The organism is Streptomyces hawaiiensis (assembly GCF_004803895.1).
In the GTDB taxonomy this organism is placed as follows: Bacteria; Actinomycetota; Actinomycetes; order Streptomycetales; family Streptomycetaceae; genus Streptomyces; species Streptomyces hawaiiensis.
This window is the reverse complement of record NZ_CP021978.1, coordinates 171,642-227,837: the sequence shown is the minus strand read 5'-3', so window position 1 is coordinate 227,837 and position 56,196 is coordinate 171,642. Positions and strand designations below refer to the sequence as shown.

49 protein-coding genes and 15 pseudogenes (1 of these 64 cut by a window edge) are annotated in these 56,196 nt (G+C 69.7%); 38 read left to right on the top strand and 26 right to left on the bottom strand.

Annotation, left to right across the window (positions count from 1 at the left end; all coding sequences use genetic code 11):
• On the bottom strand, window positions 1–36 hold the 5' end (the start) of the coding sequence (locus CEB94_RS01110) for a PIG-L family deacetylase (RefSeq protein WP_175430356.1). Its footprint begins 798 nt before the window's first position; only the first 36 of its 834 coding nucleotides appear in the window; the start codon lies at window positions 34–36; the stop codon falls past the left edge of the window.
• 584 nt (window positions 37–620) lie between these two features.
• On the opposite strand from CEB94_RS01110, the pseudogene CEB94_RS42095 reads away from it, so the two are divergent.
• The 6 genes and pseudogenes from CEB94_RS42095 to CEB94_RS01080 all read left to right on the top strand — a co-directional run.
• A pseudogene (locus tag CEB94_RS42095) lies at window positions 621–731 on the top strand (cupin domain-containing protein); the annotation flags it as partial.
• Between the two features lie 722 nt (window positions 732–1,453).
• On the top strand, window positions 1,454–1,657 hold the full coding sequence (locus tag CEB94_RS01100; protein WP_342789306.1) for a polyprenyl synthetase: 204 nt from the start codon (window positions 1,454–1,456) through the stop codon (window positions 1,655–1,657).
• Window positions 1,650–2,702: a polyprenyl synthetase family protein gene (locus CEB94_RS01095; RefSeq protein ID WP_175430354.1), complete on the top strand. Its 1,053-nt coding sequence runs from the start codon at window positions 1,650–1,652 to the stop codon at window positions 2,700–2,702. The genes CEB94_RS01100 and CEB94_RS01095 overlap by 8 nt, the downstream gene beginning before the upstream one ends.
• Window positions 2,703–2,762: 60 nt before the next feature.
• Window positions 2,763–3,926 (top strand): oxygenase MpaB family protein, encoded by a 1,164-nt coding sequence (locus tag CEB94_RS01090; protein WP_175430353.1) that lies wholly within the window; start codon window positions 2,763–2,765, stop codon window positions 3,924–3,926.
• Window positions 3,927–4,657: 731 nt separating this feature from the next.
• Complete coding sequence (locus CEB94_RS01085) at window positions 4,658–5,098, top strand: VOC family protein (RefSeq protein ID WP_175430352.1); 441 nt, start codon at window positions 4,658–4,660, stop codon at window positions 5,096–5,098.
• 17 nt (window positions 5,099–5,115) lie between these two features.
• On the top strand, window positions 5,116–5,301 hold the full coding sequence (locus tag CEB94_RS01080; protein ID WP_175430351.1) for a hypothetical protein: 186 nt from the start codon (window positions 5,116–5,118) through the stop codon (window positions 5,299–5,301).
• A gap of 65 nt (window positions 5,302–5,366) precedes the next feature.
• Here the strand turns inward: CEB94_RS01080 and CEB94_RS01075 are convergent, their stop codons facing one another.
• Window positions 5,367–5,837 (bottom strand): hypothetical protein, encoded by a 471-nt coding sequence (locus CEB94_RS01075; protein ID WP_175430350.1) that lies wholly within the window; start codon window positions 5,835–5,837, stop codon window positions 5,367–5,369.
• Between the two features lie 839 nt (window positions 5,838–6,676).
• Between CEB94_RS01075 and CEB94_RS01070 the strand changes: the two genes are divergently transcribed.
• The 4 genes and pseudogenes from CEB94_RS01070 to CEB94_RS01055 form a co-directional block, all read left to right on the top strand.
• Complete coding sequence (locus tag CEB94_RS01070) at window positions 6,677–7,807, top strand: hypothetical protein (protein ID WP_175430349.1); 1,131 nt, start codon at window positions 6,677–6,679, stop codon at window positions 7,805–7,807.
• Between the two features lie 38 nt (window positions 7,808–7,845).
• Window positions 7,846–9,369 (top strand): vWA domain-containing protein, encoded by a 1,524-nt coding sequence (locus CEB94_RS01065; RefSeq protein ID WP_246111660.1) that lies wholly within the window; start codon window positions 7,846–7,848, stop codon window positions 9,367–9,369.
• Window positions 9,356–10,105 (top strand): hypothetical protein, encoded by a 750-nt coding sequence (locus tag CEB94_RS01060; RefSeq protein WP_175430347.1) that lies wholly within the window; start codon window positions 9,356–9,358, stop codon window positions 10,103–10,105. The genes CEB94_RS01065 and CEB94_RS01060 overlap by 14 nt, the downstream gene beginning before the upstream one ends.
• Window positions 10,083–10,359: pseudogene (locus CEB94_RS01055) on the top strand (hypothetical protein); the annotation flags it as partial. The gene CEB94_RS01060 and the pseudogene CEB94_RS01055, both read left to right, overlap by 23 nt.
• Here CEB94_RS01055 and CEB94_RS40570 read toward each other — a convergent pair.
• Window positions 10,325–10,554 (bottom strand): annotated as a pseudogene (locus tag CEB94_RS40570) (MerR family transcriptional regulator); the annotation flags it as partial. The pseudogenes CEB94_RS01055 and CEB94_RS40570 overlap by 35 nt on opposite strands.
• An 88-nt stretch (window positions 10,555–10,642) precedes the next feature.
• Between CEB94_RS40570 and CEB94_RS41825 the strand changes: the two are divergent.
• Window positions 10,643–10,729 (top strand): annotated as a pseudogene (locus CEB94_RS41825) (IS5/IS1182 family transposase); the annotation flags it as partial.
• 113 nt (window positions 10,730–10,842) lie between these two features.
• Here CEB94_RS41825 and CEB94_RS01050 read toward each other — a convergent pair.
• Together CEB94_RS01050 and CEB94_RS01045 are read right to left on the bottom strand one after the other, a co-directional pair.
• The gene (locus tag CEB94_RS01050) at window positions 10,843–11,601 is read right to left on the bottom strand and encodes an alpha/beta fold hydrolase (protein WP_175430346.1); all 759 of its coding nucleotides are present in this window, start codon (window positions 11,599–11,601) and stop codon (window positions 10,843–10,845) included.
• A 724-nt stretch (window positions 11,602–12,325) separates the two neighbouring features.
• Window positions 12,326–12,763 (bottom strand): arsenate reductase ArsC, encoded by a 438-nt coding sequence (locus CEB94_RS01045; RefSeq protein ID WP_175430345.1) that lies wholly within the window; start codon window positions 12,761–12,763, stop codon window positions 12,326–12,328.
• 101 nt (window positions 12,764–12,864) lie between these two features.
• On the opposite strand from CEB94_RS01045, the gene CEB94_RS01040 reads away from it, so the two are divergent.
• From CEB94_RS01040 to CEB94_RS40560, 6 genes and pseudogenes are all read left to right on the top strand, one after another.
• Complete coding sequence (locus CEB94_RS01040; RefSeq protein ID WP_175430344.1) at window positions 12,865–13,173, top strand: ArsR/SmtB family transcription factor; 309 nt, start codon at window positions 12,865–12,867, stop codon at window positions 13,171–13,173.
• A complete protein-coding gene (arsB, locus tag CEB94_RS01035; RefSeq protein WP_175430343.1) occupies window positions 13,170–14,276 on the top strand; it encodes an ACR3 family arsenite efflux transporter in 1,107 nt (368 codons plus the stop codon). The genes CEB94_RS01040 and arsB overlap by 4 nt, the downstream gene beginning before the upstream one ends.
• 7 nt (window positions 14,277–14,283) lie before the next feature.
• Window positions 14,284–15,030 (top strand): annotated as a pseudogene (locus CEB94_RS40565) (pyridine nucleotide-disulfide oxidoreductase); the annotation flags it as partial.
• 73 nt (window positions 15,031–15,103) lie between these two features.
• Window positions 15,104–15,439, top strand: a complete 336-nt coding sequence (locus CEB94_RS01030) for an ArsR/SmtB family transcription factor (RefSeq protein WP_175430342.1) — start codon at window positions 15,104–15,106, stop codon at window positions 15,437–15,439.
• Between the two features lie 2 nt (window positions 15,440–15,441).
• On the top strand, window positions 15,442–16,161 hold the full coding sequence (locus CEB94_RS01025; RefSeq protein WP_175430341.1) for a cation efflux transmembrane domain-containing protein: 720 nt from the start codon (window positions 15,442–15,444) through the stop codon (window positions 16,159–16,161).
• Between the two features lie 88 nt (window positions 16,162–16,249).
• Window positions 16,250–16,389 (top strand): annotated as a pseudogene (locus tag CEB94_RS40560) (sulfite exporter TauE/SafE family protein); the annotation flags it as partial.
• 6 nt (window positions 16,390–16,395) lie between these two features.
• Here CEB94_RS40560 and CEB94_RS01020 read toward each other — a convergent pair.
• Together CEB94_RS01020 and CEB94_RS40555 are read right to left on the bottom strand one after the other, a co-directional pair.
• Entirely contained in the window at window positions 16,396–16,764 is a 369-nt protein-coding gene (locus CEB94_RS01020; protein ID WP_175430340.1) for an ArsR/SmtB family transcription factor, read from the bottom strand.
• A 339-nt stretch (window positions 16,765–17,103) separates the two neighbouring features.
• Window positions 17,104–17,577, bottom strand: coding sequence for an NAD(P)-binding domain-containing protein (locus CEB94_RS40555; protein ID WP_246111659.1), 474 nt, complete (start codon window positions 17,575–17,577; stop codon window positions 17,104–17,106).
• A 192-nt stretch (window positions 17,578–17,769) separates the two neighbouring features.
• On the opposite strand from CEB94_RS40555, the gene CEB94_RS01010 reads away from it, so the two are divergent.
• Window positions 17,770–19,176 carry an FAD-dependent oxidoreductase gene (locus CEB94_RS01010; RefSeq protein WP_175430339.1) on the top strand — a complete coding sequence of 469 codons (1,407 nt, stop codon included), beginning with the start codon at window positions 17,770–17,772 and terminating at the stop codon, window positions 19,174–19,176.
• A 93-nt stretch (window positions 19,177–19,269) separates the two neighbouring features.
• Here CEB94_RS01010 and CEB94_RS01005 read toward each other — a convergent pair.
• Window positions 19,270–19,647 (bottom strand): annotated as a pseudogene (locus CEB94_RS01005) (peptidase inhibitor family I36 protein).
• On the opposite strand from CEB94_RS01005, the gene CEB94_RS01000 reads away from it, so the two are divergent.
• From CEB94_RS01000 to CEB94_RS00990, 3 genes are all read left to right on the top strand, one after another.
• A complete protein-coding gene (locus CEB94_RS01000; RefSeq protein WP_175430188.1) occupies window positions 19,625–20,239 on the top strand; it encodes a hypothetical protein in 615 nt (204 codons plus the stop codon). The pseudogene CEB94_RS01005 and the gene CEB94_RS01000 sit on opposite strands and share 23 nt — an antisense overlap.
• A gap of 417 nt (window positions 20,240–20,656) precedes the next feature.
• Window positions 20,657–20,818 carry a hypothetical protein gene (locus tag CEB94_RS00995; RefSeq protein WP_175430338.1) on the top strand — a complete coding sequence of 54 codons (162 nt, stop codon included), beginning with the start codon at window positions 20,657–20,659 and terminating at the stop codon, window positions 20,816–20,818.
• 219 nt (window positions 20,819–21,037) lie between these two features.
• Window positions 21,038–21,850 carry an SCO4651 family lipoprotein gene (locus CEB94_RS00990; RefSeq protein ID WP_175430337.1) on the top strand — a complete coding sequence of 271 codons (813 nt, stop codon included), beginning with the start codon at window positions 21,038–21,040 and terminating at the stop codon, window positions 21,848–21,850.
• On the opposite strand, the pseudogene CEB94_RS00985 reads toward CEB94_RS00990, so the two are convergent.
• Together CEB94_RS00985 and CEB94_RS00980 are read right to left on the bottom strand one after the other, a co-directional pair.
• A pseudogene (locus CEB94_RS00985) lies at window positions 21,837–22,076 on the bottom strand (transposase); the annotation flags it as partial. The gene CEB94_RS00990 and the pseudogene CEB94_RS00985 sit on opposite strands and share 14 nt — an antisense overlap.
• 188 nt (window positions 22,077–22,264) lie before the next feature.
• A pseudogene (locus tag CEB94_RS00980) lies at window positions 22,265–22,615 on the bottom strand (WCX domain-containing protein); the annotation flags it as partial.
• A 36-nt stretch (window positions 22,616–22,651) separates the two neighbouring features.
• Here CEB94_RS00980 and CEB94_RS00975 point away from each other — a divergent pair.
• Window positions 22,652–22,819, top strand: a pseudogene (locus tag CEB94_RS00975) (IS481 family transposase); the annotation flags it as partial.
• A gap of 252 nt (window positions 22,820–23,071) precedes the next feature.
• On the opposite strand, the gene CEB94_RS00970 reads toward CEB94_RS00975, so the two are convergent.
• Window positions 23,072–23,767 carry an NAD(P)-dependent oxidoreductase gene (locus CEB94_RS00970; RefSeq protein ID WP_175430336.1) on the bottom strand — a complete coding sequence of 232 codons (696 nt, stop codon included), beginning with the start codon at window positions 23,765–23,767 and terminating at the stop codon, window positions 23,072–23,074.
• Window positions 23,768–23,843: 76 nt separating this feature from the next.
• Here CEB94_RS00970 and CEB94_RS00965 point away from each other — a divergent pair, with 76 nt between their 5' ends.
• Window positions 23,844–24,500, top strand: a complete 657-nt coding sequence (locus CEB94_RS00965) for a TetR/AcrR family transcriptional regulator (RefSeq protein WP_175430335.1) — start codon at window positions 23,844–23,846, stop codon at window positions 24,498–24,500.
• A 23-nt stretch (window positions 24,501–24,523) separates the two neighbouring features.
• Here the strand turns inward: CEB94_RS00965 and CEB94_RS00960 are convergent, their stop codons facing one another.
• The 7 genes and pseudogenes from CEB94_RS00960 to CEB94_RS00935 form a co-directional block, all read right to left on the bottom strand.
• Window positions 24,524–24,646, bottom strand: a complete 123-nt coding sequence (locus CEB94_RS00960) for a helix-turn-helix transcriptional regulator (RefSeq protein ID WP_175430334.1) — start codon at window positions 24,644–24,646, stop codon at window positions 24,524–24,526.
• 154 nt (window positions 24,647–24,800) lie between these two features.
• Window positions 24,801–25,004, bottom strand: a complete 204-nt coding sequence (locus tag CEB94_RS40550) for a hypothetical protein (RefSeq protein ID WP_246111658.1) — start codon at window positions 25,002–25,004, stop codon at window positions 24,801–24,803.
• On the bottom strand, window positions 24,965–26,029 hold the full coding sequence (locus CEB94_RS42465) for an NsdA family TPR-like regulatory protein (RefSeq protein WP_484422080.1): 1,065 nt from the start codon (window positions 26,027–26,029) through the stop codon (window positions 24,965–24,967). The genes CEB94_RS40550 and CEB94_RS42465 overlap by 40 nt, the downstream gene beginning before the upstream one ends.
• Window positions 26,030–26,337: 308 nt before the next feature.
• A complete protein-coding gene (locus CEB94_RS00950) occupies window positions 26,338–31,404 on the bottom strand; it encodes a trypsin-like peptidase domain-containing protein (protein ID WP_175430333.1) in 5,067 nt (1,688 codons plus the stop codon).
• On the bottom strand, window positions 31,397–32,404 hold the full coding sequence (locus CEB94_RS00945; protein WP_175430332.1) for a trypsin-like serine peptidase: 1,008 nt from the start codon (window positions 32,402–32,404) through the stop codon (window positions 31,397–31,399). The genes CEB94_RS00950 and CEB94_RS00945 overlap by 8 nt, the downstream gene beginning before the upstream one ends.
• Before the next feature lie 416 nt (window positions 32,405–32,820).
• Window positions 32,821–33,102 (bottom strand): annotated as a pseudogene (locus CEB94_RS00940) (mycothiol transferase); the annotation flags it as partial.
• 76 nt (window positions 33,103–33,178) lie between these two features.
• Window positions 33,179–33,388: pseudogene (locus tag CEB94_RS00935) on the bottom strand (leucine zipper domain-containing protein); the annotation flags it as partial.
• Between the two features lie 1,249 nt (window positions 33,389–34,637).
• Here CEB94_RS00935 and CEB94_RS40540 point away from each other — a divergent pair.
• A pseudogene (locus CEB94_RS40540) lies at window positions 34,638–34,820 on the top strand (hypothetical protein); the annotation flags it as partial.
• A gap of 9 nt (window positions 34,821–34,829) precedes the next feature.
• Here CEB94_RS40540 and CEB94_RS40535 read toward each other — a convergent pair.
• Window positions 34,830–35,018, bottom strand: a complete 189-nt coding sequence (locus CEB94_RS40535) for a hypothetical protein (RefSeq protein ID WP_246112229.1) — start codon at window positions 35,016–35,018, stop codon at window positions 34,830–34,832.
• 300 nt (window positions 35,019–35,318) lie between these two features.
• Here CEB94_RS40535 and CEB94_RS00925 point away from each other — a divergent pair, with 300 nt between their 5' ends.
• From CEB94_RS00925 to CEB94_RS00915, 3 genes are all read left to right on the top strand, one after another.
• The gene (locus tag CEB94_RS00925) at window positions 35,319–36,197 is read left to right on the top strand and encodes an SCO6745 family protein (protein ID WP_175430330.1); all 879 of its coding nucleotides are present in this window, start codon (window positions 35,319–35,321) and stop codon (window positions 36,195–36,197) included.
• A 181-nt stretch (window positions 36,198–36,378) separates the two neighbouring features.
• Entirely contained in the window at window positions 36,379–37,383 is a 1,005-nt protein-coding gene (locus CEB94_RS00920) for a TIGR03885 family FMN-dependent LLM class oxidoreductase (RefSeq protein ID WP_175430329.1), read from the top strand.
• Window positions 37,374–39,074, top strand: a complete 1,701-nt coding sequence (locus CEB94_RS00915) for an alpha-amylase family protein (protein ID WP_175430328.1) — start codon at window positions 37,374–37,376, stop codon at window positions 39,072–39,074. The genes CEB94_RS00920 and CEB94_RS00915 overlap by 10 nt, the downstream gene beginning before the upstream one ends.
• Window positions 39,075–39,521: 447 nt before the next feature.
• Here CEB94_RS00915 and CEB94_RS40530 read toward each other — a convergent pair whose 3' ends face one another.
• From CEB94_RS40530 to CEB94_RS00905, 3 genes are all read right to left on the bottom strand, one after another.
• Complete coding sequence (locus tag CEB94_RS40530; RefSeq protein WP_246111656.1) at window positions 39,522–39,650, bottom strand: DUF6223 family protein; 129 nt, start codon at window positions 39,648–39,650, stop codon at window positions 39,522–39,524.
• A 177-nt stretch (window positions 39,651–39,827) separates the two neighbouring features.
• Window positions 39,828–40,946 (bottom strand): fatty acid desaturase family protein, encoded by a 1,119-nt coding sequence (locus tag CEB94_RS00910; RefSeq protein ID WP_175430327.1) that lies wholly within the window; start codon window positions 40,944–40,946, stop codon window positions 39,828–39,830.
• A 7-nt stretch (window positions 40,947–40,953) separates the two neighbouring features.
• Window positions 40,954–42,009 carry a ferredoxin reductase gene (locus tag CEB94_RS00905; protein WP_175430326.1) on the bottom strand — a complete coding sequence of 352 codons (1,056 nt, stop codon included), beginning with the start codon at window positions 42,007–42,009 and terminating at the stop codon, window positions 40,954–40,956.
• An 87-nt stretch (window positions 42,010–42,096) separates the two neighbouring features.
• Between CEB94_RS00905 and CEB94_RS00900 the strand changes: the two genes are divergently transcribed.
• Window positions 42,097–43,236 (top strand): PucR family transcriptional regulator, encoded by a 1,140-nt coding sequence (locus CEB94_RS00900; RefSeq protein ID WP_175430325.1) that lies wholly within the window; start codon window positions 42,097–42,099, stop codon window positions 43,234–43,236.
• Between the two features lie 560 nt (window positions 43,237–43,796).
• On the top strand, window positions 43,797–44,135 hold the full coding sequence (locus CEB94_RS00895; protein WP_175430324.1) for a thioredoxin family protein: 339 nt from the start codon (window positions 43,797–43,799) through the stop codon (window positions 44,133–44,135).
• Between the two features lie 95 nt (window positions 44,136–44,230).
• Here CEB94_RS00895 and CEB94_RS00890 read toward each other — a convergent pair whose 3' ends face one another.
• Window positions 44,231–44,467 carry a DNA ligase-like domain-containing protein gene (locus tag CEB94_RS00890; RefSeq protein WP_175430323.1) on the bottom strand — a complete coding sequence of 79 codons (237 nt, stop codon included), beginning with the start codon at window positions 44,465–44,467 and terminating at the stop codon, window positions 44,231–44,233.
• 457 nt (window positions 44,468–44,924) lie between these two features.
• On the opposite strand from CEB94_RS00890, the gene CEB94_RS00885 reads away from it, so the two are divergent.
• The 8 genes and pseudogenes from CEB94_RS00885 (at window position 44,925) to CEB94_RS00855 (ending at window position 52,189) form a co-directional block, all read left to right on the top strand.
• Window positions 44,925–45,626 (top strand): restriction endonuclease, encoded by a 702-nt coding sequence (locus CEB94_RS00885; protein WP_175430322.1) that lies wholly within the window; start codon window positions 44,925–44,927, stop codon window positions 45,624–45,626.
• Window positions 45,627–45,799: 173 nt separating this feature from the next.
• Window positions 45,800–46,003, top strand: a complete 204-nt coding sequence (locus CEB94_RS00880; protein ID WP_175430321.1) for a hypothetical protein — start codon at window positions 45,800–45,802, stop codon at window positions 46,001–46,003.
• 432 nt (window positions 46,004–46,435) lie between these two features.
• A pseudogene (locus CEB94_RS42090) lies at window positions 46,436–46,659 on the top strand (RHS repeat-associated core domain-containing protein); the annotation flags it as partial.
• Between the two features lie 46 nt (window positions 46,660–46,705).
• Window positions 46,706–46,972 (top strand): hypothetical protein, encoded by a 267-nt coding sequence (locus CEB94_RS00875; protein WP_175430320.1) that lies wholly within the window; start codon window positions 46,706–46,708, stop codon window positions 46,970–46,972.
• 246 nt (window positions 46,973–47,218) lie between these two features.
• Window positions 47,219–47,818: a hypothetical protein gene (locus tag CEB94_RS00870; RefSeq protein WP_175430319.1), complete on the top strand. Its 600-nt coding sequence runs from the start codon at window positions 47,219–47,221 to the stop codon at window positions 47,816–47,818.
• Between the two features lie 1,629 nt (window positions 47,819–49,447).
• Entirely contained in the window at window positions 49,448–50,689 is a 1,242-nt protein-coding gene (locus tag CEB94_RS00865; RefSeq protein WP_175430318.1) for an NAD(P)/FAD-dependent oxidoreductase, read from the top strand.
• 137 nt (window positions 50,690–50,826) lie between these two features.
• Complete coding sequence (locus CEB94_RS00860; RefSeq protein WP_175430317.1) at window positions 50,827–51,723, top strand: RNA polymerase sigma-70 factor; 897 nt, start codon at window positions 50,827–50,829, stop codon at window positions 51,721–51,723.
• A 58-nt stretch (window positions 51,724–51,781) separates the two neighbouring features.
• A complete protein-coding gene (locus CEB94_RS00855; protein WP_175430316.1) occupies window positions 51,782–52,189 on the top strand; it encodes a hypothetical protein in 408 nt (135 codons plus the stop codon).
• A 411-nt stretch (window positions 52,190–52,600) separates the two neighbouring features.
• On the opposite strand, the gene CEB94_RS42085 is transcribed toward CEB94_RS00855, so the two are convergent.
• Window positions 52,601–52,687, bottom strand: coding sequence for a hypothetical protein (locus CEB94_RS42085; protein ID WP_381106968.1), 87 nt, complete (start codon window positions 52,685–52,687; stop codon window positions 52,601–52,603).
• 818 nt (window positions 52,688–53,505) lie between these two features.
• Window positions 53,506–54,110: pseudogene (locus tag CEB94_RS00850) on the bottom strand (dihydrofolate reductase family protein).
• Window positions 54,111–54,235: 125 nt separating this feature from the next.
• Between CEB94_RS00850 and CEB94_RS00845 the strand changes: the two are divergent.
• The gene (locus tag CEB94_RS00845) at window positions 54,236–54,976 is read left to right on the top strand and encodes a class I SAM-dependent methyltransferase (protein ID WP_175430315.1); all 741 of its coding nucleotides are present in this window, start codon (window positions 54,236–54,238) and stop codon (window positions 54,974–54,976) included.
• Window positions 54,977–55,048: 72 nt separating this feature from the next.
• Here the strand turns inward: CEB94_RS00845 and CEB94_RS00840 are convergent, their stop codons facing one another.
• The gene (locus CEB94_RS00840) at window positions 55,049–55,762 is read right to left on the bottom strand and encodes a leucine-rich repeat domain-containing protein (protein WP_175430314.1); all 714 of its coding nucleotides are present in this window, start codon (window positions 55,760–55,762) and stop codon (window positions 55,049–55,051) included.
• Window positions 55,763–56,196 lie beyond the last annotated feature (434 nt).

The following is a 56,196-nucleotide window of genomic DNA, read 5'->3' as shown; positions in this document are numbered from 1 at the left end:
GTGTACTGCCATGAGCGTCAACGGCCGGTCAGTCATGAAGGTGTCCTCCTGCAGAAATACGTCTTGGTACGAGTGCGCGGCGGGCGTACCGCGATCCTGGGACCCGGATCCTGGTAGGGCGGACGACCTTGTGGTCCCCGTGTTCCCCGCTCGTGCGGCGCCGGTCCTCGGTCGATGCAACCGCGCCGGCCGGGCCGGTTGTTCCCGGCGCGGCGGCTTGGCCTTCCAGACTTCGGCGTGTCAACGCGAACGAGGTACAGGTGCGACCTGTCATTCCGCTTCCACGTGCGGCACAGCAGGGGCGGGCCTGAGGCCCTGTCCGGGGAAGTCACAGGGCCATGAAGGGTGAGCCCACCTGAGCCGGGTCACCTGCGGGCCCGGATGAGGATGGCAGGGGGAGTGCGGCCTGGTAAGCGATGGCGAGCTGGTCCGCCCGCAGGGCCGGACCGCGGTGGCCGGAGTGAAGCGTCCCCGGGTTGCCCGCCGCCGGGCCCGTGGCAAGACGGACCACTCGGCGTAGACGCGCAGGACCCGGCGACGCTGCGTCGGTGCAGACGGCACCGCCCGGGGCTCTGCGGAGGAACCGGTGACGGCCCCTGATCACGGCCCAGGTCCGGTTCCACAACGGCGAACAGTGGACCAGGGGCGGCGACGGAGACTTCCTCTACGTGCCCGCCGGCGGCCTGCACGCCTTCCAGAACGACGCTGACGAGCCGCTGTCCATGCTCCTCGGCGCCGACGGTCTTCGGTCCCATGTCGACCTTGTACAAGCCGTACTCGCCGCCGGTGGTCTCCTCGGTGGCTACGCAGCTGATGTTGGAAGCGCCGATGAAGCCGGTGTCGGGCTCCTCTGGTGCGGGGCGGTAGCGGGGGAGAGGCCGGCGGTGAAGGGGACGTCGTCGAAGCCCACGACGGGGGCGTGGCGTGTGTATACGCCCCGGGCAGCCAGCGGAAGCCTCGGCACCACCGGCCACTTCCGCCTCGTGCAGTCGGTCGACTTGTTCGACTGACACCACCGGGGGAGGCCTGCCGCTCGGTGCGACGAGCCAAGCTGTCGGCACGTGGCGCCTTCTCTTCCCGGTGGTGTTCGCACCGGACACGCGGGCACGCCCCGGACCGCGTGTCCGGCACGGCGCCCTCCCGCGGTTGGTGACGTGAGCCGACGGAGCACGGCCGCTGACGTGCGCTCAGGTCCACCGCGCCGGCACGGAGCTGAGCGCGGGTCGCGGGCAACGGAAACCAGACGTACATCCGTTCGAGCTGATCACTCGTTGCGGTAAAGCGGTCCTGGCGCTGTGATCACGCCGCCATGCTGGTTCGACAGCCGCTGTGAGCCGGCGGGCCGGGGTGACGACGATGCAGGGGGTTCGGCGACATGACACACATTCCACGGAGCGGGCCACGTCTGGATGAGCAGGCGGTTCTGATCGTGGCGGGTCTGGCGGACCTCGCGGTGAGCACGATCAGTTCGGCTGCCGGAACGCTGCAGCAGCTCCTGCGCCGCTCCGACGGGCCGGAGATCGCGCGGGATGCGCAGCAGGACCTGGTCGCCCGCGGCCGTATCGTCCTCGATCGCGCTGCCGCCTCGCCGGCACCTCTGGAAGCGCTGGCCCAGCAAGCCCTCGCCCGTCAGGCAGCCTCCGTCGGCGATGTCTGAGCGCTGGGCACGGTCTGCGTTCAAGGAACGCATCGACACCCTCCTTGCCGACTTCCTGGCGGAGGAAGCCGAGCACCTGCTCGCGATCGACGACGCGCTGCGGCCGGTTGCCGAGCAGCTGCAGGCGGCGGCGGGGCACGGCAAGCGACTGCGGGCGGCCTTCTGCTACTGGGGGTGGCGCGCGGCCGGCCAGCCAGACAGCGACCCACTGATGCGAGCGGCCGCCTCCATGGAACTGGTTCATGCCGCGGCGATCGTCCACGACGACCTCATCGACGACAGCCCCCTGCGGCACAGCCTGCCCACCGTTCACGTCGCCCTGCAAACCTCGCTCGCAGCCCGCCCGCGGAAGCGCGCCGCCGCCCGTTCCCTCGCCATGCTGGTCGGTGACCATCTGATGGCGCTGGCGGGGCAGCTGTTCGCCACCAGCGGTCTGCCCGCCGCCTACCTCGCCCGGGCTCGGCCGATGTGGGCGCAGCTCGCCCGCGAGCTGATCGCGGGCGAATGCCTGGAGATCCTGAGCACCGGCAGCAACCCGGACACGGACGTGGCGCTGAAAGTGGTGCGCTACAAGACCGCCAAATACACCGTCGAACACCCCCTGCTCATCGGCGGCCTGCTCGCCGGCGCCGCCCCCGGGCTGCGTGACGGGTTGTCCTCCTACGGACTGCCGCTGGGGGAGGCGTTCCAGCTGCGCGATGACCTGCTCGGCCTGTTCGGCGAACCGGACCGCACCGGCAAGGCCGGACTGGACGACATTCGCGGACAGCGGCCCACCGTCCTGCTGGCCAATACTTGGCAGGCCGCCCTGCCCGCACAGCGTGAACGCCTCGCCGGCGTACTGGGACGCAGGGACCTCACCACCCAGCACCTCCAGGACGTGCGCGAGCTGATGATCGAGCTCAAGGCACCGCAAGAGGTGGAAAACATGATCACCACCCGGGTGCAGGAAGCCGTCAGCCACCTGGACGGGCTCGATCTGCCCCTCCACGCACGGCGGGCGTTGACCGATCTCGCCCGCTCGGCCACCGACCGCCGCCACTGACCCGCCCTCCCGAGAGGCTGCCAGCCATCGTGCCGGGGCCTGCTGACAAGGACTGCAGTCATGACCTACACCGAGGCATCCATGAACACGCTGCGCCAGGCTGGTGACGAACTCGCCGACGCCGTCGTGGCCAACCTGTTCGAGCGTGGCGAGGTGGGCAAGTTCAACACGCTGATGCGCTACGTCTCCACCGCCGGCGCCCCCCTCCCCGACGGGCTGCCCGACATCGCCCGCGCCTACCTCGAGGCCACGAGTGCGCCCCCGGCGTGGGTGGACTGGGCGGAGATGGAGAAAGCACGGCTGTTCTTCATCGACAACAACGTCCACATCTCCACCGCCCTGTCGTTCGCCTCCATGCCCGCCTGCTACATCGTCCCGCACGTGGCGAAACTGCTGTCGGCCACACACGGGCTGAACTACCCGTCCAAGCGGATGGCGGAGACCGGCCAGTTCACCGTCTACCTCATGCAGCCCGACGCCTTCGAAGCCGGCAGCCGCTTCCTCCCGGCAGCGCAGAAGGTGCGCTTGCTGCACGCCTCGATCCGCCACCATCTCAAGCGGGAAGGCCACTGGGACACCGGGACACTGGGGACGCCGATCTGCCAGGAGGACATGATCGGCGGGCAGATGTTCTTCTCCCTGCTCGTCCTGGACAGCCTTCACCGGCTCGGCATCCACATGTCCACCGAGGGCGCCGAGGCCTACTTCTACGCCTGGCGCGTGGTCGGCGCGATGCTCGGCGTCGACCAGGAAGCCGTGCCGAGGACGCTGGAGGAAGCGCGGCAGTTCCTGGACCTGTACATGATCCGGCACATGGGCCCTTCGGACGAGGGAGCCCACCTGACCCGGCAACTCATCGACCTCTACGAGGAGGTCGTGCCCGGCACGTTCTTCGATCCCATCGTCTCCGCCCTGATCCGCTACCTGATCGGCGACACGTGTGCCGACTGGCTGCAGGTGCCCCGCACGGCCTGGGACAGCGTGGTCAAGGTCGTGCCGAGCCTGCTGGGCGTGCTGGAGACGATCGAGGACCGTTCACCGGTGGGCGCGTGGGCCCTGGACCGCCTCGGCCACCTCACCACCATCCTCGAGCTGTCCTCCCTGACCCGCGGCCGTGTCATGCACTACGCCATCCCCGAGCAACTGAAGAAGGACTTCGGCGTCACGGGCATTGTGCCCCGCCCCCACCGATGGACCCCGCCCGCCCCCACCGTCACCCCTTGACGCGTTCGCCGTTGGCGGTGGTCGACCGGGACACGGGGGCCGGCGGGTTGCCCTCGGCCCGGTCCGCGAAGCTCAGTCGGCACGCACACGGCTGCCACCACACAAGTCGAACCAGACCCCTCCTTCACCTGGACAGTCAGCAGTCGGTGAAATCCGGGCGACCCCCTCGTCACCCTTCTTCCCCCGCCAGGCCTTCCCAGCAGCGGGTGGGTTCGGCCGCGATCCGGGCATCAGACCGGCGGCCGGCAGCGGCACCGGCGGCGACGGGGCGCCGCTGCAGAAGCGACTGACCCGGATCAAGACCGACCCCCCGACAGACAAGAAGGTCGGCGACTGCTCCGACGCGGGGCGCGATCGGGGCTCGGGTACGGGCGTGCTCAGCATCGTTCTGGAAGCGTCCACGTCACGCACCATGCCTTCCACGGCGGGCAGCGGTCGTTCGAGTGCTGTGGCGTCCTGGTTGACACGCGAGCAGTGGGCGGCCGTGCGAGCGTGGAGGGAGACGGCATCCGCAGAGTGCGCATGCGGGCACGGACAGTACGGAGCGTGGTCGTCTTGCGCCGCACCACTCGGTGGTGGCCCCTGGATCGCGGGTCTGCTGTAGCGGTGCTGAAGCGCGAGCCAGATTTTTCGGAGTTCGGTGGTCTGAGGATGTCGAGAACGTGCCACCGGCTCCGTCCCAGGGACATCAGCGGCCACGACCGGCCGCACGAGGGAGAAGGAGAACCAGCGTGGCGATTCAGCGGATGGACAACGTCGGCATCGTCGTGGAGGACATGGATGCCGCCATCGCGTTCTTCGTGGAACTCGGTATGGAGCTGGAGGGCAGGGCGGAGGTCGCGGGCCTCGTCGCCGACCAGTGCACCGGACTCGACGGCGTCCGCTGTGACATCGCGATGGTCCGGACCCCGGACGGTCACAGCCGGCTCGAGCTGGCGAAGTACCGCAGTCCCGGGGTGATCAGTGCCGGGCCGAGCAACCGGCCGCACAACGTGGTGGGCACGCACCGCGTCATGTTCGCCGTCGACGACGTCGAGGACACCGTTGCCCGCCTGCGCCCTCACGGCGGCGAACTCGTCGGCGAGATCGCCCGGTTCGAGGACAGCTATCTGCTCTGCTACGTCCGCGGCCCGGAGGGCATCATCGTCGGACTGGCCGAGCAACTGCGCTGAGAAGGAGGAACCGAACCATGCAGCCGAACGAGATCATCGAGGTTCTGATCCGCCCGAGCAGCCAGGAGCTGCCCCGCCGGGCCGGACGGCCGATGCTGAAGTACATACAGGCTCCGCCGCCGCCCGGCCCCCTTAAGGCTGGCCCTGAAGAGCAAGTAGCGATCACCGCTATTGCCTTTGCCCGTGGACGGCCGCGCCTGTGACGTGGAACGCACCGCTCCGCACCAATGCGCGCCGCTGAAACCGGGGGCCGCCGACCGGATGGCTGCTACCAGATTCCGCTCTGGATGTATGGATTCACGGCCCTGAAGCTGCTGTCATAGCTGGCCCTGAACACGTAGTTCGGGTCGGACTGGGTGAGCCACCCGGACGTGTGCGCATAGCCGGTGCCGTCCGACATATAGGTGCCGTCGACGAAGGACCAGGTTCTGCCACCGTCCCTGCTGATGTCCAGCCAGATCCAGCCGCGCGGGTCCCAGCCGGAGCCGACGAGCCGCCCCCAGCCGTACTGGTAGCCGTTGTAGTAGCCGGAGCGGAGCTCGATGCCGATGCTTCCACGCTGGTTGGGGGCGTGGGTCACGCGATTGGTGGTGGCCATCACCTGGTCGGTGTTGATCGTTCCGGGTGCCGCTTGCGCGGGTGTGGCGAGCGCTGCGACACCCAGCGCGCCCAGAGATCCCGCCACGGCGGCGGACCCGGCCGACCTCAGCAGCATCCTGCGGTCCATGGAGCGACTCATGGGTTCCCCTCGTTTCGTAAGTGAAGGCGTTGTCCTGTGGACGGCGTCCTGGACAGACCCTAACGAGGGAGCGGGCCCTGAGCTCCTGACAGATGTCAGGGCAACGCTGCCTGTCCAGGATTTGGTCGCGACTCACTCAGCACGCGAGCCCGGGTTCTCTTTCACCAGTGACTTCACCAGACAAGTCGAGCCGACGAGGTCGGCCTCATCATCGCTCTCCGATTACCGTCCAACGGACTACCCGCCCGCAGCGCCGGCAGCGATGGAGCAGAACATTGTTCCAGTAGGCCACCGAGTCCGATCCACAGGGACCATTCGTCACGGCCGGCTCTGCGGGGCGCCTCCGTCGGTGGGCGGTGGTGTCGCCATGAAGTCGGGGCCGAGTCCGTGCAGTCGTACGCGTGGCAATGTCGAGAGCCCACTCGCCGGCTACGCCGAAGAACCACTCCAGGCTCGGCAGCACCAGAGAAACCGGCTGCCGATGCTGCACGGCCCCTCGGCCCCTCGGCCCCTCGGTCACTGTCAACGACCGGTGCACGGCGCGGCGCCCCTGCTGCCTCAGCGCGACACCGGTGCGAGGGCGGCGTAGCCGACACAGAGCACGCCGGGGGCTATTTCCTGCATTGAACCGACGTTCCAGGAGGGGCCGTTGGGGGTACACCGGCATCACCGACGATCCTGGCCGGGGCCCACGGGGGAGCGCGCAGGTGTTACAGGGGGAGACGCAGGTGCCCGCGAACAGACCCGCTACCGAAGAGCCGCGGTTAACCGTCACCAGACCCCCGCGCCGACGCCTGCGCAGAGTGCTGGCGTCGGCGCTGCCCGTCCCGGTCGTCGGGATGGCCCTGCTCGTAGCCTCCGGGAACCTGCTTTTGCCGCTGCGGCAGGTGGTCACCATAGAGGCCAAGATGGCCTCGAAGAGGGACTTCTTCCAAGACCCCGTGGTCGAGCGGCTGCTGATGAAACACGGCTTCCGCGTGCACATCACCAACATGGGCTCGCGTGAGATCGCCAAGCAGGACTACGAGGGGTACGACGTCGTCTTCCCCTCCGGCCAGCCGGCCGCCGACCTGATCAGCCGGGAGCGCGCCCGGCTGAACCGTCCGGTGCTGCTGTATCGCCCGTTCGTCAGCCCCATCGTGCTGGCCACCTACCGGGACTACGCCGAGGTGCTCACGGCGGAAGGCGTCGCGAAGCGCCTGCCGGGCCCGGGCGGCAGGCCGATGTACTACACCCTCGACATGCGCAGGTTCCTCGACCTCGCGCGCGGCAAGAGGGAGAGCGACCAGCGCGATCCCGAGAACGGCTACCGCTGGGACGAGATCGACCCCGAGAACCACGTCCGCAACGGCAACAAGATCCTCGCCCAGACCCCGGACATCTGCGAGGCCAACTCGGCCGGCACCTACCTCGGGCTCGTGGCCTTCGTCGAGCACGGAAACGACGCACCGGACAACGCGGCCGAGGCCGAGCAACTCGCCCGGAAGATCAAGCCCCTCCTCGTCGAACAAGGACTGCCGTCCTCCGAACGGGCCGAAACGTATCTGTCCCCCGACGGGCCGAGCATCGCCCCGATCTCGGTGATCTACGAGCACCAGTTCCTCGCCCACCAGATCGAGCACGAGGCCGAACAGGGCGCGACGGACGACGAGCGCGTCCTGCTCTACCCGTCCACGCGCTTCGTCACCGAACCCCAGCTCGTCGCCCTGACCGGCGAAGGCGCCCGGCTGGGCGAACTGGTCAGCAAGGACCCCGAACTCCAGCACCGCGCCATGGAGTTGGGCTTCCGGGCCCGCAACGCCACCAGCGGCGCGAGCGGCGACGAGCTCACCCGGTTCCTCACCGAGCGGCAGATCCCGGTGCCCACCACCTCCTCCGACGACACCCGGGCGGTCCTGCCCAGCCTGTCCCTGCTGGAGAAGATGATCGAGACCGTCGGCGACTGCCCCGACCGGACGGGCGACCGGTGAGGCGCGGCGCGGGCCTGCCGGCGCTCTGCCTGGCGCTCGTGGCCACCGTTCTCACCGCCTGCTCGGGCGACGACGGCGACGACACGGTCCGGCTGCGCGTGATCGCCGGTCCGGACCTCGCCGTACTGGCCCCGCTGCTGGGAGAGCTGAAGGACGAGACCGGCGTCGACCTGCGCCTGGACCACCGGCCCGACGCAGAGACGAAGACCCCGGACCGCGACAGGTACGACCTCGCGTGGCTGTCCTCCGACAGCTATCTGCGCCTCACCCACAAGAACGCGATTCGAGGGCTCCAGCGAACGTCCACCATGACCTCCCCCGTCGTCATCGGCCTGAAACCGGACGTGGCGCGCAAGCTGCGCGCACAAGTGCCAGGCTCCCGGCTCACCTGGGCGGACATCGCGGACGCCGCCGCCGCGGGCACCGTCCGCTTCGGCATGGCCGACCCACGGCACGCCGGCAGCGGGCTCGCCGCCCTCGTCGGCGTCGCCACCGCCGCGGCCGGCACCGGAGCCGCGCTGCGCCCCGAGGACGTCTCCTGCGACCGGCTCCGCGGCTTCCGCTCCGGCCAGACCCTCACTGCCGACACCGGCCCCGCCCTCGTCGACTCCTACGTCGACCACCAGGACGAGGCCAACGCCCTCATCACGTACGAGTCCGATCTGCTCGCCCTCAACGCCACCGACCGCCTCGACGACCGCCTGGACGTCGTCCGCCCCGAAGACGGCATGGTCCTGGCGGACTTTCCGCTGCTCCTGCTGAACCCGGCCCACCGCACGGCGTTCGACAAGGTCACGCGATGGCTGCGGCGTGACTCGGTACAGCAGAAGATCATGCAGCACACTCTGCGCCGCCCCGTGAACACGACGGTCACCCGGGACGCGCGGCTGCGCGAACCGGTCGGCAACGCGCTCTTCTACCCCGACCAACCCGCCGTCACGGAAACCCTGCTGGCAGACTACGGTGACCCCGACCGCCGCACCACCAGCCAGGTGGTCTTCCTGCTCGACTTCTCCGGCTCGATGCGCGGCGCCCGGATGGCCGCCCTGCGCGAGGCCTTCGCCGGACTCAGCGGCGCGGACCCCTCCGCCTCCGGCAAGTTCACCCGCTTCTACCGGGGCGAGCGGCTGACCGTCGTCCGGTTCGGCGGCCGGGTGCTGGAGGAGAAGACCGTCACCGTCACGGGCCCGAAGGACCTGACGGCGCTCGCCGGCACCGTCGCCCGGGGCGGCTACGGGGACGCCACCGCCGTATGGTCCGCCCTCGACCACGGCTACCGCACCGCCGCCCGCGAGCTGGTCGCCGACCCCGACCGCTCCGTTTCACTCGTCCTGATGACGGACGGCGAGAACAACACGGGCCTGTCCCACACGGAGTTCGTGCGCCGCCACAAGGCGCTGCCCGCCGCCGTGCGCGCCGCCGTCCACACCTACCCCGTCCACTTCGGCGAGGCCGACGCAGGCGAACTGCGGCGCGCGGCGGCGAGGACGGGCGGGCGGATGGTGGATGCCGTCGGCTCGTCCCTTTCCGAGGCGTTCAAGGAGATCCGTGGCTGTCACTGACGCACTGTGGTGGAGCCTTTGGTGGCCGTGGATGACGGTCTGGCTGGTGACGGCCGCCGGTGCGGTGGTGCTCGCGGTGGTCCTGGTGCGCCACGCCCGGGAGCGGCGCAGGCACCTGCGGCGCTGGCAGTCGGCGTACAGCATCTGCCTCTACCTCGACGAGCAGGCGGTGATGGACCTGTACGAACTCGGCAACTACCGGTCCGCGCTCGAGGAGGCCGTTGAGCTGCGGACGAAGGTCGACACGAGTGTCGGCTTCTGGAGCCGGGTGCTGACCTGGCTGTTCCGGTTCCGGCTGAAACGGGACGTCAGCCAGGAGACGTTCCGCAAGTTCGTGCGCAAGGACAAACCGATCAACGTGATCGGCGTGGTCATGGAGGCCTTCGACCGGGCCGACGCCATCGTCCACGCCGACCTGACCACCCTGACTGTCGTCCCGAACCGGAACCTCGCCGACAACCTGACTGACGGCCGTGCGGTGACGCTGAGTCGCATCGGCGAATTCGTGTCGGTCAAGGGTGTGTTCACGGGCGTGCCGGACGTCGTGGAGGGATTCGTCCTGCGGGCCGAGTACGGCGCCGAGCTGCCTCCGGTGTACATGCGCGTCGTGGCCGCCGGGAACGCTCGCCGCTCGATCCCGGCCGGCACTTTCACGGCCCGTTGCCTTGGCAAGATGACCGGCTGGCGCGAGGACACCCGCGAGGTGACGCTGGAGGCGATCGCGATCTTCTGGTGACCGCCGCCGCTCACCTTCGCCATCACCGCAGGACAGGCACCGCCTGCGGCGGGACCGCCGAGGCGGACGCCCGCCCGGCTTCGGCACCGAGGCATACAAGCAGCGGAACACCGTCGAACAAACGCTGCATCAACCGCCTCAAGCAGTGGCGCGGCCTGGCCACACGATGCGTCAAACTCACCATCGCCTACCAGACCGGCCTCCGTTTCGCCGCCATCTCAGCTCTGCCACACGCATCGCCGGAATCCGTTTGATGACCACGTCGTCGGACGACATCTGTCCCTCACTCTCTATCATCCTGAGCCTCGCCTCGACCTGCGCCACCCCACCGCAGCGGCCGCCGTGGCCGACTCCAGCTCGGCCCGGCGCAACCGCAGCATCCCGCGCGACTCACCCGCGTCCAGCTCGCCATCGAGGATGGCGCGTACCTGATCCAGCGTGAGGCCGAGCTTCTGGCGTCTCGCCCGCGACCGTGTGCCGAGTGATCCGGCAACTCGGCCCGCTGCTCGTGCTGGAGCCGGCCCGTGCATCCGTCGGCGCGACTGCCGGCAACGGAGCGACGGCCTCCTCCATCACGCCGTCCAGGCCGTCGCCCGCATGCACCACCTCGTCCACGCCGCATGACCACACCCGCCCGCACGCCGCTCCGACCTGCGTGATCACGGCCGAAGGACGCCTACCCGTTCCGCAGTTGCCAGTCCGTGGCGGACGTTCGCCCTCTGAGGTTGCAGAGCAAGCTAGCTGAAGAACTGATGGACGCGGGAGGTGAACCATTCGGGTTGTGCCAGGTGCGGATAGTGCGTGCGGGTCGGTGTCTGCTCGGCCACGGCACCGGGGATGCGGTCGGTGAGCCAGTCGGCGTAGTCACCACCGGGATCGGTTCCGTGCAAGGACAGGTACGGCACATCGGGCGGGAGGCTCGTGGTGCGTCGAGACCACGCTGCCAGCGTGTCGGCGTCCCAATCAAGCAACGGGGCCCAAAACCCGTTGAACACCTCCTGGTCGAGGGTGCGGCGGCGCTCGATGTCGGCCACCAGCGCAGGGTCCAGTTCGCCGTACAGTGGGGCGAACACCGTACGGACGAAGTCCGCGAAGCCCTCTCCCCGCACGGCGGCGGCTATCTCCGCAGGCAGTGGACCGACCCGCAGCGACTGGTCGACATTGACCACGCCGCGGGTCGGGTAACGGGCTGCGTAGGCAGTCGCGATCACCCCGCCGAGGGAGTGACCGACGATGAACGGGCATTGGTCCCCGGCCAGGTCCTTGCCCAGCGACTCGATCAGCTGGTGGATGTCCTCCACCGACTCGTCGATCCCGTACGGCCGGGTCCGAGGCGAGTCGCCGTGGCCACGCAGGTCGACGCTCAGCACGCGGAAGTGCTGCTGCAGGTGAACGGGGTTCCAGAAGCTCCGGTTTTCGGTGATGCCGTGAACGGCCACGAGCAGCGGTCCCGTGCCGTCGAGGTCGTGGGCCAGCTGATTATTGTGGGGTGCCATAGTCACTCTCGGTCACGATGCGGGGTCGGCGGATCGGTGCCGGTCCCGAAACAGCCTATCCTCGGCCTCGAACGACGTCTCGAACTGGGTTGGCTCGCCCGGGAGTTGGACTGACGCAGGGGCGCGATGCACATAGCCGGCCACGGGCGGCTGGCTCCCCAGGCGTCCTCGTCTTCCCACCACAGTTCCCCGGGTGCACTGTCACCACAGCACTGGGGCTACCTGGCCGAGCAGGTCCCCAAGCGCAGGGAGGGCGGGGCTGCAAAGCGGGAGGTCATGGACAACGTCTTCCGCGTGCCGGCCGAGGAGGGCATCATCGCCGAGGCCGACGGCAAGGTGACCCTGCAAGCGCGGGCTCCCCACCCTCCGCGTGGCTGTCGACAAGAGCCGGTCAGGAGAGCGCTTCGACGAGCTCCTCATCGGCACCAAGGATGCTCAGGCGGCATCGGACGCGGTCGGTGCCCGCGGGGGTAGGCGAGGACAGCCGGCAGCATCTCGGTGCCGCGCCTGGAGCGCGGCACTACACGGCCTGCGCCGACGGAGAGCAGCGCCCGGAACCCGTCCCACTTCGGCTCGCCCGCCCAGCCCGGCGGCAGATCGGGATTGGGCACGGGCGTGCTCAGCCAACGGCTCCGGCAGCGTCCACGTCACACCGGATCCCTTCCACACGGCATCCGATGCTGCCGGGCGCCATCGTCCGGCCGAAGGCTGCAAGTGGCTCAGGTTACGACCTGCCCTCGGTCGGCCGGCTGGCGGTGGTCCCCGGGGTGATCTCGTCGATCAGGCCCTCGACCAGGGTCTTGATCGCGTCGCGGATGGGCCGGACGGCTTCCACGCCCTGGCCTGCCGGGTCCTCCAGCTTCCAGTCCAGGTAGCGCTTGCCGGGGAAGACCGGGCAGGTGTCGCCGCAGCCCATCGTGATGCACACGTCGGACTCTTTCACGGCATCGACGGTGAGGATCTTCGGGGTCTCGGCGGAGATGTCGATGCCGACCTCGGCCATGGCGGTGACGGCGGCCGGGTTGACCTCGGTGCCCGGGTTGGAGCCGGCGGAGCGGACCTCGACGCGGTCCCCGGCCAGGTGGGTCAGCCAGGCGGCGGCCATCTGGGAGCGGCCGGCGTTGTGGACGCAGACGAACAGCACGGAGGGCTTGTCGGGCACGGGGGGTCTCTTCTCAACGGCGGGCAGACGGGCGGGTGTCAGCGAGCCATGGCATCAGCGCCTGATGGTGTCAGCCATCACTGATGTGACAGTATCAGCGCATGATGACGTCAGTCGACACTGACCTGATCCGGGTTCTGGCCGACCCGCTCAGGCTCCAGATCGTGACCCTGCTGGCCCGCGAGACGCTGTGCACCACGCACTTGGTGGAGGAGACCGGCGCCCGCCAGACCAACCTCTCCAACCACCTGAGAGTCCTGCGCGAGGCCGGCGTGGTGGAGACGGAGCCGTGCGGCCGGTACACCTACTACCGGCTCAAGCCCGACGTCATCGCCACCCTGGCCGGACAGTTCGCCGACCTGGCCGAGTCCGCCCGCGCCGCCGCCGCCAACAAGAGGGCCTGCCCGTGACCCGCACCGAAGCACCCGCGACCACCGAGGAATCGTCCGTCGTCGCGAAGCTGTCGGCGCTCGACCGCTTCCTGGCCGTGTGGATCCTTCTTGCCATGGCCCTCGGTCTCGGGCTCGGCCGCCTGATCCCCGGCCTGAACGACGCCCTCGCCAAGGTGGAGATCGGCGGCATCTCACTGCCGATCGCTGTCGGCCTGCTGATCATGATGTACCCGGTCCTGGCGAAGGTCCGTTACGACAGGCTCGACGCCGTCACCGGCGACAAGAAGCTCATGGTCTCGTCGCTGGTCATCAACTGGATCCTCGGCCCCGCCGTCATGTTCGCCCTGGCGTGGATCTTCCTGCCGGACCTGCCCGAGTACCGCACCGGATTGATCATCGTCGGGCTCGCCCGCTGCATCGCCATGGTCATCGTCTGGAACGACCTGGCCTGCGGCGACCGCGAGGCAGCGGCCGTCCTGGTCGCCCTCAACTCGGTCTTCCAGGTCGTCGCCTTCGGACTGCTGGGCTGGTTCTACCTGGGCCTGCTGCCCGGCTGGCTCGGCCTCGGCGACGGCGAGCACCTCGACATCTCCATGTGGAAGATCGCCCTGAATGTCGTCATCTTCCTCGGCCTCCCGCTGCTCGCCGGGTTCCTCACCCGCCGCATCGGCGAGAAGAAGCTGGGCCGCGACCGCTACGAGTCCAGCTTCCTGCCGAAGATCGGCCCCTGGGCACTGTACGGTCTGCTCTTCACGATCGTCATCCTGTTCGCCCTGCAGGGGAAGACAATCACCTCGCAGCCGCTGGACGTGGTCCGGATCGCGCTGCCGCTGCTGGTCTACTTCGCCGTGATGTGGTTCGGCACTTTCGCGCTGGGCAAGGCCATCGGCCTCGCTTACGACCGCACCGCGACCCTCGCCTTCACGGCGGCCGGCAACAACTTCGAGCTCGCCATCGCGGTCGCCATCGCCACCTTCGGCGTCACCTCCGGCCAGGCCTTGTCTGGAGTTGTCGGCCCGCTGATCGAGGTGCCGGTCCTGGTCGCGCTCGTCTACGTGTCGCTGGCCTGGCGCAAGAAGTTCGCCGCCGCTACCGGCGAGGCGCTGGAGGCGACGCGGTGACCAGCCTGTGCACCGCGACGGCGGCAGGCTCCGGGTGGAGACCGACTACGGCGCGTGGCGGGCACGGGCGGTCATCAGCGCCCGGCACCTGGTCGCGTCCCTTCCCGCCCGCTGTTTCCCGGGGCGATACGTTCGCTGTTTCCCGGGGCGATACGTTCGCAGGCCGCCAGCTGCACATCGTCGGCTACCGCCGCCCGGCCGACTTCGCCGGCCTGCGTGTCGTCGTGGTGGGCGGGGGCGACTCCGGTGCGCAGATCGCCGCCGACCTCGCCCTCGCCGGAGTGCCGTTGACGTGGGTGACCCAGCGCCCGCAGCGCTACCTGGCGGACGACATCGACGGCCGGGTGCTGTTCGACGGGCCACCGCCCGTCGTCGCGCGCTCGATGAGGGGCGCACCGACACCGGCGGCGTCGCCTCCCTCGGCGACATCGTCGCCGTCCCTCACGTACGCGCAGTCCGGGATGCCGGTCTGCTGCAGTAGCGGCCGATGTGCACTCGGCTCACCGAGACCGGCTTCGAATGGACTGACGGCTCACGTGCCGAGGCCGACGCGGTGATCTGGTGCACCGGCTTCCGACCGGCGCTGTCCCACCTGATCCCGCTCGGCCTGCGGCAGGCACGTGGCCACATCCCGACCGAGAACTCGCGTGCCGTGGAAGAGCCGCGACTGCGTCTGCTCGGCTACGGCGACTGGACCGGACCCGCCTCGGCCGCTCTCATGGGCGTAGACCGTCCCGCACGTGAAGGAGCCCGCGGATGCGGGCAAGCTGCCGGGGATCAATCAGTACACGGTTTCCTGAATTCAGGAAACCGTGTACTTTGTGGCTGTGCTGACTGTTGCCTCCGATATCGAGGTGCTGGCCCGCTTCGGCCGCGCGCTCGCCGACCCGATCCGCTGCCGCATCCTGCTCGCCCTGCGCGAAGCCCCTGCCTATCCCGCCGACCTTGCGGACGCCCTCGGGATCTCCCGCACGAGGCTGTCGAACCATCTGGCGTGCCTGCGGGACTGCGGACTGGTCGTCACCGTGCCGGACGGGCGCCGCACCCGCTACGAACTGGCCGACGAACGTCTCGGCCATGCGCTGGACGACCTTCGCACCGCCGTGGTCGCCGTCGAGGCCGAGCGCACCTGCCCCGACGCCGAGACGAAGGGCTGCTGCTGACCATGAGCGCGGAGACATCGATATCGCTCGGCTCTGCCCCGGCCCGTCGGGAGGCGCTTGCCAGGCGGATACGGCTGCTGGTTGCGGCGACGATCACCTACAACGTCATCGAGGCGATCGTAGCCATCACCGCGGGCACGCTCGCCTCATCCACGGCGTTGATCGGCTTCGGCCTGGACTCCGTCATCGAGGTCTCTTCCGCCGCCGCGGTGGCCTGGCAGTTCTCCGCCCGCGAGCACGCCGTTCGTGAGGCCAGGGAGAAGACGACGCTGCGGATCATCGCGGTGTCGTTCTTCGCGCTCGCCGCGTACGTCACCGTCGATGCCGTGCGCGCCCTGGCCGGCACCGGCGAGGCCGAACGCTCCCTCCCTGGCATCGTGCTCGCCGCCCTCTCCCTGGCCGTGATGCCGTTCCTGTCCGCCGCGCAGCGCCAGGCCGGACGCGAACTCGGCTCCGCCAGTGCGGTGGCGGACTCCAAGCAGACCTTGCTCTGCACGTACCTGTCCGCCGTGGTCCTTCTCGGTCTGGTCCTCAACGCCACCCTCGGCTGGGCCTGGGCCGACCCGACCGCCGCCCTGGCCATCGCCGCCATCGCGGTGAAGGAAGGCCGCGAGGCCTGGCAGGGCAAGGGCTGCTGCGCAGCCCCCGCCGCGGTGGCGCCGCCCGCCGGCGCCGAGGCCGTCGCGTGTGGCTGCCGCCTCGGATGCGACTGCCGCTCGTGAACGTCTCGTTGCAGAGCGGCCGCACCGGCTGACGGTCCGCTGACACTGGTCCGGTGATCGACGGGCGGGGGCGGCGGTGGGCACGTGGATGGCGCTGGGAGGGCCGACCTCCGGGCTGCTGATCGCCGTGGTCACCGCGCCCGTCGGAGTGTCGGGGCCGGTGTTCCTGCTCCCGGTCCAGCCGAGCGTCTTCGCGGTGCCGAGCCCGCAGTCACGCCGACCAACATCGGAGGGTCAGGAAGTGGCAGTCGTCAGCAGCTTGCCCATGGCGGCGAGCACGGACGGCTCGACGCGGTAGTAGACCCAGGTGCCGCGCCGCTCGGACGTGAGCAGGCCGGCCTCCCTGAGCTTCTTCAGGTGGTGGGAGACGGTCGGCTGGGAGACGCCGACGTCGGAGATGTCGCAGACGCACGCCTCGCCGCCCTCGTGCGAGGCGACCGCAGAGAACAGGCGCAGCCGTACCGGGTCACCGAGTGCCTTGAACATCCGCGCGGCCGTCTCGGCCTCGTCGGCTGTCATGGGCCGTTCGGTCAGTGGCGGGCAGCACGGCACCACCGCCTGGCCGGCGGGTTCGAGCAGCGGCAGCACCTTCGCATTCGACATACGTCTATGTTGACACATGTCGAACCAAGCTGAACAGGCCACAGGGCCTGGCTCAGCTCCGTGACAGATGGGCGGCCAGGCGCCGCGCAACGCGTCTCACGTCCCGGCCGACCCACGCAGTGAGTTCGAGGACAGGCTGCGCTGCCACTCCGACCCCCGCGAACGCCAGGCCCCGATGGCCGGGTGAGACTCCGTCGTGGTGGAGCGGGTGCCCCGTCTTGCCGAGCGCGCTCAGGCCGGTCAGGTAGGGCAGGTCCGGCCGGTGGCCGGTGGCCGGTGGCGAGGAGGATCGTGTCCACCTTCTCCATGCTTCCGTCGGCCCAGGTGACTTTGTCGCCCTCAATGGTGCTGCTCAGCTCCCGCAGGTCCGGGGCATCCTCCCGCCACGATCACCCGCTGCCCGGCGAACGGCTCCGGGCTCCGGTAGTCGGCGGCGTGCGGCACCCGGCCGGTGAACTTCTTCAGGCCCGGCAGATCCGGCCTGTGCGGCCTGTGCGGTCGGCCGAAGGTGTCCGGTGCCGCGACCATGGCCCGCGCCGCGAGCCGACCGCCGCCTTTCAAGCCCACTTCGAACGCGCCGTCGTCGCGCCCCACGGCGGTGACCCGGCGGTCGGTACGGATGTGGGCATCCAGGCGGGCCGCGTAGGTAGTCAGGTAGGCGACGACCTCGTCCCGGTGCGGGTGGCGGTCCGGATTACCGCCGGGAAACGTCATGCGGGCCAGGGGGCTGTACCGGGCGGGCGAGAACAGGGTGAGGCTGTCGTAGCAGCGCGGCCACGATCCGTCCGCACGGTCCGACGCCTCCACTGTCACGGGCTGAAGGCCCTCCCGCGCAGGGCGTGGGCGGTGGCCGACCCGGACTGCCCGCCGCCGATCACCGCGACGTCGACGTGCTCCAAAACGAAGCTTCTGATTTCGATGAATGTCTATGTTGACGCTCATCAATACAGGTGGCATGCTGGCGGCGCAAGCCATCGACGGATGTCGAAACACCGAGGAGTCGCCGTGAACGCGCCCGCCATCACCGAGCTGCCCGTCGTCGTGATCGGAGCCGGGCCGGTCGGTCTGGCCGCCGCCGCCCACCTGACCGAACGCGGCATCGAGCCCTTGGTCCTGGAGGCCGGAGAGGCTGCCGGAGCCGCGGTGCGCGACTGGTCGCATGTCAGGTTGTTTTCCACCTGGGGGGAGCTGACCGACCCGGTGGCCGAGAAGCTGCTGGCCCCGACCGGCTGGACCAAGCCGGACCAGGCCACCTACCCCTCCGGCGGGGACTGGGCCGAGCAGTACCTCCAGCCGCTGGCCGACGTCCTCGGCGCGCGGGTGCGCTTCGGCGCCACCGTCACCGGCGTCTCCCGGGCCGGCCGCGACCGGATCGTCGACGCCGACCGCGCCACCCAGCCCTTCGTCGTCCACGTCACCTACACCGACGGCCTGGAGGAGCGCCTGTTCGCCCGCGCCGTGATCGACGCCTCCGGCACCTGGACCACCCCGAGCCCCGCCGGCGCCAGCGGCCTGCCCGCCCTCGGTGAGCGCGCGGCGGCCGACCGCATCGCCTACCGCGTCCCCGACCTCAAGGACCCGAAGGCCCGGGCGCGGTATGCGGGCAAGCGCGTCGCGGTCATCGGCTCCGGAGCCTCCGCCTTCACCGCGCTCGCCTACCTGGCCGACCTGGCCCAGGCCGACGACGGGAAGGGCACGCACGGGGTGTGGATCCTGCGCCGGGGCATCTCCGGCTCCACCTTCGGCGGCGGCGAAGCCGACCAGCTGCCCGCCCGCGGCGCGCTCGGCCTGGCGGCGAAGGCCGCCGTCGACGACGGGTACGCCGACGCAGTGACCGGCTTCCGCACCGACGCGATCGAGCGCGACGGCGACGGCCGCCTCGTGCTCATGGGTGAGGACGGCCGCCGCTCGGACCCGGTCGACGAGGTCATCGTGCTGACCGGCTTCCGCCCCGACCTGTCGTTCCTCTCCGAGATCCGCCTCGGCCTGGACGAGCGTCTGCAAGCACCGGTGGAGCTGGCACCGCTGATCGACCCGAACCAGCACTCCTGCGGCACCGTCTACCCCCACGGCCACCGCGAACTGTCCCACCCCGAACAGGGCGCGTACCTGGTCGGGATGAAGTCATACGGCCGCGCCCCGACCTTCCTGGCCATGACCGGCTACGAGCAGGTCCGCTCCGTCGCCGCCGCCATCGCCGAGGACCTCGCGTCCGCCGATCGCGTCGAACTCACCCTCCCGGAGACAGGGGTGTGCGGAGGGGCCGGGCTGTTCGACGCCCACGCCCCCGAGACCAACCAGACCGGCGGCTGCTGCGCCCCGGCGCCCCAGTCGGTCCAGCTCGGTGCATCGGCGGCCGCGCATCAGGCGGGGGCCGAAGAAGTTCCGGCGGGCGGTTGCTGCGGCTCGTGACGGGCCCTCAACGCCTCCGCGCGCGGGGCCGTGATGAAACGCCGAGGGCCCTGCCGAGCAGGGCTGGCAGGGCCCTCGGCGCTGAGTGGTATTTCAGCAGCTCATGGCCCACTTGTGGGAGTCGCCGCGGTCGTTGGCCACGCCGTTCCAACTGACCTCCTGGCCGGAGCGAGGCAGATGGTCATGTCGCCGCCCTGATGTGCATCTTCGTAGACCTGCACGAAAGCCGGGATCCCTGGACCCTCGATGCCGTGGTTCGCCCAGGAGGAGTCGGTGTCGGCGATGTAGCCCTCCCACCAGCCGTCGGCGCCGTGCCAGTTCCCCTGCTGGCCCTGGAAGTCGACGTGCTCCCAGGCGCAGAATGGGCCGCTGGGGCAATCGGCCGCGCCTGGCAGGGGCAGCCACGGCGAGGGCGCCGGTGAGAGCGAGGATCGCCGCGGCGACGGAAGTGAACAGCCTGCTTGTGATCACGAGGGAGAGGCGCCTTTCCGTGGGGGATGGGGCGGCCGGCCACAAGGTCGGCCGCGCGGTGCACTGCGCGGTCGCGCGGGCGGTCATAGGTGGCGATGTCGTCGCGGTGCGCGGCGCGGACCCGGGCGAGCCGGGCCGGCTCCAGCCGTGCCTGCTGCTGCAGTCCGCTTGCCCGGATACACGCGGTGTCGTGGTCGGCGCAGGCGGCCCGGCGGGTCAGAGCAGCCCGGTAGTTCGGATCGTCGCCGAGTTGGGCCTGAACCTCGGGCCGCAGGTTGTTGACGGTGACCTCGGCGCGAAACCAACGGCCCTGGTCGCCGTAGAGGTAGCGGTGGGCTTCGGCCAGGCAGCCGTCGGTGTGGGCGCGGACGGTGTAGCCGGTGGCGAGCGTGACCGACAGTTCAGCCCGGCCGGTCCCGAACAACACCTCTTGCAGGGGAGGCGGTCCGGCGGCGCCGCGAAGCTGCATGCACCGGTCCACGAGCACCTGCTGCGCGGCTTTGAGCAGGCCCGTTCAATCCTGGCGCAACGGGGCCGCAGTGCGGGCCTGCTGCAGGTTCTCAGACGTTCGGTGATAGGTAGAGGGTCTTAGCGTTGGCCTCGCCGTAAGCCGCTGACCCTTCTCCTTCTACTCCGAAGCCGATCCAGTGTGACGAGTACCCCTTCGCCAAGGCGCAGCAGAGCGGCGCTCAGCAGGGCGTCACGTCGGGCTGACGGCGCCGGAAAGGGCTGTCGGGCCGACGCAGGAAACAAGATGCAATTGGTGATCCCATGCAGCCGGCCGGGCCAGCAACGGCTGAAGCCCGCAACAAGGAACCTGACGGAGTAGCACAGTGACCAGTGACATCTTCCCGAACCGTCAGCTCTACCAGTTCGGCTACTGCACCGTCTTCGCGAGGGCATTGCCCCCGCTGAACTGCCCGCCCGTGTAGGAGGCGAAGGCCTCCACGCCTCCACCCCGTCGCCTTGACTCGCTCCCGAGGGTTCCTACCTGGCGGCAGACGACATCTTGAAGCAGCTCACCGGGCATCTGGCAGCAATCAGCACCGGTGACCGTGCCGACGCCTACACAAACGCGGTGCGAGCGATCCAGCAGTGGCTGCAATGCACCGTGCCGCAGGAAGCCGATGAGAGCCGCCTCCTCACTATCAAGATCGAGAATGGGTATTGAGCGGTAGGCGGCTATCAGGCCGCCAGCGCTGCCTGACTCCATGAGCCTGCGCCGTGGCGAACGGCGCGACGCGAAGTACGGGGCGAGGCAGATCGAAGTTCTGGAGGGTCACCCGTGCCAGTGCGCGAACGTCCCGCGCTGTGCGCGACTCCGTAAGATCTCGGTGCGAGGCGGTGCCGCCGTGGCCAAGTGCTCGCCCAAGAATTTTCGGAGATTTCCATGCGCCGTCCTCTCGTGCTTGCCGCCGCTGCCGCCACGCTGCTGTGCGCCGGCTGTTCCACGACTGATGCCGGTAACCGCGACAAGTCCGCGGCCGGGTCATCGTCATCGTCACCGTCTTCCGGCTCCGGCTCCGCCGTACGAGCGGCCGTCGCGGCTCTCCGTGAGGACAGGGCCGGGTTCCGCCAGAAGTTCGAACTGGAGGGTGAGGGTCAGGTGTACGTCCTCACCATCACCGGTGGCTTCGACTTCGCCGCGGACAAGGGCCACTTGGCGGTCGACCTCCCGGGCGGCGCCATCGACCACAGCGACCAGATATTCGCGGACAGCAAGATCTACATCAGCGGTGTCCAGGGAATCGGCGAGGATACCTGGGGGGTCATGTCCCGGGGCCAGGCGAAGGCCCACTACCTGCTGCGGGCCCCGCTCAACGACCCCGAGCACGTCCTGCAGCAGATCGCCGCCATGCGCAAGATCTCCCGGGAGGGCGAGGAGAACATCCAGGGGGTGCGCGCCGTGCGCTACCGCGGCATCCTCGACCACCGGACCATCACCCTGCGCATGGCCCCGGACGTGCGCACGAAGATGAACCAGGCCCGCGACACCCTGGGCAGCGACCTCCCGGTCTTCGCCGACGCGTGGGTCGACGGCCAGGGACGGCTGGTACAGATCCGCATGAGTGTGAACATGTCCGGTGCGCGGGTGACGCTGACCATGGCCCTGTCGGACATCGGTGAGCCGGTCCGCGTGACGGTTCCGCGTGCCGCGGACACGGTCCCCGTCACCGAGGTCGGCGGCATCCTGAACGGCTGAGCCGGACCACGAAGTGCTTGCGGTAGCCGCCGTCGACCCAGATCTTGGTAACGGTGGGGCCGTCGGCTGCGACCTGGCCGAGGAGGCGGGTGCCGGCCACGGAGTCCTGAACGCTGGCCGCGATGACCAGCACGGCCAGCAGCAGTCCGAGTGTGTCGGTGACGATGCTGCGCTTCCTGCCCACGATCTTCGTGCCCGCGTCTGTGCCCTGACGTGCGGCAGGCAGGCAGGGCCGCCCGCCACCACGTTCCGGGCCATGCGGGCTCCCGCCCGGGTGGTCACCCGGACCAGGCCGGTGGCCGCGTCGAAGGTGAAGCGGACCGGGTGACGCGCGGGGTTCCGTCGGGGCGGAGGGTGGGGAAGGTGGCCGTGTGAGGGCTAGTTGTGCCGTCTCATGACATTGGTTCCTCGCTGTCAGGCTTGGCGGGCGTAGGACGTGAGGCGATCGGCGAGCGCGATGACGAGGTCGCGCAGTTCAGCGGGGCGCTCGATGACAAACGGCCGGTCGAGTGAGGCGAGTATCCGAGGCAACCAGTCGAGCCGCTGCGCCCGCAACTCGACGCGCAGCCAGTACTCGGCCGCCGGGTCCTGGCCGGCCGCGGGCTCGTGCTCCTCCAGGCTCGCGACGCTGGCGGGGAGGTGCGCGCGGATCTGCTCAACTGTCCCGTGGATCCGCAAGGTCACCTCATGCTGGTACTCGGCCGTGGCGAATCCTGACAACACGCGCTGTGCTGGACCGGGACCCACGGGCGCTTCGAATGAGCCGCCGCCCTTCAACGGCTGCACGGCATCACCGTCGCGCCGGCGACCGTCCAGCGCATCCTGGTGAGGCGAGGACTCAACCGGCTCCGGGACCTCGACCCACCGACCGGCGAGCAGCTGCGCGAGGTCATCCGCTACGAGCACGACCGGGTTGGCGACCTGGTCCACGTCGACGTCAAGAAACTCGGACGCATCCCGACCGGCGGCGTCTACCACCTGGGCTGACGCGCTCGCCGCGACCGGTACGAAGCGCAAGCGGACAAGGCCGTACACGCCGCGCATGAGCGGGTGCCGGACCGCCGGTAGCGACTACCGGATCGTCTTCGACCAGCCGCCCGAACCACTCGCGGATATCCCACAGCAGCTCACCTTCGAGGACTTCGTGTAACCAAGGTCCCGAGACACCACAGCTGGTGAGGAATGCTCCTATGGCGGCCGGGAGTTCGACAGTTGCCCGGTTCACTTCTTCTTCATGCCTTCGTGCCAGATCAGCTTGGCGATGTTCGGCTTCACAGCCGTGGTGATGACGCCCATGGCCGTACGGACATACCGCCGTTCCTCCAGCTCGCGCAGCATGCTCGCGGCGAGGTCGGCACGGGCGGTGAAGACGCCGTCAGCGCTGGTCTCGGCAGCGTGGTAGTCCGTGACGACGGGGTGCTCGAAGAGGCCCGAGGGCCGGACGAGGGTCCAATCGAGGTCCGTCTGACGGATCACGGCCTCCATGCGGCGCATGTCCTCGTGGAGGGTGCTGCCGAGGCGTCGGTTCACCAGCGGGTCGAGCACATGGTTGAAGAAGTGCGCGCCGGTGGGACGCCAGTTAGGGTCGGCGATGCTGGAGCTGATGGCGAGCAGCCGCTTGATGCCATGGCGGGTCATGGCCTCGGTGATGGCCGTGGCGCTCGCCGAGTACGTGGTGATGGTCTCCTTGCTGAAGCGCGCGCCCACCGCGGACAGGACGGCGTCCGTCCCGGCGATCGCGGCGTCGACGGCCGCCGGATCGGTGGCGTCGGCGACGGCCACGGCGAGGCCTTGCCGCCCGGGGAGGAGGGAGCCGGGGCGGCGAGTCACGGCGACGACCTCGTGGCCGGCGGCGAGGGCCTGGTCGGTGAGGTGGCGGCCGGTCGGTCCGTTGGCGCCGAAGACTGCGATACGCATGGTGTCGGGTCATCCCTTCGTGTGGTTCCCGGAACGCCCTTGACTGTGCCGATCACGAAACGCAAGCTCAACGCTGATGAATAACGCCGCCCCTGCCCCCGCCCGCACCCGAGGCCGCCCCCGCGGCAACCCGCCCACCCGCGAGTCCATCGTCTCGGCGGCCCGTGCGCTGTTCCTGGAACGCGGATACCGGCGCACCACGGTGCGCGCGGTGGCTGCGGTCGCCGCCGTCGACCCGGCGCTGATCGCATACCACTTCGGCTCGAAGAAGGGCCTGTTCGCGGACGTGATGCAGTTCCAGTGCGCCAATGCGCTGGCGGTGGACGACGTCCTCGGCGGCGACCCGGCCACCCTCCCCGACCGCCTGATCGACGCGGTGACGGGCCTGTGGGAGGACGCCGACTTCCTACAGCTCACCGCCCAGGGCGACGAGGCCGCCGAGGTGATCCGCGAATACCTGGAACGCGAGCTGCTGGCCCGGCTTGTTGAATTTCTCGGCGGCCGGGATGCGACCGCCCGCGCCACGGCAGTGGTGACGATCCTCGGCGGCCTCATCTACACCCGTTACCTCAACCCCCTCCCCACCCCCGCCGCCCTCACCCCGTCCGAGACCCGCCACGTCCTCACCCCGGCGCTGCGCGCGGCACTGGCCCGAGGCCGCGCACCGCGGCAACCACCGGAGCGGGCCGTCGAGGCTCACCGACGTCCGGTTGAGGCGCCCATCTGGCCTTGACCACCTCAGCGCCTCCGGTGCGGCTACCCCTGTAGGTGGCGGTGCAGGGAGGTGTGCGGGATGTCGGTCTTGGTGCTGATCTCGCCGCAGCTGGTGCCCTGATCCTTGAGCAGGTGTGCGTACTCGATCTTGTCGAGGGGGTTCACCCGCCTGTGATGGTGGCCGGCAGGCCGCCGGGCGGCGTGGCCTGGCGTGGCTGAGGTGATCCACAGCTCTTGTGCGTCGGCGGCGAGGGCGCCTTGCACGTCGCAGGTGACCTCTTGGTTCGCTCCCGGGCGATGCGCGGTCGGCTGATGCCGGCTATGCGGCGGAGAGTTGGAGGAGTTCCGCAACGCCTTGGGCACGGGCGTAGGGCTGGAAGCGGGGGAGCAGGTCGTCGACGAGGCGGATGCAGCGAGGTGCTCCGATGCGGCGAGCGAGGAGCTGGGACCGGGTGGCGGCGGCCGCGGCGGGCTCGGGTTCCTTCAGATCGAGGTAGCTCGCGGCGCGGTAGGCGAGGAACACGCCTTTCGTCTTGTCCCGGGCAGTCGGTAGTAGGCGTTCGCCTTCGCTGATGAGCTGGTGGGCGCGGCCGACGTCGCCAAGGTCGAGGAGGGCCTGGCCGGAGTCGACGGCGAGGTCGGCTTCAGATGCCCCGGCGCACCAGCGGGTCGGTCGACGCCGGCGTCGAAGAGGTGTTGCTCGGCCGCAGTGAGGGCGCGCAACACGGCGCGGCGTTCGCTCTGGTCGCCACGTGCGGCCAAGGTGCGGGCCAGGCGCAGTTGGAGCAGGCAACGGGCGGCAGGGTTCTGGGCCCGGGCCAAGGCGTAGTTCAGGATGTTGGCTGCGGTGGTGTGGTCCCGGCGCCAGGCGGCCTGGTAGGCGAGGTCGCCGAGGAGGCCGGCGCCCATGTCGTGGTCTCCTGCAGCGTGGGCGTTGTGCAGACCGGCGACCCAGTTCTGGGTGGCGTGGGTGTGTCGGCGCAGATCAAAGGCGTGCCAGGCGACAGTCTGGGAGAGGGAGGCCGCCAGGGTGTGCAGGCGTAGCCCGAGGGCGGTCGTGTAACGGCCCTTCTCAAGTAGTTCGGCACCGTGACCAGGTGGGCGTCCGACAGCGCGGGAGTGTGTTGCCGCTGCTCGGTGGACAGGCCGGCGAAGTGCTGGATGGAGTTCTCCAGGAAGGCGACGAGGTCCTCGCTGACCGGTTTGCCGTCGTGGGCCTGGGCGAGCGCGTCGTGGGCGCCGCTGGCCCAGGCCGCTGCGAGGGCGGAGACGGCGGTGCCAGTGATCGTCAGGAAGTCTCGGCGTTCCATCGCTGTTCGCAGATCCTCTCTCGGGGCGGGCACAAAGCTTTGGGGCCCGGGGGCACCACCCAGTCGGCGGTGACAGGCAGCCAGTTGGGCCAGTCGTCGGCGCGGACGATGTCGGCGGGCCAGCCCAGTGCTTCGCTGCGTAGATCTGGGATTCATCGCTGGGTTTGATGCCTCGCTGCCACTTGCGCACCCGCGCCTCGTCGGCCTGACCACAGTTCACGGCGGGCGGCCGCGGCATGGATGCCGGCTAGGAGCTCGGCCAGCGTCTTGCCAGCCGTGAGGCAGATCCGGTGGGAAGCACAGCACAGCCGCGTCTCCTGCTGCGCACGCTCGATGTCGGCAGGGCCGGCGGGCTCGGCCAGCGGCGAAGGGTAGGGAGGCGTGGGCTTCGAGCCACCGCGTCGACACGTTTTCAGGCTTCTCTGACGGGTGAGACGCCGACGCCGGTGGACGGGTGATCGGTCATGCCAGGGGATGTCTCTCGCCGCACCGGAGCCCCACAGCGGCGGAGCCCCGGCTCGGCACGGCGTGTCGCCGCCCGTGCTGTCAGCCTCCGCCTCGGGTCAGGTCCGCGAACAGGTCGGGCCAGCCGCCCTCGGAGGAGTTCCGCTTGTGCTGGTCCAGGAGCTGGTGCACGGTTCGTTGGAGGCGGGCGCCGAGGTCTGGGCGGCTCGTCACCTCCCTGAGTGCGGCGCGCAGTTCGGGCGTGCGGTTCACTGGGACGCACTGGAGCAAATCCCCGGCGAACACATCGTCCAGGCGGGGTAGTTCACGGACGATCCGCATCTGGGTGTCCGTGCTGCAGTCCGGGACGAAGGACCACATCGCCGCCCGCCACGCCTGGGCGATGTCTTTGCGCCGTGCCGAGCCCAGAGTGCTTGCCCGCACGCGTCGGCCGACGTCGAGCAGCAGGTCGGCGCATTCCTTCTCGGTGAGCGAGGTCTTCCGCCGGTCCGTGAAGACGTAGTTGCACAGCTTGATGACGGCGCGGGCGTCGACGGGTTCATGGAACGTCAGCCGGAGTGCCTCGGGGACATCCGAGACCGTGCCGTGGACGCTGTACCACCACACGCACCACAGGCGGGCCTTGCGGCCGAGTTCGCTCACGCAGTCGAGCGTGCCGCCGTCGCGCGTGTCGTCGGCGCCGCACTGCGCGCGTAGCAGCAGCAGGGAGGCCTCGGGCGGGTAATTGTTCCGCTCAAGCCCCGCTCCGACGAGCTCGACGAGCCATCCCACGGCCAGCGGGTCGGGGACGCGGTCGATCCACCCTGCCAGTTCTTCCCAGGGGAGGCTGAGGGAGCCGGACTTCCGCTGCAGTACGACGAGCAGTTCGGCCAGGGCCTTCAGTCTGGTACGGGCCTCGGGACTCATGCCCTTGGGGCGGACGGGCGGTACGGCGGCGCGCAGGGCCTCGACAGCCGAGGCGGTGAGCCGGGTCAGCGAGGCGTCGTCGAGGGTCACACCGTTGACCAACATCCGTTTGGCGTGCTGGAGTTCGCCGATGCGCAGGAGCAGGTCCATCATGAGCCCGGCTTCTTCGACGGTCGAGGGGTGTTTCTTGTACGGATCCACCCAGGCCGTGATGTCCGGCCCCCTCACGTCGAACCCGCCCGGTAGTTCACCGATCGCGGTACGGGCCTCGGGGATGCCGGAGTGCGCCCCGCGCACCAGCAGCGGGAGCAGGCACGTGCCCGACCGCCAGACCTGGACAGGGTCCCCGTCGGGTGACTGCCATGTCACGGCCGCGCGGCCGGCCACGTCGGCCACGCGGTACGGCGGAAGGTCGAGCTGTTCCAGGGCCGTGCGGGCCACTTTGGCGCGGGTGTAGGCGAGTTCCTCGCTCTCGGAGGCCTCGGAGATCGGCATGCCCTGTACCAGCCAGTCGACGGCGAGGTCGCGAACGGCCCGGCCGGCGGGGGTGTCGGAGTCCAGGAGGCGGACCAGGGAGCCCCGGGAGAGATCGGCGATCCGTTCTCTGCGAGTGACCTCGACGAGGAGGCCGACCAGGGGGGCCGGGTCCGCGTCGGCGGGGCATACGTCCGCGGCGGCGGTGAGAAGGGCGTTGAGCAGCGAACGGTCCACGGTCGTCGGTCCGGTGCCGTCGGAGAACCGGGGGACCAGCGCGGCGAGCCGGTCGACCAGGTCGGTGTAGGACAACGTGCGCAGATACGGCAGTTGGACGGAGGTGTGCGCCTTGATGAGCACGGAGGAGGCCACCGTGGTGTCGCCGAGGAGTTCGTCCGCCCGGTCGGCCCACGTCCGCGGCTCGCCGTGGAGCGTGCTCAACGAGGCCATTCTCACCAGGACGTCGGCGATGTACGCGTAGTTCTCGGCCGCGAGAGCAGCCCCCGTAACGGACTTGACGAACGGGAACGTGTCAGCAGGGCGCGTGGGCATGAGGTTGACGAGGAAGGCGGCGAACTCGCCGCGTGTGGACAGTTCGTGGCCACCCTCGGTCGCGCGCTCGACGAGCCCTGACATCCGTACGGTGCTGACGACCTGCCCAGGGTCGCGGGGCAGCAGGCGGCCGAGCACCTCCAGGACGGCGAGCCAGGCGTTGTCCGCGCGGGCCGCGGCGGCCTTGAGACAGGAGGCGTCCCGGGGTTCGTACGGGCGTCCCGGGGAGGGGAGAAGTTCCAGGAACTGGCGCAGGGCGGGCAGTGTCAGCCGCGGGGATACGAGGACGCGCAGCAGGTCGGGCAGCATGGCCTGGGTCGGCAGGGAACTCTGGGCGCAGGCCGACAGCACGGCGCGGCGCAGCCCGTACCGGACGGTGGGGTGCTCGTCGTCGAGGTCGTCGGCGATGGTCTTCAGCAGCTGCCCGACCATGGCCGTCGCGGCGTCCGCGGTCTCCTGCGTACGGTCCGCGCAGAGCCAGGCCTGTTCCAGCACAGCGAGCAGGAAGTAGTCCTCGCCGTCGGGGACTTGGAGCCGTTCGACGAGCGCGCCGAGTCCGGCGGCACCGCGGCCGTGGACGAGTGCACGGCTCGCGGCGTACTCGAAGAACGTCTGGTGGAAGAACTGGAAGACGCCGCCCGCGACGTGGCCCACCCCGCGCGCCTCAAGGTGCTCCACCTCCATCTTCAGGCGTGCGGCGGTGAGGTTGGCGGGCAGCCGGACCCGGCCGACCGACGCCTCGGGGCGGCCGGTCCGCAGCATTTCCAGCGCGAGCGCCATGGCCGTCTCGCCGAGATCGAGGTCGAGACCGTCGTCGAAGCGGCCGCCCCCGGAGCCCCGGGAACCGCGGTCCCAGGAGCGGCGGTCGCAGGTCACGCGGTGGTCCCAGTAGGTCTCGTACAGGCCGGTGGTGTCGACCACGTCGGGGACCTGGCCCGGTGTATAGATCTCGAACATCATGCGCAGCGTCAGCGGGCGCAGACACAGGGGGTGCAGGGAGATGTCCCGCGCGACGACCGCCAGCATTCTGCTGATCAGGTCTTCCCGCAGCTGGGGGTCGTTGGTGAAGAACCTGCTGTGGGCGAGCACCGCACGCTCGAACTCGCTCGTGGTGTGCGGGCCGGTTCCGGCGCCGGTGGCGTAGTCCTTCAGGCGCAGACGCTGCCACTCCGAGGGGAGTTCGCCCGCCTCCGTCACTCTCGACGTCATGGTGACGGCGGCCCCCGCGTCCTTCGCGGCGTGCACGACGGTGACCAGCCGCACCCAGTCGTCCTCGTTGTTGACCAGCACGTCGACGGTGTCGATCAGGACCGTCACGGTCCGTCGGTCATCGCGGGCCTGCCGGATCGCCTCGACCAGTGTGTCCGGGTCGACCTTGCTGTCCCCCGTCGGGCCGGTGACCAGCCAGGTCGCCTTGAGGAAGAACACCTCCCCGGTGGGCGTTCCGCAGCGGCGCCGGGCAAGGCTCCACAGGATGCTGGTCTTGCCGCATCCCGCCTCCCCGACGACCACGAGGGGGGTGACGGCGTCGGCGTCCAGCCGTTTCAGCAGTTCCTCCTCCAGATCGCGGGTGACGTAGAGGCCCGCCGCGAACTGGCTCTCCTCGCCGTCGGCGAACACGGTCCCGGATACCGTGCCGGCCGCCTGCCGCGCCCGGTCGCTGAGCAGGCGCAGCCGGGGCAGAGGGTCGTCGGAGCGGAAGCCGAGGGCGGGTTGGAGGGAGGCGGGGGCCGGGGGACGTGCGAGGACGGACGGGGAGTCGGCGAGGGCGGAGGCGAGCCGCTGCCGTAGGACTGCCTCGGTCCCGGCCTCGTACGGATGGTCGCGGGTCCCGCGCGGCGTGCCGGGGACGGCGGGGACGGCGGGCACGTCACGAAGGTCCACCGGGGGCAGCAGGGCCAGGCTTCCCGACGCCTCGCCCTCGACCAGTACGGGCACCAGGCGGCTCGGGGCGCTCGTGTGGTCGAAGTCGTGGACGATGTGATCGCGTTCGTCCGTCATGGCGGGGTCGGAGAGATAGGCGGGGCTCACGAGGGCGAGCACCTTGCCGCCGCCGTCCACGTGTTCCCGGACCGTGCGGTGCCCCGACCGGTCGGCGGCGGGGCCCATCAGTACGTCGTGTCCCAAGGCGGTCAGGGCATCGTGCACGCGCTCGGCCCAGGGCTGGTTCTCGGGCACCCAACTCAGCATCAGGGAAGGTGCGGTGGGGCTCGGCCGATGGACGGTGGGGCTCGGCGGATCCAGGATCCAGGCGTGCGGTCCGTCCACCACGGCCCGTGCGATCGCGGACGCCGGAACGCCCTGGTTGACTCCATCGGCGGCGTAGTGGTGGATGCCGACGAGTCGGCCGCGGGGGTCGACGACGGGGCCGCCGGATGACCCTGGTGTGGTGTTCACCTCCGGGTACCGGATCCGCGTGCCCTGGTCGTTGATCTCGGTCTGGGCGGTCGTGTACGTGATCCGCGCCGGCTCGCCGAGCGGGTGGTGGACGATGAACAGCAGGCGCGTGCCGTGGAAGTCGTAGGTTCCGGGCTCCAGCCGGTAGTGACCGCGTGCGCCGCGTGGGCCACGTGCGTCACGGTCCAGGGACAAGTCACCGGTGAGGTACGGCGCCTGCCCACCGCCCACGCGCAGGAGAGCGTAGTCGAGCTGATCCGGCGGCGCGTCCCAGGACAGCGGGGAACCCGCTCGTTCGGCGGGGCTGGGCGGGCTGGACGCGAGCAGTTCCGTCAACGGTACTCGTACGCCGCGCTCGTGGGGCGCGGTCCGTTCGACGCCGGAGGGCGTACCGAAGTCGAAACGGGCTTCCAGGGAGTCCGGCAGCCTCTCCGACTCCAGCGCGGTGCCCACCACATGACTGGCCGTCAAAACGACATCGGGCGCAACCAGCACGCCCGTTCCCACCGGTCGGCCACCGATCTCGATGCGCGCGACCCGCCTCTTCATGTCGTGCAGGATTTGGAGGAAATCCTCCGGATCGATCAGACCGGCGGTCGCCCGGGTGATCGCTTCCAGACCGGCTGCCGCGACCACGTCCTCGCCGACGGACACGGCCTCCTTATCCGGGTCCGGGTGGCCCTGGCCCTGGCCCTGGCCCTGATCCTGGTTCTGCCCCGAGAAGACGGCAGGACCGCCCGGACCGTCCCCGTACGCGGCATCGACGACGGCGTCCGGGCCGGTTCCGCTCCTGGGCCGAGCGGCAGGCTCATCAGCCATGCGCGCGGACGATCCGGGCCACGGCAGCGGCATGCACGGCCACATTGCTGCGCCCTGCCGCGCCTCCGAAGTGGAGGGCGACCGCCTTGCCGGAGTCCAGGTCGATCACGGCGGAGCCGGAGTTGCCGCCCAGCGTGGTGGCGTCGTGGTGGACCACGTCCTGCCCCTCGACCGCGGTGAGCTGTCCCGCGGCCAGCCGCTTGCAGTTGTAGACGCCGTCGAAGATCCGCTGCTGGTCGGCCAGGTCGGCGCGGGAGTCGTGTCCGGGGTAGCCGATCACCGCGATCCAGCCGCTCACGCGAGCCCCGGAGGTGTCGAGCGCGATGGGCGGCGGCGGGTTCTCGCCGTCCTCGCCGGTCGCGTCGATCCGCAGCAGGGCCACGTCGTACCTGTGGTCCGGTTCGATCCACACGACCTCCGTGACCCGGAAGCGGGACTCCTCCGGCTGCTGGAACTCCTGGTACCAGTCCAGGCTGGGCCGTACGACCTTGCCCGTCCAGGACTGCTTGAAGGCGAACCCCGAACCCGAGCCCGCCCCGGCCTGCGCCTCCCGGGCGAACGCCTCGGCGACATGTCGGTTCGTCACGACGAGCCGGGGACCCACCATCCAGCCTGTGCCGACCCATTTCAGGTCGTGGTTTCGCAGGTCGATACGGCCGACACTGGGGATCGCCTTCTCCAGCGGCCCACGGGCACGCTCGACGCGAGCCGTCACGTTCGCGCTGGTTGCCCGGCCGTCCGGCGGCAGCTTGAACGTGGATTTCTGCACCAGGTGCACGGGCCGGGTGAAGCGCTCGATAATCGCCTCCAGGCCGGATCCGTCCGGCACCCAGAGGCCTTCGGTCATGCGCTCCACGGCCTCGGCGGCCCGGTCGGCCGTGAGCCCGGCGTCCACGCTCTCGAACCCGCCGAGGCCGGTCGCGCCCGCCGTGATCTCGTCGAACCGGTCGAGGAACTCCTGCCTGACTACGTCATCGGAGAACAGTTGCCGATAGTCCAAGAGGCCCCTCCTCGACAGCGGGACAGCACGCTCGGTCCCTGATGGTCCCCGAAAGGGATGCTACGGGAGTGCCTGTGAGACGCGGGAGTGTTTGGGGGTCCGCCTCACACCGGCCGGCGGCAAACCATCTGCCCCCCACCGCCCCAACGCCCCACAAGCCCCCCTCCCCGTGTGGACCAGGCCGTGGGGGCGGAGCACGGGAGGCACCGGCGGACATCACACCGGCGAGTGCCACTCGGTCGGGAACGCGCAGCCGCCCAGGGTGGCGACGGCGCTGTTCGGGAGCAGGAGGCAGCAGCGGGGGCCACCCGCTCCCACAGGCCGTCAGGAACATGATCAGCACGCACCCCGGGCACCCCGCCGACCAAGTTGGTCGAGCACAAGACCGGCAGCTCAACTCATTCTGAAACGATCAGCTAGGCGCCGGTCCGCCCGTCGGTGAGCTCACGCACGACGTCGAGGTGGCCGTTGTGGCGAGACGTCTCCTCGATGAGGTGGAGGATCACCCAACGGAGGTCGACGTGGCGGCCGTCGCTGATGGGGCGCTTGGTCGTTGCGTTCAGGTCGTGGTCGGACACCAGGCGGTGGTAGCGGGCGCTCTGCTCCTCGTACTCGGCGAGGAGCTGTGGCAACGGGATGTCAACCGCTGTCCGCATCTCAGGGTCGGGATCATCGTCGGTCGCCTCGGCGAGCGGCCCCGCATGCTGCCGGTGGCCTCCAGGTCGGCCAAGGCCTGCTGGAAGGCGGTGCTGCGCCGGTAGGCGAACGCACTGGCGGTGTCCGGTGCGGTGTCGTGTGCGGCCGGCTGGCACGGTCGTACAGCCCGGCCTCTTCCTCCGTCCGCCAGCGACGCAGCCACTTGTGGGCTGTGGCCCGCGAGATGCCCATCTCGGCGGCGACATGCGCGACGGGACGACCCTGTTGGACACGCTGGATCAGTAGCCGCCTGCCGTGGACGGTCAGCCGGGCATTACGGTGGGACACGAAGACCTCCGAGCGGTGCAGTCCTAGACAGCTCCACCACACCGGAGGTCTTCGCCATGACCAAGCCCGGCGACTGTCAACAACGCTCGTGATCCATACAGCTGGCAGAAGGTGATGGAGGCGGCCCTGGACGAAGGGGTTGCTGGTGGCCTCGGCGTACGCGCTCCAGATCTCCAACTGGCCGGTGGTGGCCTCGGACAGCTCGCCAACCGTCCCCTGAGCGGGTGGCCGGGGATCGGCGCAGCGAAGTCCTGGGCCTTTGCCGGTCCCAGATAGCCCAAGTCGCAGCGCGGCGAGCAGCGCATCGCGCTGCTGTGCAGCGGCTGCGTTCGTGTCGAGGTCGGCGGCCGCGACTGCGACGGGCGATGGCCTCGTAGGAAGCGGCGTCCTGCGCCGCTTCGTTGGCCTTGCGCCGGCCACAGGGGTGGCAGCCGCCCTGCCCCTGTCGGATGGAGCCCAGCGTGGGGGCCCCGGGCGCTCCGCACGTCTTGCAGCGGACGGGCCACGGTGTGTCCACTCCTGGGTACGGACCGAGGGGTTCCAGGCCCGCGGCCCGCATGTCGGCCGCGGCGACGTCCGGGTCGACCGGCGCGTTCCCTGCGCACCACCGGCAGGGCCCGGCACCGGAGTTGATCCGGACGTAGGTGGGTGTGACCTCGCGTCCGCAGGCGAGGTGGCGGCACCGCCACTTCCGGTCGCTGCCGGGATAGAGCTCCAGGGGCTCCAGGCCGGCCGCTCGCATCACTGCGGCTGCGGCCTCGGGGTCGATCCGGGCCCGTCCGGAGCAGTACACGCAGCCGTGCTGTCCCTTGGTGACGTTGCTCAGCCGAGGGGTGACCTCCCGCCCGCACGCCATATGGCGGCACCGCCACGGGGCGGCACAGCCGGGGTAGGGCTCCAGCGGCTCCAGGCCTGTCGCCCGCATGATCTCTTCGGGCTCGCGAGGGTCCTTCCGCGGTCTGCCGGTGCGCGCCATGAGTTCAACTCCCCGCGTTCCAAGGGTGAGCGGGGACTTGCCTCGCTTGCGGCGCAGCATGGAGGCGGCCACTGACATCGACGCTGATCGCCGGATTGCCGCTGGTGGGAACTGGTGCCGGGGCGGCCTGGCGGCTCAGGGGCATGGCATCGGTAGGAGGGCAGGGTCCGTCGCCGCTCAGAAATGGCGTGAAGCGGGCCCTTGAGCCGAGTGGGGAAGACGCGGCAGGAACCCCGTCCCGGTCGGGTGACCGTGCTCCCGCGGCCATGTGGCATGCGGTCTACCCCGGGCCTGCCGGTCCGGCGCCCGCATCCCCGCTCCGACAGCCTTCATGACGGTGGTCGGCATCGCCGCCGCGCAATTGGCCTTCGCCGTCCTCGCGTTCCTCGTCCGCGCCTGTCCCTACGCTCACACAACGGCGCCCAGCGCATCCTCGGCGTCGGTTCCCGGGCCGGCTCCAAGGCTTCAGTTCCGCTCGAGTGTCTGATCGGCGAGCCGCTCCGCTCCAGCCGCCGCGGTGGGCCGCGGCGGCTCTTGTTGTCGGTCGGCGTAACGGTTGTCCCACTCCGCCCGCACCGCGGGGTCACCGACGTATCCGTCGGTAGGCGATGGGATGTCAGACGCGGGCGATGCTGGTGCGATGTCGTCGGTCACGGGCCCACGGTCGCCCACCGAATCGCGGTATGCCACTCCTGTTGCCGGTCCGGCAAACGGCGTCGCGACTGGGTTGCAGGCGCAGATGAGCGGTCCCGGCTGACCTTCCGTAGCCGAGGCAGAGTCCATCCACTCGCGCCTGAAGATCGGTGACAGTTCCGCCTCATGTCTCCTGACCTGCAACGGCATGCCCTAGGGGCCCAGGTCTACAGACCGAGGGTTGTTATGACCGCTGTCATGATGGATGCTGCCTCTCGGCGTTCGCCGCAGCCGAGCAGGACGAGCCGGGAGGGCGTGAAGATGAGCGAAAGCGTCGCACGGGCGATGTGGGAGAGGTTCGAACCGGTCCACCAACTGGTCTACTTCGCCCCCGAGGTGCGCCAGGTCCTGGATGGTCTCGGATTGCGCGGCTACTGGATGGGCTACTTCGCCCTGCGCGCGGCGCCTCTCGGCCCGGTTCCCGCATCCGTCGTCACCAGCTGCTTCTACGTCTTCCACCCCGACCGGGCGGCGAGCGCGCTGCCGGACGCCTGGGCTCTCGCACCTCCGCAGCAGGTGATCGAGGCGCGCGAGCGGGCCGTGGACGCCGCGATGACCAATCTCTACCGTCCGGACGTCGTCGCCTCCGCCGAGGTGGCCGAGGCCGCTGACCTCGCCTGGGAGGCCGCCCGCGCCGCGAACACGGCGGGACGGGTGCTCGGCGCGGCCAACCAGGCCCTGCCCCGCCCGGCCCAGCCGCACGTCAGGCTCTGGCAGGCCGTGACCACCTTGCGCGAACACCGTGGCGACGGGCATGTGGCCATGCTGGTGGGCCGACGTCTGGGGCCGGTCGAGGCGCTGGTGCTCAAGAGCGCGACAGGGGAAACCGACGCCGAGTTCCAGCGACGCATCCGTCAGTGGAACGGCGAGGAATGGCGGTCGGCGCAGGCGGAGTTGGGCGAGCGCGGCTGGATCGACGAGGAGGGACGCCTCACCGGGGCCGGCGCGGCCGCTCACGAGCAGATGGAGGCGGAGACGGACGCGGCGGCCCTCACGCCGTGGCAGGCGCTGGGCGCCGACGCCACCACTCGCCTCGCCCACCTGCTCGAACCACTCGCACGACGCACCCTGGACTCCGGAATCATCCCGACCGGTAACCCAGTCGGGCTCACCGAGGTCACGTGGAGCTCCGCGGGTTGACCTCCGGGCGGCGTGGGGCCCCTGCGCGGTCAGGATGCGAGGGGACGTGGTCAAACGTGCCCTCGCATCGGCCCGAGGGGTGCGCCCGTTCTCGCCGACAGTCCGCCGGGGCACAACGGCTTCGCGGGGTTCTTCCGGCCTGCTGTCCGCTGCATGGGGATCCCGGGGGTAACCGCTCGGCATGACTGTTTACGGGTTACACGCCTCGCACGAGCAGATCCCGCCCGCGGACCTGCTCGCCGCCGTGGTGCACGCGGAACAGGTGGGATTCACCGCCGCCATGTGCTCGGACCACTTCTCGCCGTGGAGCGTCCGTCAGGGGGAATCCGGGTTCGCCTGGTCGTGGCTCGGCGCCGCCCTCCAGGCCACCGGCCATCTGCCGTTCGGCGTGGTGAACGCGCCCGGCCAGCGTTACCACCCGGCGATCATCGCCCAGGCGGTCGCCACCCTCGCATCCATGTACCCGGGCCGCTTCTGGGTGGCGCTCGGCAGTGGTGAAGCGTCCAACGAACACATCACCGGGGCCGGTTGGCCCCGCAAGGAGGTCCGCGACGCGCGGCTGCGCGAGTGTGCTGATGTCATCCGCGCCCTGCTGCGCGGGGAGGAGGTCAGCCACGAGGGACTCGTCACCGTGGACCGGGCCAGGCTGTGGACGCTGCCGCCCGACGTACCGCCGCTGATCGGAGCCGCCTGCAGCACGGCCACAGCGGCCCGGTGCGCGCAGTGGGCGGACGGCCTGATCACGGTCAACGCCCCCCGGGAACGGCTGCGCGAGATCGTCGGTGCCTACCGCGAGGCGGGAGGGCGCGGGCCGGTGCACCTCCAGGTGCACCTGAGCTGGGCGCCCGACGACGACCAGGCCCTCGCGCTGGCGCACGACCAATGGCGCACCAACGTGCATGCCCCTCCGGCCAGTTGGGACCTGGACTCCGCTGAACTGTTCGACATCGTCAGCGAGCACGTGACGCCCGAGCAGGTGGCGGGCACCGTCAACGTCTCGTCCGATCTCGGCCGGCACACCGCCTGGCTCCAGGAGTACGCGGAACTCGGCTTCGACGTGGTGATGCTGCACCACGTAGGCCGTGAACTCAGCGCATTTATCGACGCGTTCGGCGCCGAGGTGCTGCCGCAGCTCGACGTCACCCGCCCGCTGCCCGCCACGGCCGAGGAGTATCGATGCGTCTGACCCGCACGTCCGACCTGTGGTGGAAGAACGCGGTGGTGTACTGCCTGGACGTCGAGACGTACCAGGACGGCAACGGCGACGGGATCGGTGACTTCGCGGGCCTCACGCAGCGCATCGACCATCTGGTGCGCCTCGGCGTGACCTGCGTGTGGCTGATGCCCTTCTACCCGACGCGGGAACGCGACGACGGATACGACATCACGGACTTCTACGGTGTCGACCCCCGCCTGGGGACGCTCGGCGACTTCACCGAGTTCGTCCGCACGGCCCGGGACCGCGGCATCCGTGTGATCGCCGACCTCGTCGTGAACCACACGGCCGAGGACCACCCCTGGTTCCAGGACGCCCGATCCGGCCGGGACTCCGCCCATCGCCACTGGTACGTCTGGAAGGACGAGCCTCCCGAGGACGGGCCCGAAGGGGTGGTCTTCCCCGACGTGGAGGACAGTCTGTGGGAGTACGACGAGGGCAGTGGCCAGTACTACCTGCACCGCTTCTACAAGCAACAGCCCGACCTCAACGTCGCCAACCCCGAGGTGCGCGACGAGATAGCCCGGGTCATGGGCTTCTGGACACAGCTGGGACTGTCCGGGTTCCGGGTGGACGCCGTGCCCTTCCTGTTGGAGACGGACGGGCAGGACGACGCCGACGCGCTGCCCGACCCGCACGAGTACCTCGCCGACCTGCGCGCCTTCCTCGGCCGCCGCAACGGCGAGTCCGTACTGCTCGGCGAGGTCAATCTGCCCTACGACGGCCTCTGCCGGTTCTTCGGGGACCCCGACTCGGACCGCGGGGACGAGCTGACCATGTGCTTCGACTTCGTCGGGATGCAGCAGATGTACCTGTCGCTGGCACGCGAGGACGCGGGCCCGCTCGCCGCCGCGCTGCGGGAGCGGCCCGCCGCCCCCCGTGACGCCCACTGGGCCACGTTCGTGCGCAACCACGACGAGCTGACCCTCGACAAGCTGAGCGACGACGAACGCGCCGAGGTCTTCGCCACCTTCGGTCCCGACAAGGACATGCAGCTGTACGACCGTGGTCTGCGCCGCAGGCTGCCGCCCATGGTCGACGGTGACCGCCGCCGTATCGAACTCGCCTACAGCCTGCTGTTCACGCTGCCGGGCACCCCCGTGCTCTTCTACGGCGAGGAGATCGGCATGGGCGAGAACCTGGCCGCCGAGGGCCGTCAGGCCGTCCGCACGCCCATGCAGTGGACCCCGGAGGCCGGCGCCGGGTTTTCCACCGGCGCACCCGACACCTTCCCCAACCCTCTGCCGGAGGGCGCGTTCGCACCCCAGAAGGTCAACGTGTACGAGCAGAGCCGCGACCCCGGCTCGCTGCTGAGCCGCATGCGCCTGTTCACCGAGCGCTACCGGGAGGCTCCTGAGCTGGCCTGGGGCGAGTACCGGCTGGTCGAGAGCGGGGAGCGCTCCGTCCTTGCCCATGTCAGCCACACGACCGACGGGAGCGTCCTGGCCCTGCACAACTTCGCCGGCCGGCCGGTCACCGCACGGCTACGGCTGTCCGAGGCGAGGGCCGGTGGGAGGCTGACGGATCTGCTCGACGAGGGGCACGCGGGATCCACCGTGCCCGACGACGGTCAGCTCGCCGTCGAGTTGCCCGCCTACGGGTACCGGTGGCTGCGAGTCGGCACCCCGGGCGACGACCCCGAAAGGGTCGCCACCGACTGATATGGCGCCCACCGGGAAGCCTGGTGAGGTGATCGAGGCCCACGGCACGGACGGAGAGAGGCGGCAAGGGCGTGCCGACGCGGTGCCAGCTGGGAACAGTCGGTCTCGACAAGCGGCTGTGCTGCGCCCGGCCGGAAGGCCGCGAAATGGCTGATTCGATCCGCTGGAGCCACTCCGGTTCCGTTCCTCATGGCGCCCGGTGAAGACCAAGTTCCTCGGGGTTCGGGAGGACCGGACGGATCTGCAGGTCGCGGAGTGGGCCTGCAGGGCTGAACCGCCGACCGTCCGCCGGGTCCGGCAGGCGGTCCGCCGCGAGCGGCTACGGCGGTCCCGCCGCCCCCCGTTGACCGGGCACGGACTCGCTGCGGTCACCCGGTCGGCGCGATGCGGGAGCGGGTCAGCGCCCGGCGGCCGACGACGATGGCGATGAGCCCAACGGGACGGCCGCTATGGCTCCAACGAGTTGCCGGTGCCGGGACCATCACTGAACGTGGCCAGGTGCAGTATCCCGAGGATCGCGCCGGCCAGCCCCACCACCACGGCCGCCATGCCGCCGGGCCCGCGACGTCGGTCCATGTCCCTTCCTTGTCTACGTTGGAGGGGCTTGCGGGAGCGGCGCCTGAGAGGTGTTCTCGATGTCATCGCGTTTCGAGCGGGATGAATGGCACGTGCGCAAGCTCAAGCGGTGAGGGCTCGGCGGGCACGCCAGCGTCCGCAGGCACTACGGCCGAAAGGTCTGAACCAATACCGGAATCAGGCGGCGACGAGCTCCTTCTCGCGGTCCGGCGTCTTGACCTTGGGCTTCCTGTTCGGCAGTGAGAGCCGGAAGACCTTGTGCCACGCGGAGAACACCTGTTTGGGCAGTGGGCCGGTGACGTACTCCAGCTCGTACTTCTCGAACAGCGCGCGCACCTTCACCGCGACCTCGGCGTACCGGTTGCTCGGCAGGTCCGGGAACAGGTGGTGCTCGATCTGGTGGGACAGGTTGCCGGTCATGAAGTGCATGGCTCTGCTGCCGCTGATGTTCGCCGAGCCCATCATCTGGCGCAGGTACCACTGGCCGCGCGTCTCGCCCTTGATCGACCGGCGCTCGAAGACCTGCACGCCCTCGGGGAAGTGCCCGCACATGATCACCGAGTGGGTCCAGATGTTGCGGACCAGGTTCGCGGTGAACGTGGCGGCGAGCGTGGGGAGGAACGACGGGCCCGACAGCAGCGGGTGGATCACGTAGTCCTTGAGCACCTGCTTGCGGATCTTGCGGCCCACGGCCTTGGCCCGCGCGCGGAACTCCGGGTTCTTGCGGCGGCGCTTGTGCAGGTTCTTGCCGAGCTCCAGGTCGTACGCTGCGATGCCGTACTCGAAGAAGCAGGCGTTGAGGAAGTTCCACAGCGGCTGGCCGAGGTGGAACGGGTGCCACTTCTGGTCCTCGTCGACGCGCATGATGCCGTAGCCGAGGTCGTTGTCCTTGCCGATCACGTTGGTGTACGTGTGGTGCAGTTCGTTGTGCGAGTGCTTCCACTGATCGGCCGGCGAGACGTGATCCCACTCCCAGGTGGTGGAGTGGATCTTCGGGTCCCGCATCCAGTCCCACTGGCCGTGCAGGATGTTGTGGCCGATCTCCATGTTGTCCATGATCTTCGCCACGGACAGACCGGCGGTGCCGATGATCCACGCGGGCGGGAAGATCGAGAACAGCAGCACGCCCCTGCTGACCAGCTCGAGCTTGCGCTGCGCCGAGATGACCTTGCGGATGTAGGCGGCGTCTTTCTCGCCGCGGTCGGCGATCACCTCGTCGCGGATCGCGTCCAGCTCGCGGCCGAGCTCCTCGATCTGCTCCGCGGTGAGGTGGGCGGTGGGGTCGATTGCGGTCAAGGTGTTCCTAACGTTCGATGTCGCAGGGGCCCGCGGCGGCGGACACGCAGGTCTGGATGAGGACGCCCGGCTCGGCCTCGGTGATCTCGCCGGTGCGCAGGTCGCGGACGGCGCCCGCCTTGAGCGGCGTGATGCAGCCGAAGCAGATGCCCATGCGGCACCCGGAGGGCATGAGCACGCCGGCCTCCTCGCCGATGTCCAGCAACGGCGTGGCGCCGTCCGCGTCGACGGTCTTGCCGGTGGCGCTGAACGTGACCTCGCCGCCGTCGCCGGCGACGACGATGCTGGGGCGGAAGCGTTCGGTGTGCAGGCGCTCTTGTACGCCGTGCTCGCTCCAGTGCTCTTCGGCGGCGTCGAGCAGGCCCGCGGGCCCGCAGGCCCAGGTCTCGCGCTCGGCCCAGTCGGGCACGAGTCCGTCGAGACGGGCGATGTCGAGCATGCCGTCTGTGTCGGTGTGCACCTCGGTGAGCCGCAGCTTCTTGTCCGCGACCATGTCGTGCAGTTCGTTGCGGAAGATCACGTCTTGCGGCCGTGGCGCGCAGTGGACCATGACGACGTCGTCGAACTCGGTGTCGCGCAGCATGCCCATCACGGGCGTGATGCCGCTGCCGGCCGTCAGGTAGAGCACCTTGGCGGGCTTGGCCTGCGGCAGCACGAAGTCACCGGTCGGCAGGTCGAGCTGGATCAGCGTGCCCGGTTTCGCCCTGCGGACCAGGTGGTTGCTGACCTTGCCGTCAGGGATCGCCTTCACGGTGATCGTGACGCGGCCGTCCTGGCGGTTCGTCGGCGAGGTGATGGAGTAGGCACGCCACAGGCGCACCCCGTCGACGTCGACCCCGATCCGCACGTACTGACCGGCGGTGTGGCCGCGCCAGCCCCGCCCCGGCCTGATCACGATGGTCGCGGCATCACCCGTCTCGGGGTGCACGGCCTCGATGCGCCCACGCAGGTCAGCGCCCGCACGCAGCGGGCTGACCAGGTCGAGGTAGTCCGACGGCAGCAGCGGCGTCGTGACCATCTCCAGCAGTTTCCACGCCCTGCTGCGGAGGGCTGCACTCGTCATGACTCCAGCTTGCTGCGCCGCAGGGCGTAAAGTCCTGACCGCAGGACGTGAATCTGATCGGCTGAATTGTTCGTAGGGAACAAAAACGTGAGCCATGCAATCCGGAGGGCCAGCGAGCTGGCCCTGGATGAGACGACGGTCACCGTACTTCGGGCCGCGCTGAAGACCACCGCCGACGAGGTCGTCCAGGCGATCATCGACGAGGTCCCTCCCTACGCCAACGCCCTTTCGGGCCGCATGGGCGGCACCATCCGCCGAGCCGTCCGCACCGCCCTGGGGCACTACCTGGACCTCGCGAGCGGGAACGCCACAGGTGGCGACGCCGGTGACGCAGCCTACGAGCTGGGCCGCGGAGAGGTACGCGAGGGCCGTTCGATGGACGCCCTCCTCAGCGCCTACCGCGTCGGCGCCCGCGTGGCCTGGCGATGCCTGGCAGCCGGTGCCGTACCGGCAGGTCTGCCCGCCGCCGAGGTCGCCAAGTTCGCCGAGCTGACCTTCGCCTACATCGACGAGCTCTCCGCCGCGAGCGCCGCGGGCCACGCCGACGAACTGGCCGCCCGGGGCAGGGACCACGAGCGCCACTTGGAGCACCTGGCCCGCGACCTCCTCGCCGGCGCGAGCCCGGACGTGCTGCTGGCCTCTGTGCAACGGGCCGGGTGGCAGCCTCCGGTTTCGCTGACCGCGGTCCTGCTGCCCGCCGCCCAGGCCCGGCCTGCCTACCGCGCGCTCGACCCGAGCACCCTCGTCCTCGACGATCTGCCGGACGCCACCGGTGTGCTGCTCGTCCCCGACGCCGACCGATCACATCTCTTGCGGCAGCTGACCGGCCGCACCGCCGTGGTCGGCCCGGCCCGGCCATGGACACGAGCGTCCGCCTCGTACGCACGAGCCGTACGCGCCCGCTCCCTCTCCTCCGATATTCGCGACACCGAGGACCACCTGCCCGAGCTGGTGCTGAGCGCCGACGTGGACGCGTTCGCAGACCTGCGTGCCCGAGCCCTCGCACCGTTGCGGACCTTGCCTGTCGCGACCGCACGGCGGCTGGAGGAGACGTTGCGGGCGTGGCTGCTGCACCAGGGCAGGCGGGAGGAGGTGGCGGCGGCGTTGTTCGTCCATCCCCAGACAGTCCGGTACCGGATGTCGCAGCTGCGGGAGCTGTTTCCGGATCTCGCATCGCCACACCGGGTCCTTGAACTGACGCTGGCGGTCGGTCTTCGGGGCAGCTGACGCGTACTTCGACCATCCACGACCGCGTCCTCGATCGGTCCAGGAATCGTGCCTCGTTCTCGGTGCCATCAGCTGGCTCATGCGGCCCGGGTAAGAGCGGTATTGGCCAGCTGAGACCGGGGGTTGATGTGAAGACCGGACAAGGCCTCGGGAAGCCCGCCGGGGGCGCTGTCTCTGAGCAGCGCGGTGGCGGATACGGTTCGACTGGATCCAGTGGACGATGCGCACCGGCCCGCCCGTCGACGCGCTCATCGAGCATCTGGTCGGTGATCTGGGCCGCTATGCCCTGGAAAACAGCTTTCATGTCGTCGTGGAGGGCGCTGTCCTGGCACGAACTGACCCACGGGCGCGCGGCGGCTGCAGCTGGGTGACCGGCGGGGCGGCCAGGCCGGGTCACCAAGGGCCCGGGGCGGGCCGCTCGCGCCGGGGACCACCGTGGTTCTGCGACGGCCCCGTGCCTCCCTTCCGACAGGTCAACCGGACGACCGACCGGGCCGGCCTGGCACACCGCGCGAGGGATGATGGGGATGGAATGACGGAACATGAGGTCAGGAGCCTCCATGGCGAAGCGGGTTCACCGACCCCGTGAGGACGCGGAGTTCAATTTCATCCTCGGGATGAGCGCAGTTCCGGTCCTCGCATACTTCACCGGGACATGGCCCAAGGCAATCGAGCCCTGCCGGGTGATGGACCTCGTCGTGGGTGGTATCGCCGACGACTACACGGGCCGCCTGACGGCCGTCCGCGCCGACATCACGCGTTGTCCGGCCGCAACCGAGCGATACGGGATCACCGGAGCCCCGTCCTACGTCCTGCTGAAGGAGGGCGAGGCGGTGGCGCACGGCACGGGGCCTATGACCATCGCCGAGGTACGGAAGTTCCTGGACGGCCACCTCTGAGCGGCCGCTGCGGCACGTGGCCGCGACGCCCGTCACGTCTCGTCTACGGGAGCTGCGCCGCCAGAGGCACCTTGTGGCTGAGACACCCCCACAGGTCACATATCGCCGTCCAGGGTGGTCGCATCCGGCAGTTGCACGGCGCCGGCCACGGTCTCCGGGAACGCGGGGCCCATCTCGGTGTCGCGCCTGGAGCGCGGCATCACCTTCCCGGCGTCGACGGAGAGCAGGGCCCGGAAGCCGTCCCATTTCAACTCCGCGGCCCATCCGGGGCGCAGATGGGTTCGGGCACGGGTGAGCTCAGCATGCGTTCCGTCAGCGTCCAGGTCACCCACGATGCCTTCCACGCGCGCCGGCCGCCGTTCGGGTGCTGTGCCGAGCACCGGTACCGGCGCCGTCCGGTTCAGGTCTTCCTTGATCACTGTGTGTGGTGCAGCGCGGACCTGTTGTCAGTGCCTGCTGTCACCATGGGCGGTCCTGGTCGTGTGGCTTCGAGGGGGAGGCTTTAATGCCTTGGGTACGGGACTACGTGCGCTCTGACGGGACGCCCGTACGGGGACATTCGAGGTGGGCTCCGGGCGCCAGACGAGAAGTGACGATCTTCGCCGGGTTCGCGTTAGCCGTGGTGGCGTTAGGCAACGGCAGTACGACGGCAGGCAGCGGAGGTGAGGCTCCGCGGCCGCAGCCGACCGTGCAGTACCCGATCCGGTTCGACGACGCCCCGCCACCACGGATCCAGCAGCCGCGGCCCACGGTGTCCTACCCCGTCCGGTTCCCGCAGACGGGGAACCGGTGACGCGCCGACGGCCGCCCGCAAGGCGGCGTACCAGGCGCCCGAGCAAGCGGCAACAGCAACGGGACGCACAGCTGCTCGCGCTCGTGGTGGTGGCCACGGCGGTCATCGGTCTGGTCGTGATGGTGGTCAACTGGCTGCTGGCCCACCGGTGGGTGCTCCTGGTCGCCCTGGTGCTCGCCGTGCTCGCGGGAGCCGGCTGGCTCCGCGCCCGTCAGCAGCAGGCCCGCTGGGACGCAGTCCGATCGCAGGGCCTGCGCTACGAACTGTCTCAACTCGACGCACTGCATTACGCCAAGTTCGAGGAGGCGGTCCGGGACCTGATGCGCCGCGACGGCTGCCGGGACGCGCAGCGGGTCGGCGGGGGCGGTGACCTGGGCGCGGACGTGAAAGCCACCGACCCGCTCGGACGGCGCTGGGTGATCCAGTGCAAGCACCGCCGTGACGGCACCCGGGGCTCGGCGGTGGGCACGCCGGATCTACAGGTCCTCAACGGGACTGCCAGGCCGGTGCACGGCGCGGACGTCGCGGTGATCGTTACGAACGGCCGGGTGACCGGCCCGGCGGTGGACTTCGCCAAGCAGCAGCGGCTGCACGTGGTGGACCGCCAGACCCTGGCGGTGTGGGCCTCGGGCTCCCGGCCGCTGTGGGAGCTGCTGCGGGCCGTTCCGCCTCCAAGGCGGCCCACGTCTTTGAGCTGAACTGCGGAGCTTGGCAGGCTACGGCCCTTGCGGTTGAGCGGAACCCGGCAAATTCGCCGGGTTCCGCTCAACCGCAAGGGCGTTCTCCGCACCTCGGCGCACGGTCAGTCGAGGAGCGCAGGTCCGCCCGCTGTAACCGCGAGCAGCTCGGGGGCGAGCAGCTGGACCTAGTCATGCTCCACAACCCCGAACGGGCCCACCCCGCCCTGCACCAGGCGATCCGGGACGCGTTCGCTGTCCTGGAGGAAGAGACGGCGGCCGGGCGCGTGTCCGGGTACGGCAGCATCGCCACGTGGGCGGGCCTGGAAGAGGAAGCGTTCACGGTGGGTGAGCTGCTCGCCCTGGCCGCCGAAGCCGCGGGCGCGGCGGTTGGATGACCAAGTGGTGGTGCCGGTCCCGCCCCCTGACCCGGACACCGAACAGCGCATGCGCGCCCACCACGCCCGAGCCGCCAAGGCCCTGGACGTGCAGACCGAGCCGGGCGGGGAGTTCTGGGGAATGACGACACCGGCCTGCCACCCGAACCGGTTTCCGGGCGCCCACCAACTGATGGCGCCCGATCCGACGCCTTTCGTTCAGGTGGCCGGGTACATCGGACAGTCCGGACGGGCGGCAAGAGCTGCAAGGGCGGCCCGAGCAGCTCCAGCGTGGCGGCGAGGGTCTCCCGACCTCCTAGCCTTCCCACCAGTGCCAGCGTTGGGAGGGACCTCCGGTGCACGTCGAGGTGGAAACAGGGTGCTTCTTTCCGTCATACGGCATTCGCGCGAGACACTTACGGCTCACGGCTTCATGATCGTCGATCCGGCGCCGACGAGTACGGCAACCCCAGCACCGGCCAGGCAGCGACCCGGTACGGCTGGCTCGGTGAGAAACAGCGCTCGGCCGAGACCCTGACCGGTCTCACGCTGATGGGCGTGCGCCTCTACGACCCCGCCCGGGGGCGCTCCTGCAAACCGGCCCGGTGCCCGGCGGTTCCGCGAACGCCTACGACTACTCCAGCGCGGACCCGTGCAACGCCACCGACACCGACGGCATGAGCCCGAAGTGCGGCAAGCGCCGTATCAAGAACGGGGTACGGCATGCGCATCGTCGTCAGCCGCCGGGGTGGCAGCATCGCGAAGAACGGCTACCCCTACATCGGCTACTACATCAACGTCCAAATCATGGGGTCCGTCAATCGCTACCTGGTGTTCTGCAACGCCACCTACGGGGAGACGCACAGTGTTCCCCCGGGCAAGCGCGGCAAGATGCGCAAGTTGCAGGCCAAGGGAAGTTGGAAGGCCCCGGGCAAGATCGGCTGGGCGGTCCACTACAACATCCAGGTGAAGCCAGGGACGAGGATCTAGACCTACGGGTCGGTCTTCGTCGCCGGCTGGAACGGATATGTGGCTGACATGTCCTACTCCTGCATGGCCAAGTCATCCGGCGTGCGGGGGCGGCCGACTCGCATGGGCGTCGGCCGCCCCCCACGTAAACCGATTAGATATGTGACGTGCCCTCCCGGCGGCCCCATCCACAGGTCGCCGTGAACGCAGCAGGCCGATTCGAGGGACTCCAAGAAATGAGGAAGCAAGAAGATCATGAGAAAGCCCATGGCCGACATCGCCGAAACCGCTCTCCGGCTGGGGCACCCACCAACCGACCTCGCGGCGACCCGCCCCTTGGCCGTCCCCGCCGACACTGTCATCGTCGCTGACGTGTGGATCAGCGGCGACCTCGGGTTCGTCCTGCTCTTGCACCGCCGGGACGACGATCTCATCGCCGAAGAGTTGTACTACTCCGTGCGGCGCGCGGACGGTGTCTGGGAGTGTCCGGACCACCTCGGCGGGGGCATCGTCGGCACGGAGTTGGGCACTTCGGCCATGGCCGAGGACGCACTCGCCGGAGCTTCCGTGTCCGTCGTCGCCGAGTCCGAGTCTCTTGTCCACACCGGGCGTGGCTCAGACGGTGACGAAGGAGAACTCGTACGTGCCTGGGAGCTTCTGGTGAGCGGTGGCGCGGACCTCATCGAGATCGAGCGCTTCCCACCAGCCCCCGGGACACCGGCAATCTCCAGACGAGACGTGACAGGGCCCTTGATGCTCCTCGTTCTGTTGCCCGGTGAACGAGTGCGTGTTTCCCCTATGCGCAGAGAGAACTCATCATTCACCCGGTTTGGCGACGTGTTGGACCTGCACAACCCGGAGCAGTGACCGCACTGACTCCGCCACCGTGATGTGGCGCTACGATCCGCCCGTGGGACGGGCCCCGGCACAGGAAGGCCGTCAGGCGGCATGCGGGCAGCAGCAGAAGAAGCGAGCTCGAAGGAGACGGGCGGAGGAGAAGGTGCTGCGGCCGCACGGCGCGGGGCGGGGCGCGTACCCGGGTTCCTGCCAGGCCTGCTTCGAGGACTACGGCAAGGGCGACCACGAAGGGGAGCGACGACTGGCCCACCCTCGATGCGCATGCGGAATGTCATGCACATTGGATGCTGCGCATGATGCGCACCCCTTGCCCAGGTGCGCCGACCGGAACACGGGCCGCCCTCGCCGGGAAAAGCAACCCTTGACCAGCCTCGAGTTCGCGGTGTTTCCCCTCGGCCACGCTCCGGCGATGCCGTGCACCGGCCCGCGATGCGCTTGTCCGGAGGGGAGATCTCTCCCTCCCGCACCGTCACTATCCGTAGGACGGCGCGTGGTGGGCAGAGTGGCGTCCACTCCCGCATCACGGTGCGCACCACCGGGTGGGAGTGGACGACACCGTGCGCCCCGTTGGGGAGTGGACTCCACCGTGGTGTGCATCCGGTGCGCAGTGGAGTCCACTCGGTGGCCACCATCCAATGGGGGAGTGAGGTACAGCGCGCGCACAAGTACGCCTTCGCGCGCCCGTTCCCGGTGGTCGGTGTGCGTGGCGCGTGACGGCCGCCGGAGTCGGCTCTACGATCGCACTCTCGGAGACCAGACTCCGGCGCAGAAGGCCGCCAAGGCGGCACGCGGGCAGCAGCCGAAGAAGCGGCCCGGCAGTTGCTCACATGGTGGCGCGTCTCTGCGCTGCTGAAGTTCGGGGAGCGGATGGTCGACGGGCTGCTGGAGCGGTGCCAGGCATTCGGTGCGGCGATCCGAGCCCGGGTGGTGGGGCCACGCGTGGACACAGCGCTCGCCAGCGTCGACGTCGCCGCGGTCGTCTTCACCGTGCGAGGGATCTTCGCACGCCGCCTGGCGGTGATCCCCGTTCGGCAAGGACGGCGTCTCACATTGCGTGGACATCAGCGAGCCGAAGACGCTGCGCGGCCGTATGCCGGCCTACCGCTTCTACACCGCCCGCTGGCCACTGGCCGACTCGCCCACCCGCCGCCCGCTGGGCGCCGAACCCGATACGGGCCACCGAACCCCGGGCGGCTCTGGGGACCCGGACATGTCCTGCCCACCGAACTGTTGTCTACAACTCTTGACAATACTCCTTCGACCTCCGCACGCCGAACATGCCGGGATCTGTGCGGACGGGTCTTCTCCCGCTCGTCGTAGAGCCGTTGGGCGGGTGCGGCCTGGTTCGCGGTGAGCTTCGGTCGGCGCCTGCCGACCCTGGGGCGGGCCCGTGTGGCGGTGAGTGAGGACTTCGCGTGCCGAACCCACACCTGTGGAGTGATCTGCCTCACAGGCTGTCACAGCGATCAGTTGTGCGGTGTCTTGAGGCCGAACCCCTTGAGAGGGAGGAGACAGGGTGACCGAGAAGACCGAGGCGGTCGTGATCGGCAGCGGATATGCAGGAGTCGGTTCCTGTCAGGAATCGGGGCGCTGTTCCGCTCAAGTCTCCGAGAGTAAGCCAACCGACGGGAGCAACACATGAAGCACCGCATCGTCGTCCTCGGCGCCGGCTATGCCGGGTCCTACGTGGCCGGGACCCTGGCCCGCCGGCTGTCCCCGCAGGACACCGAGATCACCGTGGTCAACGCTGAGCCGGACTTCGTCCAGCGGCTGCGGCTGCACCAACTCGCGGCCGGCCGGGAGATCGCGGCTCCACAGCTCGCCGACGTCTTCGCGGGCACGGGGATACGGCTGCGCCTGGCCCGTGTCGCCGCCGTCGACCCCGAGCACCGGGTCGTCACCGTGGCCCACGCCCACGCCGACGACAGCGAGCTCGGCTACGACACCCTTCTTTACGCGCTCGGCAGCCACGGCGACGACCACGGTGTCCCCGGCGTGGCCGAGCACGCCTTCGACGTCGCCGCCAGGCCATCGGCGCTGCGCCTGCGCGAGCGCCTGGACAACCTGGACAGGCAGGGCGGGCGGGGCGAAGGCGGGAGCGTGCTGGTCGTCGGCGACGGGCTGACCGGCATCGAGACCGCCACCGAGATCGCCGAATCCCGGCCCGGCCTGTCGGTGGCGCTGGTCGCCCGCGGAGAGCTGGGTGCCCCGCTCTCCGCGGGAGCCCGCGGCCACCTGCGCCGGGCCTGCGACCGGCTGGGCATCACCGTTTGGGAGCACACCAGCGTCGAGGCCGTCGAAGCGACGCGGGTGCTGTGCGCCGACGGCACCGTTCTGGCGTCCGACGCGACCGTGTGGACGGCCGGGTTCGCGGCCGGCCCCATCGCCGCCGCCGGCGGGCTGGAGGTCACCGAGAACGGTCGGATCGTCGTCGACCGCACCATGCGGTCGGTCTCGCACCCGAACGTCTACGCCGTCGGCGACAGCGCCTACGCCATCGGCGACAACGGCCGAACGCTGCCCATGTCCTGCGCTTCGGCCGGCTACACCGGCCGGCAGGCCACGGAGGCGATCGTGGGACGCCTGACCGGCCGCAAGATCCCGAACACCAAGCTGGAGTACGTGGGCAACCACATCAGCCTCGGGCGACGGGACGGGATCCTGCAGATGGTCGACGACGAAGCGCGGGCGAAGCCGAAGTATGTGGGCGGCCGGAAGGCCGCGCGGATCAAGGCGGGCATCGTGAAGATGTCGCTGTGGGGCACCTCGCACCCGACCTTCGGCCTGCCCAAGCGCAAGCTCCGCCTGGCCGCCGCGCCGGATCTGTCCGCCGAGAAGACGGTCCGACCCCGGGAGAACGAAGCAGCCGCTCACGGCTGAGAACACCTATGGCGTCGTGCACACCGAGCCCAAGGACGACCACCGCCCCGACAACTGCCGCAGGCCAAGCACGGCGAGGCGTCGGCCATCGCGGGGCGGGCAGCCTGACCAGGCATTCGAGGGAGAGAGACCGAGAGATGACCGACCACACCACCGACCTGGCGACCGAAGCGTTCGTCGCCCACCGCAACCTGCTGTTCACCGTCGCCTACGAGATGCTCGGATCGGCGGCCGATGCCGAGGACGTCCTCCAGGAGACCTGGCTGCGCTGGGTCAAGGTCGACTTGGGGCAGGTGAGCGACCAGCGGGCGTATCTGGTGCGGATCGCGACCCGGCAGGCGCTCAACCGGCTGCGCACCGTGAAGCGCCGCCGCGAGGCGTACGTCGGCCAGTGGCTGCCCGAGCCGCTGATCACCACGCCGGACGTGGCCGAGGACATCGAACTCGCCGAGAGCATGTCGATGGCGATGATGCTCGTCCTGGAAAGTCTTTCCCCGACCGAGCGGGCGGTGTTCGTGCTGCGCGAGGTCTTCGAGGTCGACTACGACGAGATCGCCGAAGCCGTCGGCAAGAGCCCCGATGCCGTCCGCCAGATCGCGCACCGGGCTCGCCGGCACGTCGGCGCTCGCCGCCCCCGCCGGACGGCCTCCGCGAGTGAGACCCGGGTGGCCTTGGAGTCCTTCCAGCGCGCCATCGAAAGCGGGAGCCCGCAGGACCTCCTCGACGTACTCGCCCCCGACGTCGTCCTGCTCAGCGACGGCGGCGGCGTCAAGCGCGCCGCGTTGCATCCGGTCACCGGTGCCGAAAAGATCGTCCGCTTCTACCTCGGCGGCTCCGCCAAGGTCAAGGCCACCATCACCTGGGAGCCCACCGTGATCAACGGCAGCCCCGCACTGGCCGTATACGTGGGCGGCGAGCTGGACGGCGTCATGGCCGTCCGCGTCGAGGACGCCCGCATCACCGGCCTCTACTTCGTCCGCAACCCCGAGAAGCTGACCCACGTCACCTCCGAAACCCCGCTCACCCTGCGCTGACGCCGTCGGCGCGGACAGACACCCGTCTATGGCCCACACCACAAGAGGGGACCACACCATGACCAGACAGATGACGGCCGTTGCGCCGCGCGGCCTCACCTTCCTCAGGACCGCGATAGCACTGCAGACCCTGACCCTCTTCTTCCAGGCGGTCACCGCAGGCATGCTGCTGACCTCGTCCCACGGCTATCTGATGCACGACGTCGGATCGAAGGTGATGTACGCAGCCGCCGTGTTGTACGTGCTCGCCGCGATCCTGGCCTGGCGCCCAGGCGGCGGATCACCCCGCCCCGTCCTGTACGCCACCGGCTTCCTCCTACTCGCCTCGACGCAGGTCGCACTCGGCATCGCTCACGTGCCCTCGTTCCATGTCCCCTTGGGCGTGGTGATGTTCGCCCTCAGCACCCTGGCCCTGGTCCAGACACTGTCTCCGCGCTTGCTGTTGCGCCCCGCTGCCGGGTCGTAGCCGCCTGGTGAACCGCTGTGGATCGGCCGGGGCGATCTCGACGGTGAACCCAACGGTCACGAGAGCCGTCTCGGCAACGGCCGGCCGGGCTCAGATGGCCGGTGCGATTCCGGACCGTCATCACCGGCGTCGCGCTGCGTCAGCGATCGAGCGCAATTCGCGTCTATACCCGGGCCCAAGGCGTCGTGGCTGTACTGCTGGGACAAGGCAGGCAGCCTCACCTCCCAGGACGGCACCAAGAACGCCTGCCCCGGGGGACGACGTACACCTACGACGACGCGAGCGAGCTGACCGGCAAGAACGGCTCCACCACGGGCTGGTCCTACGACAAGCTCGGCAATGAACCCGCCGCGGCAAGCGGCACCGTCCGCACCAACGAGACGTGGACGGACTACAGACAGCTCTCCGGCATCACCGTGGGCGGCAAGACCTACGACCTGGTCCACGCGGGCACGTCGTATGGTCTGCCGGCGCGATCGCCCATTGGGCTGCGAGCAGCTCCTGGACCGCGAAGGCGGTCTGGTCATCGCGGCCGCGATGACCACGACAGCCAGTCCTGGCTTTGCCACATGCGCTTACGTGATCGGCTTCACCAAGAGCACACGCGTGGGCAGCCCATGAGGTTCTCCGGGGAGGTCAGTGTCGGACCGCAGGGGAGTTTTCAGTTCACTGACAGTCCGGCACCGCCCAGCTGCTGCCCCGGCTCAGCCCCCGCCGCACCTGCGGCCCGCTGTTCCTCACCGACCGCAGCGCCCCGGCCGGGACGCCGACCCTCGACGTGTGCTCCGAGACGAGCCGGGCCCGGCTCTCCTACCGCCGGGCCGAGAAGATCTTCGAAGAGAACACCCGGCCCAACTTTCGCGCCGGAGCAGGTAGGTCAGCTCCAGCTCCCCGCCTTCCTTGGTGATGTGCCCGGGAAGGTCGGCGGAGCGGCGGTCGAGTACGAGTGTCCCGATCAACCGGTCGGTTTCCTTGTCGGTGATGACGTAGGTACCGGGCTTGCCTGCGACAGCGCTGACGCCGTTCGCGTCGAAGTACTGCTCGACGACGCTACGGGGCCGGGGGCCGCCGAACAGCGGGGACAGCGCCCGCCGGCCCGCGTCGGTCTGGGTGTCGGCACACTAGCCGGTGCATCACCTTCCACCACCGCACCAGTGAAGCCCGTGCGTTCGCCTGTTCTGCTGCGGCGTCAACTCCCGCCGCACAGCGACGATGGACCGGGAGTCCTGACGTTGGCCGTTCGCCCTCTATGAGGTCTTGCTCCGCGCCCGCCGGCGCCGGCCTGGCGGCCGTCCAGACCGGTGGACGGGGCGACGTCACGCAGGGACGCCGAGCGGGGGGTGCTCGAGCACGCGGGGCTTGTACTCGACCAGCTGGATGCGGCCGTCGAAGGTGCGGTGCTCGATCATCTCGAGGGCAACGTCCGGATAGCCGTCGTAAATGCGTTCGTCGCCCGTGGCCCCTGTGATCACCGGGAACATCACGACCCGGAAGCGATCGACGAGTCCGGCTCGTAGCAGGGACCGGCACAGGCTGAGGCTGCCGATCGTGCTGAGGAGCCCCGAGCCACTCGACTTCATGGCGCGGACCGCCTCGACGGCGTCGTCGCGGACGAGCGTGGAGTTGGCCCACGTCAGTGGCTCCTCGAGTGAGGAGGAGAACACCACCTTGGACGCTTGCGTGAGCTCGTCGACGGACGCCTCTTCTTCGGGCCTCAACTCGTCTTGGCCATTCGGGAGCTCGCCTGCGGCGAAGCCCGACATCAGGCGGTAGGTGTTCGCTCCCATCAGGTAGGTGGCCTCGGGCTGCTCGCCGAGCCATGCGAGGTACTCCGGGCCCTCGAGCCCCAGAACCCGGGCCATCCCTCTCCCGATGCGTGGCCGTCGAGGGAGGTGATGAAGTCGACGAGAAGCTCCGACATCGCGGTGTCCTTTCCTAGGGCTCGTCCGGCGGATCATGGGCCGAGACAGGGCCGGACCGAGGCGAGGGCCGGCCAGTGCCCCAATCGTGTTGACCACCCCCGGCAGGCAGTGCTGGAGTCGGCACGTGGACAGTATCCCCGCCAACCGGCGGCTCTGGAACCAGATCAGCAGCGCCTACCAGCACGAGCACGACCCGCAAATCGGCGCCACCCCCCGGCTGTGGGGCATGTACTCCATCCCCGACGCGCACCTGCACGCCCTGGGCGACGTCACCGGCAAGCGCGTCCTCGAACTCGGCTGCGGCGCCGGCCAGTGGTCCAGGGCGCTCGCCGCCGAGGGCGCCACCGTGGTCGGGCTCGACCTGTCCGAAGCCCAACTCGCCGCAGCGGCCCGCGCGATGGGAGCGGCCCGCTACCCGCTAGTGCAAGGCGCCGCCGAACAACTCCCCTTCGCCGCCGACAGCTTCGACCTGGTGTTCTGCGACTTTGGTGGGCTCAGCTGGGCGCCCCCGCACCTGGCCGTCCCGCAGGCCGCACGCGTCTTGGGCCGAGGCGGGCGCCTGGTGTTCAACGTCGCCAGCCCATGGTTCGAAGCTTGCTACGACGAAGCCGCCAGCCGCGTGACCACGACGCTGCAGCAGGACTACTTCGGGTTGAACACCATCGCAGAAGACGACGGTGCGACCAGCTATCAGCTCACCTACGGCGACTGGGTCAAGGTCCTGCGCGGCGCGGGTCTCATCATCGACGACCTCATCGAGCCGCGGCCCGAACTCGGAACACCCAACGGCTACAACGAAACCGACCCACCCGACTGGGCACACCGCTGGCCGGCGGAACTGCTCTGGGTAACCCACAAACCGTAGGTTCCGCCGCGCCGAGACGTGAAGGCATCCCCTCGCCGGACAGGCCCTACGTCGGTGCGCACATGAACGAGATCAGTCCCAGTCGGACGGTGGTTGCTTGACCCTGCCGCCTGTATGCGGCAGCTGCACGTAGTCCTCGGCGCCGGAGGGGAGGGCAGAAACGCAAGCTGCCGAGCAGGCATTGACCAAGAGAGGCAGGACATCGGTGGCCACCCGCAGCGAGATCCACACCTGGTGGAGCCCGCCCTGCTCGATCGGCCGATCGCAGACACTGCACCCGCGGACGGCGGTCGTTCCCCAGCGCCCGGCATCCAGCTGTGTCAGGTCGAGATCAGCAACGGAGCCCTGCCAGGCCTGGAGCCGAGGGAAAAGAGGACGGAGCTTGTAGTTCCCGAACAGCGCGCGGGTGCTCACCGTGCTGCGGGCCAGCTTTGAGCACCTGGTGATCTCATAGGGGAACCAATGCAGCCGGTACGAGGTGTAGGGGGTGAGCTCCTCCAGGCTGGTCATTGCCCCGATCTCGGGCGGCATTCGAACCAGGTTGCTGCCGTAGAGCACGAGGTGCTTGACCGCCGTCAGTCTGGCGATGGTCGTCGGCAGGGTGATGACCTGCCGACGCTCGTCGGCGCTGAGTTCGACCAGAGGTCGGAACTCCTCCCGCCCGTCCTCCGCGGCCTCTTTGATCAACTCCAGCAGATGTCGCCACCCAGCGGTCGAAGTGTCCTGGCGTTCGGGGTGGAAACCGACACGGGCTCGCGGGTGCGGTTTGGCCTGGTCGAAGCACACGCACTCATCCTGGTAGGAAGCGCGTCCTACACATGCCGGGTCCGATGTGTCGCCCCACCGGTTCACAAAGAGTCTCGACTCTCCCTCATCCACCATGTGGCCAAGATACGGATCTTCATCTGGCCGTCCCAGCGCTTACTGACTTCGGCTCGTCAGGGTGACGTTGGGTTGTCGAGGGTCAGGCCGGCGCCGGCGATGATCCGGTGGGCGATGATCGGTATCATGGTCCGCCGACTCTCCCGGCCGGGGGGCAGCCGTGCGGCCAGGATCCCGTCCCCTTTGCCGGACCGCTACCGAGCCGGGCCAGCCAGGGTGCTGATGGGCAGCGGAGGGCACCTCTCCGGCGTCCGGGTGAGGCCGACCAGCTCCTCCGGGGGCTCGTCTCCGTCCCGGACGGCCATGACATAGGCCTTCGCCTGCTGCAGCCCCCAACA

Bases quoted from the DNA above. Each gene is read 5' to 3' on its own strand.
- CEB94_RS01095 (WP_175430354.1), top strand. From the start codon at position 1,650: ATGTCTGAGCGCTGGGCACGGTCTGCGTTCAAGGAACGCATCGACACC.
- CEB94_RS01090 (WP_175430353.1), top strand. From the start codon at position 2,763: ATGACCTACACCGAGGCATCCATGAACACGCTGCGCCAGGCTGGTGAC.
- CEB94_RS01080 (WP_175430351.1), top strand. From the start codon at position 5,116: ATGCAGCCGAACGAGATCATCGAGGTTCTGATCCGCCCGAGCAGCCAG.
- CEB94_RS01075 (WP_175430350.1), bottom strand. From the start codon at position 5,837: ATGAGTCGCTCCATGGACCGCAGGATGCTGCTGAGGTCGGCCGGGTCC.
- CEB94_RS01070 (WP_175430349.1), top strand. From the start codon at position 6,677: ATGGCCCTGCTCGTAGCCTCCGGGAACCTGCTTTTGCCGCTGCGGCAG.
- CEB94_RS01050 (WP_175430346.1), bottom strand. From the start codon at position 11,601: ATGGCACCCCACAATAATCAGCTGGCCCACGACCTCGACGGCACGGGA.
- CEB94_RS01040 (WP_175430344.1), top strand. From the start codon at position 12,865: ATGATGACGTCAGTCGACACTGACCTGATCCGGGTTCTGGCCGACCCG.
- CEB94_RS01025 (WP_175430341.1), top strand. From the start codon at position 15,442: ATGAGCGCGGAGACATCGATATCGCTCGGCTCTGCCCCGGCCCGTCGG.
- CEB94_RS01020 (WP_175430340.1), bottom strand. From the start codon at position 16,764: ATGTCGAATGCGAAGGTGCTGCCGCTGCTCGAACCCGCCGGCCAGGCG.
- CEB94_RS00990 (WP_175430337.1), top strand. From the start codon at position 21,038: ATGCGCCGTCCTCTCGTGCTTGCCGCCGCTGCCGCCACGCTGCTGTGC.
- CEB94_RS00970 (WP_175430336.1), bottom strand. From the start codon at position 23,767: ATGCGTATCGCAGTCTTCGGCGCCAACGGACCGACCGGCCGCCACCTC.
- CEB94_RS00965 (WP_175430335.1), top strand. From the start codon at position 23,844: ATGAATAACGCCGCCCCTGCCCCCGCCCGCACCCGAGGCCGCCCCCGC.
- CEB94_RS42465 (WP_484422080.1), bottom strand. From the start codon at position 26,029: ATGCCGCGGCCGCCCGCCGTGAACTGTGGTCAGGCCGACGAGGCGCGG.
- CEB94_RS00950 (WP_175430333.1), bottom strand. From the start codon at position 31,404: ATGGCTGATGAGCCTGCCGCTCGGCCCAGGAGCGGAACCGGCCCGGAC.
- CEB94_RS00925 (WP_175430330.1), top strand. From the start codon at position 35,319: ATGAGCGAAAGCGTCGCACGGGCGATGTGGGAGAGGTTCGAACCGGTC.
- CEB94_RS00920 (WP_175430329.1), top strand. From the start codon at position 36,379: ATGACTGTTTACGGGTTACACGCCTCGCACGAGCAGATCCCGCCCGCG.
- CEB94_RS00915 (WP_175430328.1), top strand. From the start codon at position 37,374: ATGCGTCTGACCCGCACGTCCGACCTGTGGTGGAAGAACGCGGTGGTG.
- CEB94_RS40530 (WP_246111656.1), bottom strand. From the start codon at position 39,650: ATGGACCGACGTCGCGGGCCCGGCGGCATGGCGGCCGTGGTGGTGGGG.
- CEB94_RS00905 (WP_175430326.1), bottom strand. From the start codon at position 42,009: ATGACGAGTGCAGCCCTCCGCAGCAGGGCGTGGAAACTGCTGGAGATG.
- CEB94_RS00895 (WP_175430324.1), top strand. From the start codon at position 43,797: ATGGCGAAGCGGGTTCACCGACCCCGTGAGGACGCGGAGTTCAATTTC.
- CEB94_RS00880 (WP_175430321.1), top strand. From the start codon at position 45,800: ATGCTCCACAACCCCGAACGGGCCCACCCCGCCCTGCACCAGGCGATC.
- CEB94_RS00875 (WP_175430320.1), top strand. From the start codon at position 46,706: ATGCGCATCGTCGTCAGCCGCCGGGGTGGCAGCATCGCGAAGAACGGC.
- CEB94_RS00870 (WP_175430319.1), top strand. From the start codon at position 47,219: ATGGCCGACATCGCCGAAACCGCTCTCCGGCTGGGGCACCCACCAACC.
- CEB94_RS00865 (WP_175430318.1), top strand. From the start codon at position 49,448: ATGAAGCACCGCATCGTCGTCCTCGGCGCCGGCTATGCCGGGTCCTAC.
- CEB94_RS00860 (WP_175430317.1), top strand. From the start codon at position 50,827: ATGACCGACCACACCACCGACCTGGCGACCGAAGCGTTCGTCGCCCAC.
- CEB94_RS00855 (WP_175430316.1), top strand. From the start codon at position 51,782: ATGACCAGACAGATGACGGCCGTTGCGCCGCGCGGCCTCACCTTCCTC.